The following is a 43,196-nucleotide window of genomic DNA, read 5'->3' on the forward strand; positions in this document are numbered from 1 at the left end:
CTTTAAATTCAGGAGAGTGGTTTCTACGTTTTCTAGTCATCATCTATTCCAATATTTTTGGTTACTATAAAAACAGAACAATCACTTAAAGTCATGTCCGAAAATTGGGGGCCAGTTCTGAGTGCAGAAAAGTTATTGCACACAATATGTTGTAGTAAGAGTTTGGGGCATTGATTTATGTGAATGACAATAATTATCATTTTTTATATTTATCTAGTTGATAACTATTTTTGTTTAGATTAAACTCAGTTTCAGTTAATGTAATTGAGATTGGTTTGTATTCATGTACATCTGTATTTGTCACGGTGTGACTGATAAAAAGATTGCCCAAACAATTGAAGAGGGTGCAACTAGCATGCGAGAGCTAAGCCAACAACTAGGCGTAGGTACTCAGTGTGGCAAGTGTACAAACTGTACTAAAAAGATCTTAAATGAAAAACTCATTGAGATTGTAGATGTAACAGATCAAGTAGCTTAATAAGCATTTATTAGATTCCAAAAAAGGGCCACAAGGCCCTTTTTTATTGTACAACTTACATTTGAGACTGAAGATAGTTTTCTATTCCCATCACTTTGATGAGGTTCTGCTGGGTTTCTAACCAGTCAATTTGTTCTTCTTGCTCATTCAAAATGGCATCAAGCGCTTCTCTGGAGATATAGTCACGCTTTTGTTCAGCTAATTCGATGGCTGATTTCAAGTCGTTCAATGAAAGCTGCTCAAACTCCATGTTGGCTGCAATCATTTCTTCGCAATTTTCACCTATGCGCAGGCGACCAAGGCTTTGTAGATTTGGTAAGCCTTCTAGAAATAAAATGCGTTCAATTAATCTGTCTGCATTTTTCATCTTTTGGATTGAGGTCTTATAGTCAGCCTTATCAAGCAAACTAAAGCCAAAATCTTTAAACATGCGCGCATGTAAGAAGTATTGATTAATACCTACCAGCTCGTTAGCCAATACCGCATTCAATGAAGCGATAACGTCTTTATCACCTTTCATATTTATTTCCTACTTATAGTTGCGATTGGATATAGTTGTGAGTGCCGATTTTATCCATCAGGCCAAGTTGTTGCTCAAGCCAGTACACGTGATCTTCTTCGGTATCGAACAGTAGCTTTTCTAACGTTTCGCGTGACTGATAGTCTTGCTCTTGCTCGCAAATAGCAATGGCTTCTTTAACACTTTCAACAACTTCTAATTCAAGTGTTAAGTCATTTTGCATCATAGAGCGAACATCGTGGCCAATTAAAAGGTCGCGACGCTTTGTCATATTTGGTATGCCTTCCAGGAACAAGATACGTTTTATCAACCAATCTGCATGTGTGGTTTCTTCTTCCATTTCATGATTTAAGCGTTCGTATAGCTTGTTGAAACCCCAATCATCATACATGCGAGAGTGAATAAAATACTGGTCGATTGCAGCCAACTCATTGGCTAAAAGTGCATTAAATGCATCAATAACGCGTTGCTTACCTTTCATAACATCTACCTGCTAGTAACTAATTGAGAGCCAGTTTATAGGAAAGACGTGTTCTGTCAATTAAAATTCTATAAAAATCATGCAGTTAAGTATTGATTATAATTCGCATTACAGTTAATTTTTGTATCTCTATGCGCTAATTTAGGTTGCTGTGAGGTTGTATCTTAGGCTCATACAACAGAGCCTAAGATGCGATTTTGAGAAGGCACGTACTGGTTATTTGTGCTTGTCACTCATGTTCATTAATTGTGCAGTTTGGTGATTCTTTGCATCGAAAGCGACTAAAAAGAATCGGCAGTACAAAGAGTGTCAGAAGTGTAGAAGAGGCCAACCCACCAATTACAACTGTTGCAAGCGGTCTTTGGATCTCAGCACCAACGCCATTGGAGAGGATCATTGGGATAAGACCCAAAGAAGACGTCAATGCAGTCATCAAAATGGGTCTTAATCTTGATGTAGCGCCATTAAATACGGCGGTGTGGGTGTTTTCACCAGCGGTGATACGTTGATTGATACTTTCTATCAAAACCACGCCGTTTAGCACCGCAACACCAAATAATGTAATGAATCCCACCGAGCTTGGAACCGACAAATATTGCCCAGTAAAGTACAGAGCAAATATGCCGCCAATAACCGCCAGCGGTACATTAATTAAGATAAGTAACGCTTGGGCCACAGACGAAAAAGCAAGGTAGAGTAATAGGGCTATTAAGGCCAGCGAAATGGGCACTACAATACTTAACCTTTTTTCAGCTCTTTGCTGACTTTCAAACTGTCCACCAATGATAACCGAATAACCCGAGGGCAAGTCGATTTTGGCGTCGATTGCAGCACGTATTTGAGATACCACACTGCCCATATCTTTACCTTGCACATTGGCCTGAATAACTATGGCTCGTTGCACATCTTCACGCCTCACCTGTGGTGGGCCTGATTTGAATTTAATTTCAGCAACATCGCCAAGTTTTACCCAAGCACCCGTTGTGCTAAGCAGCCTGAGTTCATTTATGACTTGTTCATTTTCTCTAAATTGAGCATCCAAGCGTACATAGATATCATAACGTTCATTACCGTTGATAATTTGTCCCGCGTTTGTGCCACCAATACCATCTCTGACTAAAGACATAATATCCGCTACTGACAAACCATACCGAGACAGCTCTGTGCGCAATGGACTAATGACAAGTTGAGACTCTCCAGCAATTTGCTCTAAGGCAACATCAGCTGTGCCATCAATTGTTTTAACCAGAGTCTCAATTTGCTTACCTTTAGTTGCTAAGGTTTCAAGATCTGGTCCAAACAATTTAATCGCTAATTGCGCTTTTACACCGGATAACAGTTCGTCAACTCGCGTCGCAATGGGTTGTGAAAAGTTAAATAACAAACCTGGATGAACCGATAGTTTATCCAGCATCAAGCTTTGTAACTGATGGCGATTAGTTGCGCTTTGCCATTGCTGTATCGGTTTTAGGCCAATATATATTTCAATATTATTGACGGGTTCTGGATCACCGCCAATTTCAGCTCGACCAATGCGGCTAAGCGCATATGTTACTTCGGGGAACGACATGAGTGTTTTTTCGAGCTCTGGCGCAACTGAAAGTGCGGTTTCAAGACTTGCGGACGGGGCCAAAGTTACCCGCAAATTAATCGTGCCTTCTTCGAGTTCTGGCACAAACTCAGTGCCAATTTTTGGCGCTACTAGCAGTGCGGCAACAAATAATGAGATAACACCTATCAAAATGAATGAGGGAAAAGCCATCGCTCTTTTTAGCAACGCGCGATAACAATAGTCTAAGGGCTCAAGTAATACGCTTCTGCGAGGGCGTAATTTGTATTTAAATAAATAACTAGCCAGTGCAGGTACAATAATGACGGCGACGACTATTGCACTGACTAACGCTAACATAATGCTTTGCGCCATGGGTTGAAACAGCTTTGCTTCTACGCCTTCAAAACTAAACAGAGGTGCAAAAACAATTAAGATAATTAAAGCTGCAAATATTACTGGTCGCGCAACCTCTTTACTGGCTTGTCTTACAACCTGCTGAGGGGCGACTGAGTCATTTTGGTGTAGACGTTTAAAGATGTTTTCGACCATCACAACCGAGCCATCAACTAACATACCTATCGCGATGGCAATGCCGCCAAGAGACATTAAATTTGCAGATATCCCAAGCCAAGACATCAGTATCAATGCGATGGCTATTGAGATAGGAATGGAAATAAGTACCAAAAATGTCGCCCGTAGGCTCATCAAAAATAGAGCTAAGATGATGATGATAAGCACAAAAGCGATGCTTAGCGCTTGTACCACAGTGTTAACGGCCTTTTTAATCAGGTCGGCTTGGTCGTAAAAAGGCTCAAAACGCACGCCTTTAGGCAATGTACGTTCAATCAGCTTAACCCGCTGCGCGATTCCCTCTATGGTATTATTGGTATTGGCATTCATACGTTTTAAAACAATGCCTGTAACCACTTCGCCTAATTGCTGTGTTTTACCATGTTGGTCTCGACGGGTCATGGTCACCGCACCTTGGCGAATTTCGCTACCAAGTTCAACAGAGGCCACCTGAGCGACCGTGATCACAGTGCCATCAATTGTTTTTACTGGGACCTGTGCCAGTTCTGCAATGCCGTTTTGTGCACTGTTAAACCATCCCATTCCCCGCACCACAAGCTGCTCTTGGCCTCTTTGCATATACCAGCCCCCTGCGTTTTCGTTGTTACTTCTGAGGGCTTGGATCACATCCTGTTGTGATAGTCCATAGGCTATCAACTTCGTGGGATTAATATTTACTTGATATTGTTTGACCTCTCCGCCAAACGATAGGACATCCGTAACACCATCAATGGGCATTAGCATCAGCTTTACGACCCAATCATTAATGCTGCGAAGTTGCATCACGTCAATATCTGCATCAGGCTCACTGACAAGCAAATACTGATAAACTTGACCAAGGCCAGAGGTGTTAGGACCCATTTGCGGTGTTCCTAATCCAGCTGGGATCAATTCCTTGGCAGTTTGTAAACGTTCAAAAACTAACTGCCTTGCGAAGTAAACATCAGTGCCTTCTTTAAATACAACCGTAATACCGGATAAGCCTGTTTTGGATATAGATCTGACTTGTTCTACACTGGGAAGCGCATACATGACTGCTTCTATGGGGTAGGTGATCAACTTCTCAACTTCTTCTGCTGCCAGTCCTGGAGCTTGGGTATTGATAGTTACTTGCACATTGGTTACATCAGGGAAAGCATCAAGATTTAGCTTTGGGATCACAAAAAACGCCCCACTCATCGTCGCAACAAGTGCTAGTACTACAAGCAGTCGATTATCAATAGCCCAATCAATTAAGCGATTAAACATAGTAATTACCTCGCCTAGTGGTTGTGAATGTCGAAGTTACTTTTGGCAAACTCAGAGGCGATAAAAAACGCGCCTTGAGTAACCACTTGTGTCCCCAGCGGTAAGCCTTTTATCTCTACTAACTCACCAAATCTTCTGCCTCGTTCAACTTCATAAGCAGTAAATTGGTTTTGCTCTTGGGAAATAAATACTTGCCAATCGCCATCTTCGCTCCTAACTAGCGCTGTTTCTGGGACTGCTAGGATAGGCTGTTCAGTCGGGAGGTTGAAATACACGTTAACAAACATACCGGCATGAAGTCGGTCATCTTTGTTATTGACGACTAAACGCACTGTGCGAGTACGGGTAAGTGGGTCAATAGTGTGAGACTCTTGGATAACTTGGGCATCATATGCGTGGTATTGAAACTCAACAATAGCGGTACTTTGAGCACTAATGTGCTCGCTATCATTGGCTGATAATCGCGCTTCGACCCACAAATTTTGCTCATTGGCGAGCAGTAATAAAGTTTGTCCTGTTTCGACACGTTGCCCTTGCGCAAATTCATCTTGTAAAACTACGCCATTGATTTGGGCATACAAAGTGTATTGGCCTAGTTTAATTTCATTTTGCGTTGCCAATGCAGATATGGCGTTATCGTTAAGGCCCAAAGCAGTTAATTTCCCAAGGCTTGCTAAGTAGCGAGTTTTGGCTATTACACGCTCGCTTTCGCTAAGCGTTTGTTGACGCATGTTTTTGACACGTAACCATTCGCTATGAGCCACCATATAATCAGCTTGTGCTTCGGCCATTGACTCACTGAATAACGTCACCAGTTTGTCGCCTTTTTTTACCTTTTCACCTAATGCGACATGTCGCGTCATGATGACTGAATCAGTGCGAGGAGAAACAATATAACTGGTATAGCCATTCTCTTTGAGCTCACCAGGGGCATAAAGACGCTGTAGCAAAAATTCGGGTTTTAACGTGACAACTTTTACTTTGGCTAATTGTTGCTGCAGTTGATTGAGTGTCACAGCTTGGCTGTCATTGTGCTCACTTGAGTCTGAGTGTTCAGTTTGTGGGTTTTCGTGATTGTGGCCTTGCGCTGCATTGGCAATTTTAAAAGGGCCACACATTAGGGTCACGGCAAGCGCTGATACTACCGCTGTGGTAAATTTAAACATAGTTATCTCTTTATTATCCATATGGTTAATGGAAATTCTTTTAAACAGACACATAGAGCTACGCGCTGCTTGAACAGGTTGCGTACTACCTATGTGAGATTAATTAGCCTTTATGGCTGAGAAAAAGAGGGACTATGCTCTAGGCGGTTTATATTGTGGTTCATGGCGATGCAGTGCTTGAGTGCATTCATTATCCATGATGTTACGTGATTGTTTGATGTATAGGGCCGTGATTGGCTTGCTGACAAACCAACTTAAATGGCTGCCGCTACAGTGTCCACAATGATGACAATCCTTCACATTATGGCCACTTTGGTCATATTGCTCAGTCAAAGTTGATACTTGCTGGTCGTGGACATGCTCTATTTGCAGGTGCTCGATATCAATCTGATGAATTTGCGTACTCGCAGCCATAGCCCCAACAGATTGCAACGCAATTGCGAGGGTAATAAATAGACTGAGTAACGTTTTAAAATTCACAGTGAATAAAAAGCCTTAGGATAGAATTGGCGCTCAAATTAGCAAATATTCTTTTTAGGGTCAATGTAATAGAACCATAAGAGGAGACGGCTTTTTAAGGTTTAGTTCCAAATCTGGCTATCGAACAGAGCGTTTTGCGATAGACTAGCCTTAATTGAGATTAATTTATCGAAGCTTATGTATTCTCCAGATGTTTGCCAAAAAGCGCGAAAAAGCCGAGACCACCGTTTTGATGGCTTGTTTTATGTCGCAGTTAAAACGACTGGTATTTATTGCCGGCCAATTTGCCCTGCACCCGCTGCTAAAGAAGAAAATGTGGAGTATTTTGAATACGCGCACAATGCCGCAGAGGCTGGATTTAGACCTTGTATTCGATGCCGACCTGATGCCGCGCCTGGCAGTTATGCTTGGCTTGGCATACAAACTACGGCCGTGCGAGCAAAAAAAATGATCGACGAAGGTGTATTATCGACACACACCACCGCAGAATTGGCAGAGCGTTTGGGAATTACACAGCGCTATCTAAATAAGCTTTTTAAACAGTTTTATGGAACCAGTCCTAAACAATATGCATTGTATAAGCAATGTGATTTTGCCAAACAGCTGTTACAGCAAACAGCCTTGCCTGTTGCGCATATTGCTTTTGCTAGCGGGTTTAATTCATTACGGCGGTTTAATGATGCTTTTGCTCGATTGTACCAACTATCACCAACGCAATTGCGAGGCGGTGTAGAAAACTCACAATCGCATATCACTTTATATTTACCCTACAGACCACCTTATAATTGGCAGGTATTACATAATTTTTTGGCAAAAAGACTGATTGAACCCGTTGAATGGCTTACTCAAAACAGTTATGGACGCACTTTTCGTTTAGATATCTTTGATGGTGCGTTTGAAGCTCACTATGAGCCAAAGCAGCATAGGTTCAAAGTAGAAATAGCCATTAATGATGTTGCGGGTTTGCATTTAGTGGTGAGTAACATCAAAAGAGTACTGGATTTAAATGCAGACCCTCTATTTATAGAAAATCATTTAAAAAGTGCGTTGCCAAAAACATTCGAATTTACTCAAGGATTGCGTTTACCTGGTATCTGGAGTGAATTTGAAGCGGGAATTCGTGCAATTTTAGGTCAACAGGTGAGTGTTGCTGCGGCAAGAAACTTACTCAAAACTCTGGCAAACGAGCTTGGAGAGCATAATCATTTAGGCCAGTTGCTTTTTCCTGAACCAATCGCAATGAAGGATAATGAATTTGGCTTTTTTAAAATGCCAGCTAGGCGTAAAGAAGCTTTGACCAGTTTTGCAAGCTATTGCTTTAACACAAACGGCAATAATGAACTTGATCAATGGTTAAGTATAAAAGGCGTAGGCCCTTGGACCGTTGACTATGCAAAAATGCGTGGACAAAGTAATCCTGATATCTATTTAGCGGGAGACTTGGGAGTCAAAAAAGCGTTTGCACAGTATGGAGAATTGGATGTGCACGCATGCGCCCCGTTTCGTAGTTATTTAACTTTTCAATTATGGCAACAATTATGATTTATCAACACACCATGCAGACACCAATCGGTGAGCTAACAATCCAATCATCGAACATTGGCCTGACCTATGTGGGTTTCAGCCCCAAGATGAAATATGAAGAATGCCACAATACATATACCCGTCAGGCCTGTGAGCAGTTAAGCGAATATTTTGCCGGCTTACGATATACGTTTGCTGTTAGCTTTGACTTACAGGGGAGTGTGTTTCAACAATCCGTTTGGCAATTACTAACGCAAGTTGAGTATGGAAAAACCAACACATACGGCTGGATGGCAAATCAATTAGGTAAACCTAAAGCTGTTCGCGCTGTTGGCGGTGCTAATGGTAAAAACCCCATTAGTATCATTATTCCTTGCCATAGAATTATTGGCGCTAATGGCACGTTAACGGGTTATGCTGGCGGTGTAGAGAAAAAAGCATGGTTGCTTAAACATGAGCAGCAAAATAAATTAAATTAGATATACTTATCAGCATATAAATAAACTATTTGGAGTGAACCCATTGCGACAGAGGTCACTGATAGGTTTGATTTTTGCTTTTGTATCTTTGCCTATTTACGCTCAAACACTGACTTTTTGCTATGAAGATAAGGAATTGGCTCCTTCGTATATGGGAGTTGGTTTGAATGTTCCTAAGGTTCGCCCTGGCGTGAGTATCGAAGTGTTGCAAACAATGTCGCGTGAGATTGATGGATTGCATATCGAGTTTGTTCGTGAACCGTGGCAAAGGTGTTTACACGACCTCAAGCGTAACAAAGTAAATGCAGTAATAGCCAGTTATCGGCAAGAGAGAGCAGAGTTTATGGTGTTTCCAACGACCGAAACAGGTGAGTTGGATACACTACTGGCACTGAACCAATTTGGTCGTTGCTTGGTTGGTGATAGCCAGTTTATGGATGAACTAAAAACGACAAAGCGCAGTTTTAACTTGGCTATTCCAAGAGGGTATTCATCTGCAAATAGCCTTGATGACAAGCGTTATGTTAAGGTAGATACACTCTCGCAGCTTGACGCGTTTGATTTAGTAAATAAGCGTGTGGTAGATGGCACCATCGGGCTGTGCATGATAAACGGCAAAGCCGTTAAAGCATTTCCCTATGCCAAAAATCTCCATGCGTTTTATCCACCGTTTGATACCAGTTTTGGGTTTTTAACCTATTCAAAACTGTTTTATCAAAACAACGAAGCATTGGCTAAGCAACTATGGCAACAGCTGGCAAAATTTCCATTTGCAGATGTTTACATGGAGTACTTAGCATCGGAACATCAACAAATCGACAGTCACGTTACAGATAAACCTAGTTCAAAGTAACGTAGTAAACACGCTTAACTTTGGTTAGACTAACGGCATTTTTGGTTTCAAGATAATTCCATGGCACAACTTTACTTCTACTATTCAGCTATGAATGCTGGAAAATCAACAACTTTATTACAATCAGCATTTAACTACAGAGAACGTGGTATGACGCCTTTTATTCTTACCGCTGCAATTGATAATCGCGCAGGCGTAGGTAAAGTGGCTTCTCGTATAGGGCTTGAGGCAGATGCCCATGTATATGATGCACAAAGTGACCTGATGCAACTAATTCTCGATGAACACAGTCAGCAAAAAGTAGATTGTATCTTAGTTGATGAGTGCCAGTTTTTGAGTAAATCACAAGTGAATGCGTTAACTGATGTGGTTGATGAACTCAAGATACCAGTACTTTGCTATGGTTTAAGAACTGATTTTAGAGGCGAATTATTTGAGGGTTCTCAATACTTATTAGCCTGGGCTGATAAACTCATTGAACTAAAAACAGTGTGCCATTGTGGAAGAAAGGCTAACCGAGTATTGAGAACGGATGAAAATGGCATAGCCATCGCTGACGGTGCTCAGGTTGAAATTGGTGGCAACGACCGCTATGTTTCAATGTGTCGAGCTCACTATAAAGCGCAATTGAAAGAAGCACTTAAAGCCGTTGAATAATAGGATGCGCAACACAGTATCGCGCTATTGGTAATAATTAACGATGGATCAAAAATAATATGGCAGGAGCAAGCTTACTCTCATTGTTAGACGATATCGCTACTTTGTTAGATGATATCGCGCTTATGAGCAAAACAGCCGCTAAAAAAACAGCAGGTGTTTTAGGTGATGATTTAGCGCTTAATGCGCAGCAAGTAACGGGAGTAACTGCAGATAGAGAGTTGCCGGTGGTGTGGGCTGTTGCCAAAGGATCATTCCTCAATAAGCTGATCCTTGTGCCAAGTGCTTTGCTTATCAGTGCATTCTTACCTTTTTTAATCACTCCTTTATTGATGCTCGGTGGATTGTTTTTGTGTTTCGAAGGTGCAGAGAAAATCATCGAAAAGCTGTTTCATAAAAATACCGAGCACGACAGCAAAGCAAATATAGAGGTGGTTGACCGCGTTACCTATGAAAAAGATAAAATAAAGGGGGCGATACGTACCGACTTTATTCTATCTGCTGAAATCATTATTATCTCTTTAGGGACTGTAGCGACGCAGACTCTTAGTACACAGCTTGGCGTGTTAAGTGTCATTTCCGTAATAATGACCATCGGCGTATATGGGCTGGTTGCGTTGATAGTCAAGTTAGATGATATGGGGCTTTATTTGTTGAATAAGCCTGATGCAGGGCAATTTAAAAAAGCCATAGGTTCTGCACTTTTATCCATTGCCCCTAAACTCATGAAAGTCCTTGCAGTTGCAGGTACCGTGGCCATGTTTATGGTTGGTGGCGGTATTTTAACTCACGGTTTGCATAGCGTATCAGAAGCGATAGATACGTTGAGTGGCACTATTGCAAATTATAGCTTTTCTTGGTTTGAAGCTGTTTTACCGAGTATTTTTAGCACTATTTTTGGCTTACTTGCAGGCCTTATTGTTGTCGGCTTTGCCTTTGTTGCTGCGAAATTGAGACACACAGCGAACACCTAAGTTGTTGGCCGCTACTTATATGGCGGCCTGTGTTTTATGCGCTTCAGGGCAAAAAAGTGTTTTAATCTGAATAACGCCATGCTAAGAAGCGGCTGGTTTTTTGGCCTTGGGCCATTTTCACGACTTTGACCACTTTTGGCTGCTGCTTTTTTAAATACTGTTTAAGGGGCGCTAAATTATCTTTGTTAGATACTAAGCAAGTAAACCAACCTACCTGTTGAGCGTACTCTTTACTTTCTCTAATCATGTTTTTGATGAACTGACGCTCACCTCCGTCACACCAGAGCTCTTGGCTTTGCCCACCAAAATTCAGTTTGTTACTTGGTTGTTTGGCTAGATTTTGCCACTTACGCGTAGACCCCTTTTCAGCGGCGTCTTTACTTGCATGAAATGGAGGATTACACATGGTTACATCAAAGTACTGTTTCTGCTCAATAACGCCCTTAAATATATTGTTCGAGTCATGCTGTTGAACGAGTTCAATGTTTAGCTTATTTGCCAATACAATGGCCTTTGCACACTTAATTGCAATCGGATTGATGTCGCAGCCCACAAATTGCCAATGATATTGTGAGCTGCCAAGCAAAGGATAGATTACGTTAGCCCCTGTGCCGACATCCAACACTCTAATTTTAGGGTTTGGCTGTGTTTGTTGTAATAGATCTGCTAATGCGTGAACGTAATCGGCACGTCCTGGTACGGGGGGACATAAAAATCCTTCGGGTATTGACCAAAATTTCACATTGTAATGGTGCATCAATAGCGCTTGGTTTAGGCACACAACGGCATGACGGTCACTAAAATCGATACTCTCAGTACCTTTAGGCGTGATAGTGATGTACTTGGATAGTTCTGGCTGCGTTTTACACAAGGCATGAAAGTCGTAACCTTGGCGATGTTTGTTTCTACTATGCATCAATATTCAATGTTATGGTCAGGGCTGTCCATTATATCGTTTAGCGCTTAAATGTGACATACCCAGTCAGATTGCGAGCTGCCAAAACTACTGGTAGGATGAGTTAAATGGTTCGCAATAAGAATAAACAATGATAGAACAACAGTCTCTTTTTATCAGCTTAGGTGATGAGCAGAAGTTACATCTAAGATACATTGCACAGCCCAACAGTGAAGGGCCAGCCGTATTTTTTATGCACGGTGCGGTTGAGAACGGTAAAATCTTTTATACCGAGAGTAATAAAGGCTTGGCGCCTTTTTTAGCATCTCTAGGATATCGCTGCTATGTAGCAGACTTGCGAGGAAGGGGGTTAAGTCTGCCCGAGATCTCGGCTAATTCAAACTATGGTCAAACAGAAGCCATTATGGAAGATATACCTGCAATGCTGGATTATATATGTAAGCACAGTGGTGGTTTCCCGCGATTTTGGGTAGCACATTCATGGGGCGGCGTGCTGATGAATAGTTACTTTGCCCGTTTCTGTGATGCGATTGAGAAAGTTGACGCGTGTGTATATTTTGGGTCTAAACGCTCATTGCATAATCGCCATGTGAGTAAATATCTGCAAGCAAATCTCATTTGGTATGGCTTAGCGCCTTTGTATACCAAAAAACATGGATTTTTGCCTGCTAAAAGCCTCAATTGGGGCAGCGACAATGAAACGAAAAAGTCTCATCAACAGGGCATGAATTGGGCTAAACGTAAACCTTGGATAGACAGCGATGACGGTTTTGATTACGCCGCCAGTTTGAAAAATATGACGCTTCCACCGATATTGCATATTGCGGGCGTAAAAGACAAAGCCTTAGCTCAACCTATTGATATTAAAAAATTTATGCAAGAATCAGGAAGGGGAATTCAAGAGCTAAGGGTGTATGGCCGAAAAAATGGACACCAGCATAATTACGGCCATATTGATATGCTAACTCACACAGAAGCGCACAAAGATCAATTTAAGGACTTACTTGATTGGTTTGCTCGTTTTGATCGGTTTGCTCCTCATTAAGGAGTTCAATCATATCCTTCTTATAGTGCTGCCAGCTGGTCAGTGGTGCTTTACTAATTGGCTTACGTACTTGGGCTTTACTCAAAGTGGCCACTGGACGGTGGTCTTCGTAATATTCCATGCATTCAGGTTCATAGTCCTGCCCTAAAAACCTCAACACACGGTTGATTGTTTTTTCAGGTTGGGCTATCAACGACTCATAGCCCAATGTTAGGATATTTTTTGGAATGCACTTTTCAAAATGTGCCATTAAGTCTATTTCAGCCTCTGCGTAGAGTTTGAATTCGCTTAAAGAGCAAAAGTAAGGCTCATCAGCATCAAAATGGTTGCTATATACAGACCATGCAGTTGCGCCAAAATCTCGAGTGAGATGGATAAATCGCGCATCAGGAAACAACCTATAAATCATACCAATATTTTGAAAATTAGCGGGTAACTTGTTAATAACGACTTCGTCAGGAACTCGCTGCTTTTTAATTTCATCGATATATAAGCTTCGGCAATAATCTGAGGAAGAAGTGCTTAGATTTGAAAAGCAGTACGGAAACGGCGCTTCTGAGCGTTTCATCAGATATGGCACTATTTTATCACTAAGCGCAGTACTCTCGCCGATTGAACCTATACAACTGTGTTGTACCAGCATTTGCTCAAGTAACGTAGAGCCTGTTCTAGGCAAACCGATGATAAATGTTGGAGTAAACGTAGTTGTTACCCGGTCGGTTGGTTTTTTAAAAAAATCACTATCGAAGTGTTGTTTTATTTGCTCAAACAACGGCAACATATCTTTGGTTCTAAAATCACAGTATCGCAATTGTGTACTATTGGCGAGTTTGAAATATGTAAATGCTTGATCGTAGTGTCCAAGACGATGATGACATTTTCCAAGTGCATAGTAGGTGACGATGTTTAAACGTTTATCATCGTATTCTTCAAGCAGTTTTTCTAAAGGGGCGATGAAGCTTGGTAAGCTACTAGTAGATGCTAGTTGTACAAGCTCTCGAAAAATATAGGGAGTGACCTCTTCATTTTGACAAGTAATACCTTGTGTAAAAATAGTTTTTGCTTGGCCAATAAAGCCGTAGTCTAAGTAAAACTGACCAAGTTCATAATGCGCTCTCGCACTGTGTTGTGCAACATTTAGGGTGTATTCTAGTACCGTTTTAGCGTCAACGGGGGAGCCAACTTGGATAAAACAATGGGCGAGGGTGAACAAAGGCTCTAATTGTCTAGGTAGGTTTTCACACGCTCTACGTAAGTAATATATTGCGCTATCGTAATCATCTAGTTGAATGCACAATCGGCCTAGACCAAACAATGCTGCCCCGTTACGATTATTTTCTTTTAATACGGCCTTGAACATAAACTCAGCCTCTCTGAGTCTATTTTCATCCATTAATTCGTTGGCTCTATTTATTAATAACATTCGATGGGATCGTCTACTTCTGGTATCTAAATGATAAAAACAAAAAGGCGAAATAGCCAATGCCATTTCGCCTTTACTGCTGGGTTACAGTAAAAAATTAGAAGGTGTAAGTTGCCTTCACATAGTAGAAGCCACCGTTGATACCATACGGAGACGTCTCATAGTATTTACCACCCCAATTGTTGTTAGGAATACCAGTTCCTTTTTGGAAATCAAGCTTTTCTGCTTCTTGATCGAAAATGTTGTTTGCACCTACAGTCAGGCTGACGTTCTCAGTAGCAAAATACGTTACCTCTGCGTCAAATGTTACTGAGGGATCCGCCATGATAGCTGTTGCGTCATAGTCTACGTGTACACCTTGGTATTCACCAAAGTAGTTGTAACGTACAAAGCCTGTGAAATCTTCCCACTGTTGTGTCCAAGTAAATGTTGCACGGTGGTTAGGTAAATCTTTTTCTAAGCGCTTAACCTTAAAGTCACCAGTAATTTTAGAGAACTTATCAACCTCAGTTTCATTCCAGTTATATGCAAACGCAAAGGTTGAATAACCACCAAGCATATCCATTGAGTAGTTTGCAACTACGTCAACACCTTGTGTTGTTGTATCGAAGTCATTGGTAAAGAAACTTACCTGAGCAATACTATCAACATTAGGTACGCCATCAGCTTTAAGAGCAGCTTTTTGAGCAAGTGTTAGGTCAATTTTATTTGACTGACTGATACGGTCTTCTACTTGAATGTTGTAGTAGTCAATTGTCATGAACAAGTCACCTGATTGATATACTGCACCAAATGTATAGCTATCAGACTCTTCTGGCTCAAGTTCAGTACCACCTAATATTTTTGACACAGGGTTTGTTGGTGGTAGTAGTGCTGAGTCAACTAACACGCCGCTGCTTAGGTTAGTTTGTACGTTACTTACGTTAGCTTGACCAACTGTAGGCGCACGGAAACCGGTACTAATTGAGCCACGGAATGATAAATCATCAGTCGCTTGGAATTGAGCAGTTACTTTGTAGTTAGTAGTAGAACCAAAAGAATCGTAATCTTCGAAGCGTAATGCCCAGCCCATCAAAAACTCTTCAGTAAATGGCGTTTCAACATCTACATATGCAGCATAGTTACGGCGTGTATATTCACCCGCTGCAGATGGTTTGAATCCAGGGAAACCATTTGAGCCGATACCAAAACCTTGCTCTGTTAGTGGACCTGCGATAAATGATGCTTCATCACCAGCAATTACTTCAAAAGTTTCTTCATGCCATTCTAAACCTGCAGCAACGTTCACGTCGTAAGCTAAGCCAAAGTCATAACCTTTAGAAATATCTGCATTGAAGTTTTTCTCAAGCTGGATGTATTTACCTGGGCTAAAGTCCATTGGTGTTTCTGCACCAAGTGAAGCGTTTACCGTATTGGTAATAAAATAACGAGATTCGTTACGGCCAACTGAACCGCTTAAGTCATAGTAAGCGCCTTTCATAAAGCCGTCAGAAATTTCACCTTTGGTACCAATTGTCAGTGAAGTATCTGTGATATTACCACCGAAGAAAGGAGTGAAACCCGCAGGCAAAATTTCATTAAATGCAAAACAGTTTGACGCTGAAAGTGAGTTCAGAGCATCTTGATCAGGTAAACCGTTAGATTGAATTTCTACAACAGGACAGTTTAGCTGAGCATCGTAACCATCATTTGAGCCTACAAGCACTGTCGGTGTTGCGGCATCCCAAGCAGCCTGTTGAGCTTCATCGGTTGGGTGTCTTCTTGTTGGTGCACCATTTACTAAACGAATGTTGCCACCATAAACGCCAGGTCGTGTTGTTGGGTTACGATAGTAGAAGCCGCCTTTTACATCACGCTCTGAGTAGTTACCGAACATGTAAAATTGAGAACTGTTTGATAAATCAAGGCCAACATTACCGAATAGACTAATGTCATCTTTAATCTCTGGTGCACCCCAAACTTGAGCTGGGTTTATAACACCTTCTAAACCAGCAGCGGTGAATGCGGCTGCGTCTGGGCGTTGAACACTTCGGCTTGTCGCATCAGCATTTTTATATTGAAAACTAAGGTTAGCAAAGCCATCGTCGGTAAATGGTAAACCTATGTTACCTTCGAAAGTGGTTGTGTCTCCATCACCCTCAAAGTACTGGCCTTGCTTAACAGAGAAGCTGCCGCCTTCTGACGAATCTTTTAATACAAAGTTTATTACACCAGCGATAGCATCAGAACCATATTGCGCTGCTGCACCATCACGTAACACTTCTACTTGTTTAAGTGCGATGCTTGGAATAACAGAAATATCCGGACCTTGTGCACCATCGTTAATACCACCGCCTAGAAATGCGATAACAGAAGAGCGATGACGACGTTTACCGTTAAGTAGGATCAACGTACTGTCAGCAGGTAAACCACGAAGGTTTGCAGGGCGTACTAAAGAAGCCGCGTCGCTGATAGGGTTTTGGTGTACGTTAAGTGATGGAACAGACCCTTTTAAAAGCTCTAGCATATCATCGCCACCAGCCTTACTTAGTTCTTCACCACCGATGATGTCGACCGGTACTGGTGAGTCGCCTACTGAACGAGGTGCTGCACGCGAACCAACGACCGCTATTTTTTCAATCTTTTCTTTCTTAGCTCCATCTTCCTCAGCCATAACGGTTGTTGAAAATAGACCTACAGATGCAGTTGAAGCGATAGCATAAGTAATTGCACGACTAATCGCGTTTAATTGTAGTTTCATCCTGTTACCCCAGTTTGATTTTTTGTTGTCATAAGCTTTTAAACAAAACTCATGTTTGCTTTTTATTGCAACTTATATATACATATCATTAACTTGTGATGCAAATATTCTTTGCACCCGTTATAACCGTAGCAGTGATTTAAATAAAGGCAAATTTTTAAATAAGTTTTCGAAAAATCTTAGGGTTAGCTGTAAATTACAGTTAAAAAATGAGGGGAAAATAGAGATAAATTAAATTTTTAATGCAATCTGTTTGGTTGTTATTTGTCCAGATTGTTGAGGTTTTGTTGGTATTTTAACCACTCTTTTCTTGCTGCCCTATACGTGTCCCAAACACAGGGGCAACAACTTCCACCCCCGCAGCATTCATCTGATTTGGGCTTTTGTGGTTCATTTACTTGCTTTGCTGATGATTCTGTCATTTTTATGAACAATTAAGACTAAAATCACATAGTACCATTAAAAGAAAATTTGCTAAACTCGGTTATAACCTATTTGGATAGTGGAATTGCATGAGGCTGATAAGAGTAGTTCACAAAGCACCTATTAGAGTTGCCAAAATATCGAAAAGAAGACAGCAAATCAGATTGCGACGTGCAATGATCGAATTAAAACTGGCTTTGTCTCAGGAAAAACAAGAAACCAAAGAAATGCTAGATATCTATAAGAGATATAGCTCTGGAAAAGCGCATAAGAGTGAATTAAAAGTTGCAAATAAACAATTTTTTGATTTGCTCAAAGGTTTAGGCCTTGGCGTGTTTGCATTATTGCCATTTGCGCCAATCACTATCCCTTTGATTGTAAAATTGGGTCAGTGGGTAGGTGTTGATGTGCTACCTAGTTCGTTTTCATCTAATAATAAAGCTTCGCGTAAATAAGTGATTTAAAGCTCGTAACTTGTTATTCTTAAATTAGACTTTTTAAAGTACGAGACAAATTATAATGCGCGGATTACTTGTTCAAGCCAACACTGGCATACCCATTCATTTCGTTTTGAAATCTCAGCTAGAAGACTGGCTGAAATCTCAATCGGCTCTAACAAAATCTTTTGTTGGCGCACTAAAATCAACCAACACAAAGAACTTTTTTATTCCGCAAGAAAACAGCGATAAATTAGCGTTAGTCGTGTGCTTAGTCGACTCGCTTGACTCGATGTGGCTAGCGGGAGATCTTGCTAAACAATTACCAAAAGGCGTTTATCAAATTCAAGGTAGCGAAGAGTTTGTTGAACAGCAAGCGTTGAGTTTTGCTCTAGGTGCATATCAATTCTCTGTCTATAAATCGATGGCGAAAATCGAATCCCAACTAGCAATTGCAGATAGTGCCATGTTAGAGCGTGTGGAGCGCTGTGCAGAAGCTATTTATTTGGTGCGAGATTTAGTGAATACGCCAGCCGCTGACATGATGCCTCAACACCTAGCTGAGACGATGAGTGAGTTGGCTGAGCGCTTTAATGGTGAGTTTACTGAATTTATTGGTGATGAGCTTCTTGAACAAAATTATCCAACAATTCATATGGTTGGTAGGGCAAGTGATAATAAACCTAGACTATTAGACCTAACATGGGGCGATGAAAAGCATCCAAAACTCACTTTGGTCGGCAAAGGTGTATGTTTTGACTCCGGGGGGTTAGACCTCAAGCCAGCCGCTGGCATGCGAAACATGAAAAAGGACATGGGTGGGGCTGCACATGTGATTGGTCTTGCGCAAATGGTGATGGCGGCAAACTTACCAGTGCGTTTACGTGTTTTAGTTCCCGCTGTAGAGAACGCAGTTTCGCGTAATGCATTTAGACCGGGTGATGTGATTAAAACCCGCAAAGGTATTACGGTAGAGATTGACAACACTGATGCCGAGGGGCGTCTGGTATTGTGTGATGCACTGGCTGAAGCACAAAGCGAATCTCCAGATTTATTAGTTGATTTTGCTACTTTAACAGGGGCTTGTCGAATCGCATTAGGCACTGAGTTGCCAGGCTTCTTTAGTACGGATTCAGAAGTTGCAGCAGGATTAATTGAACATGGCTTAAATGCACAGGACCCAGTATGGCAGCTGCCTTTGTTTGATCAGTATAGGGATCTATTCAAAAGTGATGTGGCTGATATGGCAAACTGTGGTTCTACTCCATTTGCTGGCGCCATTACGGCGGCGCTCTATCTTAAAGAGTTTGTCGAACCACAGCAGACACCATGGGTGCATTTTGACGTAATGGCATGGAACGTACGTTCCCTACCAGGTCGACCTGCAGGTGGCGAAGGGTTAGGTTTGCGAGCAACGTTTAACTATCTAGCTAATCGTTACTCTAAATAACACGTTAAAGATGAGCGGGTTTGTGATAACCCGCTTTTTTATTTGCTAGGAATGTTTGCCAAAATGGCTTTCATTTGTTGCCAATATAAGCCAACCGTGTCAATTTTTACTTTCTCATCAGGAGAATGAGGAAATTTAATGGTTGGGCCAAATGAAATCATATCCATATGTGGATAAGGTTTTTTGAATAATCCACATTCAAGTCCCGCATGGATCACCATAATGTCAGGCTTTCTACCATAAATATCTTCATATACATCGCGGAATATATGCAATATTTGTGAGTCGGGATCTGGCTTCCACCCAGGATATGCGCCAGACAATGTAATATCGGCACCAGTCAATGAGGCCAGTGAATGCAAGGAACCTGTAACATCTTCTCTACCAGAATCAATCAGGGAACGCACTAAACAGAGTATCTCTACGCATTCATCTGTGCTTTCAATTACGCCAACGTTTAGTGAAGTTTCAACTACACCTTCAATATCATCACTCATGCGCACGACGCCATTTGGACAGGCATTGATTAAGGCTAATAGTTTGCTTTGCGACGAATTGTTCATAGGGGCAAGGTGCGAGCTATGTTCTTTGATGCTTAAGCATAAGTTAGTTTCGATAGACTTTAGTTCTTCTTTTAACAATGTCTCAAATGCTTTTAGCTGGCTTTCAAAGTGTGCTAATTCTGAGCTTGGTAACGCAATTTGGGCATAAGCCTCGCGTGGGATTGCATTGCGTAATGAACCGCCCTTAATGGCAATAAGGTGCCAATTAATATCGGTGACATGATGTTGTAAAAAGCGCGCCAGTAACTTGTTTGCGTTTGCACGACCAGTATGAATATCTACACCAGAATGACCGCCTTTGAGCCCTTTTAATGCAATTTCAAAAACACTCATATTGGCTAGGGGTTGGCGCTCAACACTAAGCTTAATGCTGGCATCTACGCCACCAGCACAACCCATGTAAATTTCACCTTCTTGCTCTGAGTCTGTATTGAGTAAGATATCACCACTTAGCCAGCCTTGTTCAAGGCCAAATGCGCCAGTCATGCCGGCTTCTTCATCAATTGTGAGAAGCACTTCTAAAGGACCATGAGGAATATCATCAGCAGCAAGAACTGCTAAACATGAAGCCATGCCAATACCGTTATCTGCGCCAAGCGTAGTGCCTTTTGCTGTAACCCATTCTCCATCGATGTATGGCTTTATGGGGTCACAGGTGAAGTCATGATCAGTATCATCATTTTTTTGTGGCACCATATCGATGTGTGCTTGCAGCACTACCGCTTTTTTATTCTCCATGCCTGCAGTTGCATTCTTTTTAATGAACACGTTGCCAGTTGGGTCGCGGCGCACATCAAGCCCTTGGCTTGTTGCCCATTCTACAATGAATTGAGCTAGCGCGTCTTCGTGTTTAGAAGGATGTGGAATTGCACAGATTTGATCGAAGAACTGCCAAATTGCTTTTGGTTCTAGTTGGCCAATTTCAGAATATGGTTTAAACAAGGTGTTTTCCCTACTTGAATGAATAAATTAAATTTTATCATTCAAGTAGGGAGTAATGCGACCGCTTTATTGGCAAGCTTTAACCGCAGGAGCTATAAGCTCAAGCCCAGTTTGTGTACAAGGTTCTAACTTGGCGTCACTTAGTTCAATAGGAGTTACTCGGTCTCCCCATTTTATGTAGCTTGCCGCCCATGTTAGGCCGGCACCAAATGCTGCAGACATAATGTTACTGTTGGGCTTGATAAGTCCGTTTTCAACTGCTTCACACAGAGCAATGGCAATGGTTGCTGCCGAAGTATTACCGTATTTATCAATGTTCACCATAACCTTATCGTCTTGAATATCAAGGCGTTGTTGAATTGCTTGAATAATACGTAGGTTTGCTTGGTGTGGCACTAATACGTCAATATCACTAAGGCGCAAATTAGCTTGAGCAAGTACATCATCGCAAGCCTCGCTCATGCCTTTGACGGCGCGTTTGAAGATTTCTCTACCTTCAAATAACAGATCAGAAGGCCCGGTCGGCTGATACTTATTCATATCTGTTCCGTAGTTAGCAATGTGCAGAATATCTCTATCACCGCTGTCACAGCCCGTTTTTGTACCGAGCAAACCACAAGGTTCTTCACTTGCTTCTAATACTACGGCTCCTGCGCCATCGCCAAACAGTACGGCGCTGTCTCTTTTCGCCCAGTTTACGTACCAAGTCATACGCTCAGCGGCAACCACAACGGCACGTTTAATCATCCCAGCTCTAATTTGCGCGGTAGCATTTTGTAGCGCGTATAAAAAACCTGAACAGGCTGCATTGGTATCACATGCGGCTGCACCAGTTGCCCCGATATTTTTTTGCACAAGAGATGCGGTGTTTGCAACCATCGTTGAAGGCGTACAGGTAGCTAAGAGAACCAAGTCAATATCTTCACCGGTTAATCCAGCACATGCGAGTGCATGCTTACTCGCTACTGTTGCCAAGTCAGCTGTTGAAGCATGACTTACTCGGCGCTCTTTTATACCGGTTCTGCTGCTAATCCATTCATCATTGGTATCAACAATTTGGCTCAGTTCATCATTTGTTATTTTGGCTGGTGGAATACACTTTCCCCATCCAGTAATTTTTGCGTAAATCATGCGGTTCTCTTATTCTTGTCTGACCAGAGGCCAATTTTGGGCATTTATAGCAAATATCGTCAGTGATCACCAGCTGATATTGCCTACAGGCTTCAGTGTAGACTAGACTTATACTAATGGTACATATTGATCTGTAAGGTATTATGGCTAACAAAATTAGAGCGGAATTACTTGAACATCTTATAGAGCAAGAGCGCCAATTACTTGAGCCCAGCGTGCGTCAGTCATGCAATATGCTTGATAGGTTACTCAGTGAAGACTTTTATGAAATATCAGCTAATGGTCTGATTTTTGACAAAAAGCATGTTATTTCTCGCTTACCCGATGAAAAAGTGCCGCAGTTTTATAATCAAGCTTTTAAAGGTCGCATGCTGAGTGAACAGCTGGTGCAGCTAACTTATCATGCGGCCTATCGTCGTAGTGTAAAGTGCCAACTTAACTACTCAGTTCGTATGTCTTTATGGCGTTTTGAAGATGATTTGTGGAGACTGGTATTTCATCAAGGTACGCCCTGTGCCGAGTTTAAGTTGTCTTTGGATGACTGATCCAAGTCATTAAAAACTGCAGTTACCCTTGTTATTTAAACGTAATGAGTTAGATTAGGCGCTTTTAATTTAACTGCGATCGCGATGTTCGTTTTCTCTCCTAACTCCGCTATTGGGCGTTTGTTGCTCTTAAGAACCACAGCAATTGTTGTGCAATTACTGATGGTACTTGCAGGGTCTTTTGTATTTTACAAAGACATCAATTTGTTACCGGTACTTATAGTCATTGCTATTGAGTCTGTATTCCAGTTAGCGAGTGTTTACGCCTACCGAAATACCTATGAAGCAGCACACACCGGAATGCTCCTACAATTACTCGCTGATGTGGTATTTTTAACGATACTGTTATCGCTTTCAGGCGGTGCGAGTAATGCATTTGTCTCTTTGCTATTGTTGCCCATCGTTATTGGGGCTGTGACCTTACCCAAGCGTTTTGTAATTGTTATAGCCGTGAGCGCAATCGCAAGTTATGGCTATATGTTTTGGCAAATGCCCAGTGGACATATGCATCATATGAATATGACCGAGCACTTTGCGGGCATGTTAGTTAATTTTGTATTTAGCGTACTAGTGATAGTTTTTGTCGTGATGGCATTGGCCAAACAATTACAGCAAAGAGAGAAAAAGCTTGCCACAGCACGAGAAAAGCAACTGAAAAACGAGCAGCTCTTAGCTTTGGGAGCTGCTGGCGCGCAAGCGACTCACCAGTTAGCAACACCCATTGCAACTTTAGGTCTTTTGCTCGAAGAGGTTTATGAAGAACACCCCAAGCATCCTGCATGGCAAGAAATACAAGCCGCATTAACTCAATGCAAGGAGCAATTAGAGGGTTTTCGAGCGCAAACTGAGTATTTGAAAAATGCACCATCTCAAGCATCTATAAAAATTGGCGATTTGCTAAGTGAGTTGAAAAGTCTAGCAGCGATGCAATTTAGCACCCAAACAATAACTGTAGAGGTGAGTAATCAAGATGACCTCATTTGTGCAGACCCATTATTAATACCTGCTTTACTCAACGTTATTGCTAATGCTGCAAGAGCTAATGAGCAAGCATTGCAGAGTAAGATCCAGATAAAAAGTCGTTCGGAGGATCATTTTTGGAAACTCACGATAAGTGACTTAGGCGCAGGGATCGAGCCTCATAAATTAGTGAAGTTAGGCCATGATATTGTACCGAGTGAACATGGTTTGGGCATGGCATTGGTTTTATCAAACGCAACACTTGAGCGCCTACAAGGAAAAATGACGATTGAAAATAACCCTCAATGTGGTTCCACCACAAGGATTATATTGCCGTTAACGAAGGTGACTATATGACCATGAAATTACTGATCATTGAAGATGACATCGCACTTGCAAACACGTTGGCAAGACGATTAACAAAACATGATTTCAAGTCGTATGTTGTCAACGACGTGAATGAAATATTACAACAGTGCCAGATATTACGGCCAGATTTTGTATTGTTGGATATGAACTTAAATGGGGTTTCTGGGCTTAAGTTTATTGCTGACATACGAGCGTTTTTACCTGCCAGCCGCATTGTGTTATTGACAGGTTTTGCAAGTATTGCGACAGCAGTAGAGGCGGTTAAGCTCGGTGCCGATGACTACTTATCAAAACCTGCAGATACGCGTTTAATCGTACAAACACTTCTTGGTCAAAATGGTATGAACGAACAAACCTTAAATACCGATACGATGTCAGCTGAGCGAGTGGAGTGGGAACATATTCAACAAGTGCTCAAAGTGAATGACGGGAATGTGTCTCAAACGGCACGACAACTCAACATGCACAGACGCACTTTGCAACGAAAATTGCAAAAGAGACCAGTCCTTAAATAAGCCCCTTTGTTGGGCTGGCTTACTAGCGCAAAAGCTTGGAATGAAGTTTCGCTCTTTTAGGTTATAAAACGCTCAATTTTAGGGAATATTTAGTGAAGTTTGCTCAAGGTTCAACTATTGCCTAAATTTAAATTAAAATGTTCAAAAGATTTTTGCATGCTGACTTTCGATTTAAATTATTGGGCCGTGCTGCTGGCAGCATTGTCATCATTTATGCTCGGCGGTGTATGGTACTCGCCGTGGTTATTTGGCCACAGATGGATGGAATGCTGTGGTTTAACCGATGTGGACCTACAACAAAGTGATCCTAAGCTCATTTATGGAGGAGCGTTTGTTTTGGCTTTATTAGCTGCTTTTATTGTGGCTGCATTATTGGGCAAAGACCCTCTTCTACTTGATGCCATTACTTTAGGGGCCTCGATAGGTGGTGGACTCGTCACGCCAACTTTGGGCATTAGCTACATTTTTGAGCAAAGACCGCTTACTTTATTTTTTATTAACGGGGGATATCATACTTGCCAGTTTATTTTAATGGCTTCTGTACTAAGCATAACTGGGTAGAATGTGATGGCTAAGCCGAATAAAAAAGGACCTGTACGCACAGTTGATATTTACTGTGCTAGCTGCAGCGTTGCGTTATTCAGATATCGCAAAGGCGGCAAGGGGGCATTGGTAAAAAGCTTTATGGAGCGCATTGTAAAAAACCACACAAAAAACAACACTCATTGCCCAACATGTGAACAAGAATTTGGCCGCATGACCTTAATAAGAGGCACACCTGCTATTAAATTTGTTGGTGGTAAAGTTAGGTTTAAGTAAATAGCGGACAATTATCCTGTTTCGGTTATACGCAACTGATAATATTGCAGCCGTTTGTGCTGTTTCAACGATTGAAAGTCACCCTCCCCACGGAACGGGCCAGTATGTTTGGGTGAGCTAAAGCCAATTGTGGCATTTGTGATGGACAAAAACATGATCGATATTCTTTTTGACGTAATAGGTATGAGTGGAACGAGTTTGGTAGTTGGGGCATTTTTTATGCTTCAGTTAGGAAAAGCCGCGCCAGAAAGTTTAACCTATAACTTAATGAATCTCAGTGGAGCAATCCTATTGCTGATCAGCTTATGTTATAACTTTAACCTAGCTAGCTTCGTTATCGAGTTATTTTGGATAGCAGCGTCAGTAATTGGGTTAGTTAAGTACGTAAAAGCTAAGCAAAGCGCAGTAGCTACATAAATTTCAATAAATTACACTTTAAAGCTTGCACGGCTGCTGATCATTTGTATTATTAATATAATGTGAAAGTCGCTGTGCTGTTGTCATAATTTATAATCTGCTTTCAGCCAGTACATGTAGCTTGGCTGAACTATGCATAAAATTCGAAATAAAACAACAATCCTGCTCGCTACGTGGCTGATATCTAGCGCATGCCATGCTAAAACTGAATCTGACCTGTTTTCCCTATCTTTTGAAGAACTCTTAGACGTAAACATTAATTTAGCTACCAAGACAGATGAAACCAGAGCCAGTGTTCCCTCTAGCATCACCGTATTCAATCGCCAACATATAGCGCTGCTTGGCGTAAACAATGTCTATGACTTGATGAATTATGTGCCAGGCTTTCAATCAACCAGAGGTGATTGGGTGGGGGCAGTGCCAAAAGAGCATACTCGAGGCATATTTTTAGACAGTGGTAACGTGCTAGTGATGTTAAATGGGCACCGTTTAAACGAATCATCCTTTGGTAAAGCATCCGTTTACATGCCTCATATTTCAGTCGATGTAATTGATAAGGTTGAGTTTATTCGTGGTCCCGGTTCTGCGCTTTATGGTAGTAATGCGTTTTTGGGGGTGATGAACATCGTAACCTTAAAAGAGCATAATCAGCTGAGTGTTGGAGTTGGGGAACATGGATTTACGCAAGCAGCAGCTAGTTTCCACAAACCACTGGTAAATGATTTAAACGTATACGGTAATATTTCGTGGCAAGGCCAGCAAGGTGAACGATATACTCAAGGTGTAAAAGACCCGCTTGCCAGCTATTTTATTGAGTTTGGTGGACAGTGGCAGGACCTAAAATTTTCAATATGGCATAACCAAACACAACTTAACGGTTTTGTAAATTTAGCTGGTTGGTCAGACGAAAATAAGCATAAAAGTCAAAATATTGCCGCATCAGTTAGCTACCAATTACTGCGCAACGAGTTTTGGGATTTAAGCACTACGGTCAAATATATCGAACACGATATTTATTCGGCTGGCTTGATTGCATCGGCTCAAGAGTTAGGACTGGAACACGACTTTTTTGTGGGGCCTGATTGGCAGTCTAAAGATTTAACTTTTAATCTTGATGGCGCATACCGAGTGAATGGCGCGATAGCACTGAATTTTGGTATTGAATATTCTGAAGAAGAGCAGTCCGAAGCGGGTATCAATAGTAGTTATTATGATTTTAATCGCGGCGATGTGTATCTTGGTGAAGAGTTTTATCAAAATGGTGTAATCACTGTTAAACCGCATCAACCTTTTAATACACTGCTACAGTCCTTTGATTCAACCGCTGTTTATGGACAGCTAAAATACTTAGTGACCGATCAAGCAACATTATTTGTTGGTGCAAGATATGACGATGTAAAGGATATTGATAGTAAATTGTCACCCAGAGTGGCGGCACTTTATGCGCTATCAGAGCACAATACCTTCAAAGTACAATATGGCGAGTCTTTTCGTACCCCCGTTAGTAATGAATTAAATTCTAATGATGATGTGACGGTTGGAAACCCTAATTTGACTTCAGAGTACGTAAAAACAACGGAGTTGGTTTGGCATAGTAAATACAGCAACTGGGAATTAGATCTGGTTTTATTTGACAACCAACTGAAAGATTTTATTAATCTGGTGCCAATTGATACTAGGCAATTACCTGTTGAGCAAAGACGCTTTACTTTTTTGAATACCTTCAACACTAATATGCAAGGCTATGAGTTAAATGGCAAATTTAACGTTACTAGTCGTACTTGGTTAGAGCTGGGTTACACTCATCTACTTGATGAGCCGTTTAATCCGAGTTTTAAGCGTTTCGCATCCGTTGCCGTGACCCATAATATGGACAAACTACAGATTAGCTTCAATGCGTTATGGCGAGACAGTGTATTTGTTCAATCGCCAGAACCTGGGATTTTAGACAATTATGACCAGGGCGCTTATAGCCTCATAGGCGCTAGTGTTTCATGGCGCTTAGGCAACTCTCAATCAATCGCCATGAAAATCAAGAACCTGTTCGATAAGGATTACGTGATATTTGAACCACGTATGAGCGACGGAAGAATCCCAGGTTCTGGTAGAAGCATCCAACTTCAGTATGTGCAGAAGTTTTAACGATTATAACCTAATCCAATTTCCTCTAATTGCTACTATTGAATAGTGCAAAATAGCCTCTTCGCGTAGCGTAAGCTAGGGCGCTGTGGGTAAACTGCGGTTCATTTCTTGTTAAATACCTAATTCCGAAAATATCAATAGTAAAATCAATAAGATGTATGGGATGTCGTTTAGCAATCCTAATTTGAATAAGTCTGGATTCGATTTAGGTCTGTAAACCTAAATGAAAATAGTTATTGAATGCATCATTGTTATTCGTTACCATTCGCGTCGCTATAATAACCTTACAAAAATTGGGATTACTGTGAAAAATATAAAAACTATTGCACTCTCGCTCGTATGTGTTGGCGTTTTGGCTGCTTGTGGTGGCAGTGACAACAAAGTTACTAAACCTGTTGATCAAGGTAATGGTCAAACAACAGGTGAACAAACTGTGGTTGTACACCCAGCTGCGACTTTTGAAAATGTGGTTGCAGCTAATGCTGACTATGCTTTTGCAGTTTATTCTGATGCTTTAACAAGTGCTAAAGCACTAAAAGAAGCCATTGATAAATTTGTTGCAACGCCAAGCGAAGCCAATTTCATGTTTGCCAAGGAAGCTTGGTTAAGCGCACGCGAACCTTATGGACAAAGTGAAGTATTTCGTTTTCGTGAAGGACCAATTGACGCATTAACAAAAGACGATCAAGGTAATTGGACGTTGCAAGATGGTCAGGGACCAGAGGGCGCAATTAATGCTTGGCCATTGGCAGAAGCACTGATTGATTACACTCAAGACATGGATGGCAACGAAGCTCGTGGTAATGCTGCTGTATATCAAGCAGGTGGTAACATTATCCAAGACAGCATTACCTTCCCTCAGATCACAGCAGATTTAATTCGCGAAAAGTTTGAATTAGACGGAGAAGAGGCAAACGTAACTTCGGGTTATCATGCCATTGAATTCTTATTGTGGGGTCAAGACCTAAACGCTGATTTAACTTATACCGCACAACGTGATTACACCGCAGGTCACCGTCCTGTTACTGATTATTACACCGCTAATAACATTCCTAGCAGCGAAGCAAATGGTCGTACTTGTACGTCAGGCGAGCAAGGCTCATCAGATGCAATCTGCCAGCGCCGCGCTGATTACTTAAAAGCGGCAGCAACTTTACTAGTAGAAGATTTACAATCGGTCGTTGATGCGTGGCACCCAGAAACTGGTTTTCATTATCAAGAATATACAAAAGCAGACAATGCGGCTGCTAATTTAGGCGCGATGCTTGAAAGTATGGGACGTTTGAGCTTCGGAGAATTGGCTGGTGAGCGCATGAGTATTGCGGTTCGCACCGACAGTCAAGAAGATGAACACTCATGTTTCTCTGACAATACCCACAGAGATATTTTCCTTAATGCAAAAGGGATTCGTAATACTTACTTAGGTCTTTACACCCGTGCAAATGGTTTAGAACAAAGTGGGCCTAGCATCCACAATTTGTTGATCACTAAAGGCCATGAAGAGCTAGCGCTAAAGCTAAAAGCGGCACTTGATAAGACGATGGAAAAAGTACTTGTTATTGATGAAACGGCTAAGGCGGGTATGTCTTTTGACGTTCAGATCCAAAAGGCGGCCAATCAAACTCAAATCTACGCTGCGATAACTGCGTTAGCTGAGCAGACAGACCTTATTCAGCAAGCAATTAATGCATTAGGCGTTTCAGCGGAAGATCTAAAACAAGATACTGACGAAAATATTTAACGCTTTAGCCTCAGGTTTGGATAAGCGCTTTAAAATCGTCAGTGCTTGTAATGTGAACTACCAATGATGGGATTTTGTTCACTAACAGGGTGGATTATCCGCTGCTGAGGTTATTTGTATAACTCATTTAGGCTGGCTCAATGTCAGCCATTTCAGTTTCTGACGCATAGATACATGCTCAGATGTAGGGGCACTGAAGTGACACACTCATTTAATAAACTATTTATACTTCTAGCAATATCGGGTTTAAGCGCTTGTGGCGGTGGTTCACAAAGCACTTCGGATAATCACAACCAGAACAATGGAGGTGATAAAGGTGAGCAGACATCAACGGATACACGTGCTTTTAACATCGTGTTAGAAGATGGCTTGAATCCCCTGCTAATCAATAAACCAGATAACGGCGAACATCTTAGCGCTGGGTTAGCTACAACAACTATCATCGACAATAACGCCTACAGTAAAGCCATACCTGCGATTGTTGACATACCTCAACTAGATGCAGTTTTCAAAGCTGGTGATCATACATTTCGCGGTAATCATGATGGTCAGGGTCCGCTGTTTAATAACACGAGCTGCCAAGGTTGTCATATCAAAGATGGACGCGGGCAAGTGCCAGCCAGTATTGATGAGCCTATGACTAGTATGTTTTTGCGCGTAGGCGACAACTTAGGTAACGTCGAGCCAGTCTACGGCGACCAATTACAGGTATTCGGGACAATCGCAGGGCAAAGCACAGCAGCGCTGGCCAAATACCGAGGAGCACTCGACGAAGGACTTGCTTATGGAGAGGCTTATACGTGGGTTGAATATGAGACAGTTACTGGCACCTTTGCTGATGGTCAAAGCTATGAACTTCGTAAGCCTATTTATAAAATTAAAGACTTAGCGTACGGAGACTTTATTGAAAATGTACAATTTTCTCCCCGCGTAACGCCACATGTTTATGGCTCTGGTTTACTTGAGAGCATTGCGCAGCAATCATTGCTTGCGTATGAGGATCCAAACGATGCTGATAAAGACGGTATCTCCGGGCGTGCCGCATATACTGTTCATCCTGTAACAGGTGAGCGCCAAATAGCACGCTTTGGACAAAAAGCAGTGACTGGCTCTGTCTTACAGCAGATATCTGGTGCTTATCGCGGAGATATGGGGGTCACAAACACCATTAACCCTGGCGAGCCTTGTACTGAAGCACAACAGGCTTGTATTGCACAGGCTGAGCTTGAAAATAATAAGCACCATGATGGTGTAGATTTAAGCAATGTAGATTTAGCACAAGTTGAGTTTTACAACCGTACACTGGCTGTTCCAACGCGTCGTGGATTTGATGTGAGTACGCAAACTTGGCAAGCAGACATTTTAGCAGGACGTGAGCAATTTTATGCGGCTAAATGTCACGCATGTCACGTACCTCGCCATAAAACAGGTGCTGCACCTGGCAGTGTATTAGGAGACGTAGACTTGGTTGGACTCTCTGAGTCACGAACCAATATTACTGCTTTAGAACAACAAGTTATCTATCCCTATACCGATTTGCTACTACATGATATGGGTGGCTCGTGCCGCGTAACTAAAGAACTTGCGGATGGCCAATCATGTATACAAGGTCAGCAATGTATTTATGTACAACGTTGTGAAGGGTTAGCCGATGGGCGCCCAGAAGGGGACGCTACAGGAACAGAGTGGAAAACGCCAGCATTATGGGGTCTCGGGTTAGTGCAAACGGTTAATCCAAAAGCCACATTTTTACATGATGGCAGAGCAAGGACAATTCAAGAAGCTATTTTATGGCATGACGGAGAGGCTAAAGCATCGCAGCAAGCATTTATCAATATGGATAAAGCGCAGCGTTCTGCATTGTTGGCGTTTTTAGGCTCGCTCTAATGTATGTAGTACACCTATTAGTTGTTGCGCTACTAGCTAGCGCAACTGCTTTATACAGTGCACCGCTAAATGCTCAGGAGTTTGCTTTAGAGCAAAAGCCAAGTGTAACTGTTCCTGCTTTTTCTGAGCAAGAGCTGTTACCCGGTGGCAAGGCTACGGCAAGTCGGACGGCAAAAAGGACGTTTATTCATCCTGCTGGTAATATTCCTACCATTGAGCAATTAGATTTCTGGGATGGCTTTTCATTTTTCAGAGATCCTTGGGTTGCATCACCCGCTATCACCAGCGATAGGGACGGATTAGGGCCGTTATTTAATGCTCGTTCCTGCAAAGCTTGCCATAACGATGGCGGTAGAGGGCGATTGAACCGCAGTGGTGAATATGCATCTCCTGCGTTGTTGTTCAGATTACTAAAGAATGATGGTGTTGGTGCTGATAAACACTACGGTGGTCAGCTGCAGCCCAATGCTATAAGACTATCGCATCACAAGCTTACTAAACCTGTCATCGGTGAGGGCAAGGTGCGGGTTGAGTATCAGATAATTAAGGGCGAGTATCCAGATGGCTCGACATACAGTTTAAGAAAACCTAGCTACCATCTAGAGCAATTGGGTTACGGTAAACTTGAGCCCAACACTGTTTTGTCACCACGCTATGCACCGGCAATTTACGGTATGGGATTAATTGATGCGATTAGTGAGCAAGACTTATTGGCTCAACAAGACTTTGACGATCTTAACGGTGATGGCATTAAAACCCAATACAATATGGTAAAAAATGCGCAAACTGGTCAACTACAGATAGGGCGTTTTGGCTTCAAGGGGCTGCATGCCACGTTAGAGCAGCAAGTAGCTGGTGCGTTTGTCAATGATATTGGCATTACCAATCCAATCTTTCCAGAAGAAGCCTGTACGGATGTGCAGCTGATGTGTCGTACAGCCGCCAGTGTAGACCCTAAAGGGACGCTCGACATTCCGAAAAAGCTGCATGATTTAACGGTTTATATGAACAAAACCTTAGCAGTTCCCAAAGCACGAGACTTAACCAGTGAGCGAGCCCAGCAAGGGCGAACACTATTTTATCAATTGCGTTGTGATAGTTGTCACACGCCAACTTATAAAACGCGGCCAGATTATCCCATTGCAGCGTTACAAGCTCAGCAGATCTACCCCTATTCTGATTTTGCACTGCACGACATGGGGAAGGAACTTGCTGATGAAGGGATTGAGAATCTTGCATCGGGTGCTCAGTGGCGTACTCCACCGCTGTGGGGAATTGGGTTACAAAAGCGCGTACAAGGGTTTGAAGCATATTTACATGATGGTAGAGCACGGACACTTGAAGAGGCGATTTTATGGCATGGCGGTGAAGCGCATGAGATCAAAAAACACTTTATGAATTTGTCTGCCAAACAGCGCAGTGCGTTAATTTACTTTTTACAACAGATATAAGCTTAGTGAGAATTATAATGTTAGTTACAGATAAAAAAGCAATTCTATTGGCCTGTGTTGCCATCATGAGTACCGCGTCATTAAGTGGTTGTGGCGGCGGTAGCGGTGGTTCTGATACTAAACAGGTTGATAATAACCAACAGAACAATAACAGCACAGGCGACAACGCGAGTACGCAAAATAAACTCACCGCGGATCAAGGCTATGACAAATTAACCACGAGTTTGGTTGATGCTGTTATTACGCCAACTTACCAACAAGTACACGAGTACGCTTTGGCATTAAAAGCGCAAACAACAGCATTTTGCGCTAGTGAACAGCGCGATCAAAACAGCTTAGCTTTGCTCCAAGCTGCATGGCAACAAACCAACTTAGCTTGGCAACAAGCAAGAACAATAAAAATGGGCCCGATCGCTGAAACTTTTCACTATTCAAGAATTCAGTTCTGGCCAATATCGGCTGACAAACTTGCTAATGATGTCGAGAGCTTAATAGCCGAGCAGGCTGATTTTTCGCAAGGCGTTGCGGCCCTAAAGCACCAAGTACAAGGGTTACCTGCGTTTGAGTACATCATTTACAATACCGATAAGCCACTACTTGGGTCTGCTGACTTTACCACGCGTTGTGCATATTTAAGTTCGATAACCGAAAATGTCGATACCATGATAATCAATAGTATCAACGCATGGCAGGCTGGCTATGGTAACGCCTTCAAAGCAGGAAACGGTTCGTTTTCAAGTAAAAAGCAGGCACTGGAAAAGCTTTTGACTATCTGGTTTGAATATCTAGAGATTGTTAGAGATAACAAGATTAATGACCCTCTAGGGCTTGAAATTCCGGGTAAAGTTGAATTGGTCGAAAGTGTTTTCAGTCAAACCTCTGTGAACAATATCAAAGCCAATATCCAAGCGCTTGAAAAGCTATACCTAGGTTCTGACGGCTTTGGTTTTGATGATTACTTAGTGCAAGTCAACCAAAGAGAGGACGTAGCTACGGAAATTAGCCTGCATTTCAAAGCAGTATACGATGCTGTCGACGCAACACAATACAAACCAATGAAAGAGCTAATTGCAACGAATGAAGGACGTGCTCAGCTTAGTACGCTGGCAACTACTATAGCGAATTTACGTAGCTTGATGAGCAGTGATTTTGTACAAATTACGGGCTTAGCGCCTGGGTTTAATACTAACGACGGAGATTAACTGTGTTACCAAATGCATATACCAGCACGATGTCTCGAAGAAGGTTTTGCAAAAGCATATTTGCGATCACTGCAAGCATTTGTATTGCACCCGCCTTGAGTAGTTGTAGTGTGAATGCATCCGGCCTATTTGCCAGTGCTTATACTGATAATCAGGGTAAGCACTTTGTTGGCTGGTTTGACCAACACGGTAAATTGTTAGGTTCGGTGGGTATTGAAAGTAGAGCACATGACTTGTGTTATGTGCCGCACGACAATTTGTTGTTAGCTTTTTCTAGACGCCCAGGGCGTACAATGTACGTAATTGATGTAAAAGAAAATAAAATCAAGCAACAAATCGACAGTGGTGAAAACCAGCATTTTTTTGGTCATGGAACTTTAAGCTCAGATGGCAAACTGTTATACACAACTGAAAACCGCTTTGATGACTCTTACCAAGCTTATCAAGGGCTAGTTGTTGTTAGAAATACCAATGACTATAAAGTTGAAGCTCAATTTAATAGTGGTGGTATTGGTCCACACCAGCTGGCAATGCTAAAGCATCAAGATACGCTTGTGGTGGCTAATGGCGGGATCCACACGCATCCAGCCAGCCCCAGAACCAAGTTAAATATTGATACCATGAAACCAAATCTGACTTATATCGATATACACTCGGGTGAAGTTGTTGAGCAAGTGACCCCAGCAGATCATCAGCTTAGTACTCGCCACCTATGTTTGTCTGGCGATGATACCGTCTATGTCGGTTGTCAGTATCAAGGGGCCGCACATCATATCCAGCCGTTAGTGTTTTCACACCGCAGAGGGTCACCGTTGGAGGCGTTAGCAGCCAATGAAGCTCAGTGGCGCTCTTTTAAACAGTATATTGCCAGCTTAGCTGTTTCTAATGATGGTAATACTTTGGCTGTTACATCACCAAGAGGTGGGGTAGTAGGACATTGGGATAGACACAGCAAAACGTTACAGAAAATTGAAACTAAGATAGATTGTGCGGGAATAGCGCCTTTTAAAGATGAGTTTATCGCAAGTACAGGCAATGGCATGCTTGCTACGAAAGAGCTGCGTATGAATCATGCTCTGCATTGGGATAACCATATGATTACTATGTAAAAACTTGAATTTAGTCGTTTGAAAAAGCGCAGTTCACCATATTTCTATTGGCTAACTGCGCTTTTTTATATCTAGCATCTTTAATCTATCACCATTTCCGTTCTCAAAACTTTACGTTGTTACATTTGTATCTAGCAAATTGGAGCGACAACTCTGTCACATCGAGCTAACTACGTTGCCATAATTAGATAATTAAATCCACAAAAGCCTTGTTTTTTGGTTAATTTATTTGACATGGGACTTAGCTAAGTATTTGCGCTTGAATATTATGTTAATAAATGTAAATCAATATTTACAAAATATGCGTGTCTGCAACTACTTTCACTATTAATTATTTCTAACTTTATGTTTTATAAGGTTATATTATTTATCAAGTTTTTGTATATTTTTTGTTAATTTTTGTTGTGTTTTTTTTATCCACTCAACTAAGCTGGATTTAGCGAAGGGTCTTTAAATTAGACATCTTTGCAATGAAAGTCAGCACAACTGACGGATACAACATAAACAACAATTTGGAGCGTAAACGTGAAATTATCAAATATCACTTTAGCCACACTTTCAGCATTAGCTTTAGCCCAAATGGGCACTGCAGCTGCTGCAAACAAGCAATTTTTAAATCAAAATCCAACTATTAATACAGCCGTTAACTCGCAAGCTGTATCGGTTCTTTCAACTAAGCCTCGTGATATTGTGGGTTTAAGTGCTGACAATGAGTTGGTTTTGCTTAAAGAGTTCAAGCAACCTAACGGTGATGTAACACGCCGTTATCAGCAGATGTATAAAGGTGTACCGGTCGTTGGCGACACTGTGATTTTATCATTTGATAAAAATAACCAGTTGAAATTTGCTCACGGTGCAGCCGTGTTTGATATTGCTGCTGACTTATATTCAGTAACGCCAACATTAGATATAGATATGGCGATTGCACGTGCAGAACAAGCGCATGGTATGAAGGCGTTAAATGCTAAGGGCGACAAGCTTGAAAAGCATAATGAAACCTCAAAGCTGGTGGTATGGGTTAACAAGAAAAACAAAAAGGCGTACTTAGCCTATGAGGTACAGTACGTTGTGTATGGAGACAATCCTTCACGTCCATATCAAATCATTGATGCGCATACTGGCGAGTTACTGTTCAGCTATGAAAACTTACAACATGCTGATGGCACGGGCCCTGGTGGCAACCAAAAAACAGGTCGTTATGTTTATGGCACAGATTACGGTTATTTGAATGTGAGCCAGTCAGGCAGCACCTGTACTATGAATAACACGAATGTAAAAACGATTAATTTAAACCATGGTACATCAGGCACGTCGGCACATAGCTTTACTTGTCCAGAAAACACCACCAAAGAAATTAACGGCGCTTTTGCTCCATTAAACGACGCACATTACTTCGGTAACGTTGTTTTTGATATGTATAACGATTGGCTCGGTACTGCGCCATTGTCCTTCCAGCTAAAAATGCGTGTTCACTATAGCAACAACTATGAAAATGCGTTTTGGGATGGCAGCGCCATGACTTTTGGTGATGGTAAAGATAGATTTTATCCGCTAGTAAGCCTAGATGTTTCTGCGCACGAAGTGAGTCACGGTTTTACAGAGCAAAACTCTGGACTTGTTTATAGTGGTAAATCAGGTGGTTTGAACGAAGCGTTCTCAGATATGTCTGGTGAGGCAGCTGAGTTTTACATGAAGGGTACAAATGATTGGCTAGTAGGCCAAGAAATATTTAAGTCACAAGGCGCACTTCGTTATATGAACAACCCAACGCAAGATGGCCGTTCAATCGACAATCAAGCTGATTACACATCTGGTATGGACGTTCACCACAGCTCAGGTGTATTCAACAAAGCATTCTATAACCTTGCAACGACAGCAGGGTGGGATACTAAGAAGGCGTTCTTAGTCATGGCTAAAGCTAACCAAGAGTTTTGGACAGCCAATACTAACTGGGACTTAGCGGGTAATGGTGCTATCGATGCTGCTTGTGCGCTAGGTTTCGATACCGATGATGTAAAAGCTGCACTTGCTGCAGTGGGTGTAAACTCAAACGCAAGCCCAGGTGGTAACTGTGGTGGTCCAGTAACAGATGAGGAAATCTTTAATGGAGTACCTCGTACTGGTATCTCTGGTGCGTCAAAAGCGCAGCAGTTCTTTGTTTTAAATGTACCAGCTGGTGCGACTAACTTGAACTTCGCAACATCAGGTGGCACAGGTGATGCGGACTTGTATGTTAAGTTTGGTGCTCGTCCTTCGCTAGATACATTTGATTGTAAGAGCACAACCTCAACCTCTACTGAGAACTGTGCAATTAGCAATGTTCAAGCAGGTACTTACTTTGTGATGGTGGAAGCGTGGAACCAAATTTCTGGCGTAACACTAACAGGTAGCTTCTCAACTGATACAGGTGGTCCAACACCAATTGACCGCACAGAGTCAAACGTGTCTGTTGCGCGCGGTGATTGGGCTCGCTTCACTCAAGACTTGAGTGCGGGCTATTCTTCACTAGATGTGACCATTTCCGGTGGCACTGGGGATGCGGATCTGTACGTGAACTTTGGCTCTGAGTCGACAACTTCAACATACCAGTGTCGTCCGTACAAAAACGGCAACAACGAAACGTGTACGATTGCCAACCCGCAAGCTGGCACTTGGCACATCGACCTACGTGGTTATAACGCCGCAAGTGGTGTAACGCTTAATATCAAAGCAAATTAATCCACACAGTGTTAAGGGAGCAGATTTTGCTCCCTTTTTCATGCAACAGTAAAGGAAAACAACATGTATAAAGCAATAACATTGTCCTTAGTTGGAGCCAGCCTAATCGCTGGTTTTGTGGCAAAAGCGGATATGCTAGACGATGAAAAAATTTGGGTGACCATAGACCCACATGCGGCTAAGCATTACCAATTAAAAAATATGATGAGTGGTCTATCGGTCAATACTCAGACAAGTGGCCTCTCAAACGCCGATTTAATGCAAGTTAATCAAGGTATGGTTGGTGAGCTAAGTGCCTTCATGCACGATAATTATCACCGCTGTGGTGGTTTTGTTGCGCATAGCTCTTATCAAGAGGCTCAGCAATATTTGGCGCAATTAGCTGAGGTAGACCAAGGTACCATCACACCACTGCTTGTTGACTATACCATTGATAATCCTGATAGGGTAAACAGTCTATTAAGTCAGATTTCTGCTAATAACTTAACCAACACGGTTAATACGCTTACTGGATTTCATAACCGTTACTACACCCAGCAAACAGGTGTAGATGCGGCGCAATGGATAAAAGGTCATTGGGAGCAATTGAGTGCATCTCGAAGCGACATTACAGTTGAGTATTACAGTCATAGCTGGTCGCAATCATCAGTGATTGTAACTATCCTTGGCAATGAAAAAGCAGATGAAATCGTTGTGCTTGGCGGTCACTTAGATTCTATTAACTCGTCAAATCCTAGCTCTGGCAGGGCGCCCGGTGCGGATGATAATGCGTCGGGTATTGCAGTATTAACTGAAGCATTACGTGCAATTGTTGCAACTGATTTTAAGCCTAAACGTACTATTCAGATTATGGGATATGCTGCTGAAGAAGTGGGTTTAAGAGGCTCTAAAGCGATTGCGCAAGCGTATAAATCACAAAACAAAAATGTAGTAGGTATGGTGCAATTTGATATGTCTGGTCGAAATGGTAGCACGCAAGATATTGTAATGATGACCGATTATACTAATAGCGCGCAAAACCAATTTTTAGGCCAGCTAATTGACACTTATCTGCCATCAATAAGTTATGGCTTTGATCAGTGTGGCTATGGCTGTTCAGATCACGCCTCTTGGTATCAGCAAGGCTACGCGGCATCCATGCCGTTTGAGTCTTCTATGTCTGACAGTAACAGGAAAATACACACTATCAATGACACTGAGTTTGATGCCAATCACTCTAGTAAATTTGCAAAATTGGCAGTTACGTATCTAGCAGAACTTGCCAAAGATGCAGGTACAGTTGATCCAGAGCCAGATAACAAATTAGTGAATGGCGTGGCAAAAACTGGCATATCAGGCACATCAAAGCAACAGCTGTTTTATACGCTTGAAGTACCAGCCAATAGCACTTCTTTAAACTTTGTTACAGCTGGTGGCACAGGAGATGCGGACCTTTATGTTAAGTTTGGTGAAAAGCCAACATTACAAAGCTATGATTGCAAAAGTACCACATCGACCAGCAATGAGCGTTGTGATATCTCAAATGTGCAAGTGGGTACTTATCACGTTATGGTCGAAGCTTGGAATCAAATAAGCGGTGTTAGCCTTACAGGGAGTTATCAGACTGTGGGCGATGGACCAACACCTATAAATCGTCAAGAAAGCAACTTGAGTGTTAACCGTGGCGCTTGGCTCAACTTTGAGCAAAGCTTAGTAGCAGGATATGCCAACTTAACGGTGACTATATCTGGTGGTACAGGAGATGTGGACCTGTATGTTAAACATGCAACCCCTGTATCGGATACAGTTCATGACTGTCGTCCGTATAAAAATGGTAACTCAGAGTCTTGTAGCTTTGATGCGCCAGCTGAAGGGACTTGGTATATTGGCCTTAAGGGTTATAGCACCAGCAGTGGTGTGACATTGACAATTAACGCGCAATAACCTGCCAATGGTCTGTTAAGTAGGGTAGAGGCTGATGTGCTAACCCTACTTAACGATTTATTTACCTTTACTCTTGTTGTCGCTTACGCTCTCCTTCATACTCTGTGCAAAATGTTAGTTTACCCTTGTGCCAAGGCTTAACTCTTTGGCGATTGATATGAACGAAAAAACCAATAATAATTTTAACTCAAATACGCTATTACTTTTTTTAGCACCTTGTTTATTTTTACTTACCTGCTTAACCGATGCCCCCAAAGGGTTATCGCCAGAGGCATGGCGTACCGCTGGGTTGGCAATCTGGCTGGCTATTTGGTGGGTTAGTGAAGTTGTGCCAATTCCTGTTACTTCGTTAGTGCCAATAATCGCCGTTCCTTTGGCTGGTATCAATGATATTAAGTCTGCAACGAGCTTATATGCTCATCCATTAATATTTTTGTTTTTAGGTGGGTTTTTAATCTCAATAGCCATGGAAAAGTGGCAATTGCATAGGCGTATAGCACTTCACACTATGCTGCGCTGTGGCAATAATGCCAAAGTGCAGATATTAGCTATGATGTTGGTAAGCGGATTTTTATCCATGTGGATAAACAATACCGCAACAACACTGATGATGTTACCCATTGCTTTATCTGTGATCCATGTTCTGCGAGATAACGGCAGCGATTGTGATAATTATGGTAAAGCACTCCTTTTAGCGATTGCTTACAGTGCTAGCATTGGTGGGGTTGGTACAATTATTGGTACTGCTCCCAACGCGCTGATGGCAGCTTATTTATGGGAAAATTATCAAATAAAAATTGGCTTTGCGCAGTGGATGATCTTAGCTGTGCCATTTAGCGTGTTGATGATAGTTCTCTGTTGGCTATGGTTAACGCGGTTTGCCTTTAAGGTAAAAACAACGTCTTGTGATGCTGACTTAGAAAGTCTGTTTAAACGGCAGCTGAGCTCTTTGGGTGATATGTCATTGGCAGAAAAGAACGTGTTTGCGGTGTTTGTATTTGCCGCTGTTAGCTGGATATTGCGCCCGTATTTATCATCTTGGAGTGGCTTAGATATCACGGATACCGGCATTGCGATTGTGGCGGCATTGATGTTGTTTGTGCTTCCTTCTGGGCAACCTCAGCAGCGTATTATGGATTGGGAGTCAGCCAATCAATTACCTTGGGGAATATTGCTGCTATTTGGTGGTGGATTAACTTTAGCATCTCAAATTAAAGGCTCTGGGCTTGCTGATTATGTCGCAAATTCGCTTGCTGGCGCATCAGTGGTTCCCATCATTGTTGGTGTATTGCTGGTGTCTGCATTGATTTGCTTTCTTACCGAACTGACCAGTAACACAGCGACAGCAGCTGGATTTTTACCATTACTGGGGCCAATTGCAGAGCAAATTGCAGGTACGCCACTAATTTGGGTTATTCCTGCTGCAATTGCGGCTAGTTGCGCGTTTATGATGCCAGTTGCGACACCGCCCAATGCTATCGTTTTTGGCTCAGGGGAGCTAAAAATAAAAGATATGATCAAAGCCGGTTTTGCGATGAACATCATTGCCATTATATTGATCACAACATTAACTTTGACTGTTGGCGCATGGTTATTTGGTTATTAAAGTTAAAAGAAATCACTCACTATCGAACACTTTGCGTTGCAACTGTCACTTGATATAGTGGTCCAACGACTTAAAAGGATATGTACTCAATGCATGTAGAACCAATTTCACAATTGAATAAGCAGCTAATGGCATTACAAATGGCCTATTCTGGTGAGCCTTATCAAGATTTGCAGGCTAGGATCAAGTTGCTCAAAACACTTAAAGAGGCACTTGTTGCACATAAAGATGAATTGGTTATGGCTGCTAATGACGACTTTAACGGTCGTACAGAGTTTGATTCTGTATTTGGCGATATAATTCCTACCGTGAGTGCGTTGGAATATATGTGCTCCAACCTTAAGTCTTGGATGAAACCACAAAAACGCAGTGCAGGTATCATGCTTTGGCCCTCTAAAGCATCGGTGCAATATGTACCCAAAGGAGTGGTCGGAATTATCTCTCCTTGGAACTATCCAATTCAGCTGGCACTTTTACCGGTAGCAACTGCTTTTGCTGCCGGCAATAGAGTGATGCTAAAGCTAAGCGAGTTTACGCCTCAAGTTAACAAAGTGATTAAAAAATTGTTTGTGGAGCTCACAGAACACTGTGTGATAGTTGAAGGCGATCACACGGTGGCTGATGCGTTTTCGCAATTGAAATTTGATCACTTATTTTTTACTGGGGCGACCGAGATTGGCAAAAAAGTAATGGCTGCTGCTGCCAAAAACTTAGTGCCAGTAACGCTTGAATTGGGAGGTAAGTCCCCCGTGATTGTTGCTGATGACGCGCATATTAAACACACAGCTAAAACAATTCTATTTGGTAAGTTGCTAAACTGCGGTCAAATATGTGTTGCCCCAGATTACGTGTTAGTCACCAAGCAACAATCTGAGTCGCTAATTAAAGAGTTAAAAGCGCAATATAAGGCAAATTACCCTAAGCAAGAAAGCGATGAGAAATTATCTAGCATTATTAGTCAAAAGCAATTTTCTCGATTACAAGATATGTTGGCCGATTCAAAAGCTAAGGGGGCAACGATATGGCCTTCATTACCAGATCAAAACTCAAATCAACGTATGGGTCTTCACCTAGTGATAAACCCAAGTGCAGCAATGGCGGTGATGCAAAGTGAAATATTTGGCCCGATCCTCCCGATAGTGGTCGTTGATAATGTTGAAGAAGCTTTGCAATACATTGAGTTGCATGAACGGCCTTTAGCAACCTATTTATTTAGCGATGACCCATCATTAATTAACAAGGTCAGTAAAACCTTACGTACTGGCACCTTGGCCATTAATGAGGTGGTCATGCAAGTTACGGTAGAAGATATTCCCTTTGGCGGAGTAGGGTATTCAGGGATGGGGCAGTATCATGGAAAAGAGGGATTTGTGTCATTAAGTCATGCAAAGAGCATACTGCATAGCGACAAAAAAACCAGACTTCGTACCCATTTGATGCTTAAGCAATCTAAGGTACTCACGCATTTTGTTAAAAAGCTTATGTTGAAGTGAAGAGTCTGTAACTAATTTTGTGTAACTGCCTATCACAACATACTCTATTGAGAGTTAATGATAGGCAGATGCAAATGAACAAAAAAGAACTTGAAGCTTTCGCAAAGGAAGCGGCCAAAGGCATAAAAACACCTGAGGATTTGAACGAGTTTAGCCAGATGTTGAAGAAGATCACCATTGAAGCGGCATTGAACGCTGAAATGGATGAGCATCTGGGTTATGAAAAACACCAAAAGGCTACATCAAC

General features: G+C 42.0%; 36 protein-coding genes and 1 pseudogene. 26 read left to right on the top strand and 11 right to left on the bottom strand.

The annotated features are described in order from the left end of the window. Positions 1 to 283: 283 nt before the first annotated feature. Positions 284 to 478, top strand: coding sequence for a bacterioferritin-associated ferredoxin (locus HC733_RS16065; RefSeq protein WP_190366032.1), 195 nt, complete (start codon positions 284 to 286; stop codon positions 476 to 478). Positions 479 to 533: 55 nt separating this feature from the next. Here the strand turns inward: HC733_RS16065 and bfr (HC733_RS16070) are convergent, their stop codons facing one another. The 5 genes from bfr (HC733_RS16070) to HC733_RS16090 all read right to left on the bottom strand — a co-directional run bounded on the left by bfr (HC733_RS16070) (position 534) and on the right by HC733_RS16090 (position 6,495). Beyond that, entirely contained in the window at positions 534 to 998 is a 465-nt protein-coding gene (gene bfr, locus HC733_RS16070) for a bacterioferritin (RefSeq protein ID WP_190366033.1), read from the bottom strand. 13 nt (positions 999 to 1,011) lie between these two features. Continuing rightward, positions 1,012 to 1,479 (bottom strand): bacterioferritin, encoded by a 468-nt coding sequence (bfr, locus tag HC733_RS16075; RefSeq protein ID WP_190366034.1) that lies wholly within the window; start codon positions 1,477 to 1,479, stop codon positions 1,012 to 1,014. A gap of 229 nt (positions 1,480 to 1,708) precedes the next feature. Next, positions 1,709 to 4,849, bottom strand: coding sequence for an efflux RND transporter permease subunit (locus HC733_RS16080; RefSeq protein WP_190366035.1), 3,141 nt, complete (start codon positions 4,847 to 4,849; stop codon positions 1,709 to 1,711). Between the two features lie 14 nt (positions 4,850 to 4,863). Continuing rightward, complete coding sequence (locus HC733_RS16085; protein WP_238937583.1) at positions 4,864 to 6,015, bottom strand: efflux RND transporter periplasmic adaptor subunit; 1,152 nt, start codon at positions 6,013 to 6,015, stop codon at positions 4,864 to 4,866. Positions 6,016 to 6,147: 132 nt separating this feature from the next. Beyond that, on the bottom strand, positions 6,148 to 6,495 hold the full coding sequence (locus HC733_RS16090; protein ID WP_190366037.1) for a DUF2946 domain-containing protein: 348 nt from the start codon (positions 6,493 to 6,495) through the stop codon (positions 6,148 to 6,150). A gap of 177 nt (positions 6,496 to 6,672) precedes the next feature. On the opposite strand from HC733_RS16090, the gene HC733_RS16095 reads away from it, so the two are divergent. The 5 genes from HC733_RS16095 (at position 6,673) to HC733_RS16115 (ending at position 10,982) form a co-directional block, all read left to right on the top strand. Then, positions 6,673 to 8,037, top strand: coding sequence for a DNA-3-methyladenine glycosylase 2 family protein (locus HC733_RS16095; RefSeq protein WP_190366038.1), 1,365 nt, complete (start codon positions 6,673 to 6,675; stop codon positions 8,035 to 8,037). Then, the gene (locus HC733_RS16100) at positions 8,034 to 8,498 is read left to right on the top strand and encodes a methylated-DNA--[protein]-cysteine S-methyltransferase (RefSeq protein ID WP_190366039.1); all 465 of its coding nucleotides are present in this window, start codon (positions 8,034 to 8,036) and stop codon (positions 8,496 to 8,498) included. Before HC733_RS16095 ends, HC733_RS16100 begins: the two co-directional genes overlap by 4 nt. Before the next feature lie 163 nt (positions 8,499 to 8,661). Continuing rightward, complete coding sequence (locus HC733_RS16105) at positions 8,662 to 9,351, top strand: amino acid ABC transporter substrate-binding protein (protein WP_190366040.1); 690 nt, start codon at positions 8,662 to 8,664, stop codon at positions 9,349 to 9,351. 60 nt (positions 9,352 to 9,411) lie between these two features. Next, complete coding sequence (locus HC733_RS16110) at positions 9,412 to 10,008, top strand: thymidine kinase (RefSeq protein ID WP_190366041.1); 597 nt, start codon at positions 9,412 to 9,414, stop codon at positions 10,006 to 10,008. Between the two features lie 59 nt (positions 10,009 to 10,067). Further along, positions 10,068 to 10,982 (top strand): DUF808 domain-containing protein, encoded by a 915-nt coding sequence (locus HC733_RS16115; RefSeq protein ID WP_190366042.1) that lies wholly within the window; start codon positions 10,068 to 10,070, stop codon positions 10,980 to 10,982. A 61-nt stretch (positions 10,983 to 11,043) separates the two neighbouring features. On the opposite strand, the gene rlmF is transcribed toward HC733_RS16115, so the two are convergent. Then, positions 11,044 to 11,898 carry a 23S rRNA (adenine(1618)-N(6))-methyltransferase RlmF gene (gene rlmF, locus HC733_RS16120; RefSeq protein WP_190366043.1) on the bottom strand — a complete coding sequence of 285 codons (855 nt, stop codon included), beginning with the start codon at positions 11,896 to 11,898 and terminating at the stop codon, positions 11,044 to 11,046. Between the two features lie 130 nt (positions 11,899 to 12,028). Between rlmF and HC733_RS16125 the strand changes: the two genes are divergently transcribed. Next, positions 12,029 to 12,943, top strand: coding sequence for an alpha/beta fold hydrolase (locus HC733_RS16125; protein WP_190366044.1), 915 nt, complete (start codon positions 12,029 to 12,031; stop codon positions 12,941 to 12,943). Here HC733_RS16125 and HC733_RS16130 read toward each other — a convergent pair. From HC733_RS16130 to HC733_RS16140, 3 genes are all read right to left on the bottom strand, one after another. After that, positions 12,891 to 14,366 (bottom strand): tetratricopeptide repeat-containing sulfotransferase family protein, encoded by a 1,476-nt coding sequence (locus tag HC733_RS16130; protein WP_190366045.1) that lies wholly within the window; start codon positions 14,364 to 14,366, stop codon positions 12,891 to 12,893. The genes HC733_RS16125 and HC733_RS16130 overlap by 53 nt on opposite strands. Before the next feature lie 97 nt (positions 14,367 to 14,463). Next, complete coding sequence (locus HC733_RS16135; protein ID WP_190366046.1) at positions 14,464 to 17,106, bottom strand: TonB-dependent receptor plug domain-containing protein; 2,643 nt, start codon at positions 17,104 to 17,106, stop codon at positions 14,464 to 14,466. Positions 17,107 to 17,366: 260 nt separating this feature from the next. Next, complete coding sequence (locus tag HC733_RS16140; RefSeq protein WP_190366047.1) at positions 17,367 to 17,528, bottom strand: oxidoreductase-like domain-containing protein; 162 nt, start codon at positions 17,526 to 17,528, stop codon at positions 17,367 to 17,369. 90 nt (positions 17,529 to 17,618) lie between these two features. Here HC733_RS16140 and HC733_RS16145 point away from each other — a divergent pair, with 90 nt between their 5' ends. Continuing rightward, positions 17,619 to 17,984: a hypothetical protein gene (locus HC733_RS16145; RefSeq protein WP_190366048.1), complete on the top strand. Its 366-nt coding sequence runs from the start codon at positions 17,619 to 17,621 to the stop codon at positions 17,982 to 17,984. 64 nt (positions 17,985 to 18,048) lie between these two features. Further along, on the top strand, positions 18,049 to 19,416 hold the full coding sequence (locus tag HC733_RS16150) for a leucyl aminopeptidase family protein (RefSeq protein WP_190366049.1): 1,368 nt from the start codon (positions 18,049 to 18,051) through the stop codon (positions 19,414 to 19,416). A 38-nt stretch (positions 19,417 to 19,454) separates the two neighbouring features. Here HC733_RS16150 and HC733_RS16155 read toward each other — a convergent pair whose 3' ends face one another. Then, positions 19,455 to 20,921 carry an aminoacyl-histidine dipeptidase gene (locus HC733_RS16155; RefSeq protein WP_190366050.1) on the bottom strand — a complete coding sequence of 489 codons (1,467 nt, stop codon included), beginning with the start codon at positions 20,919 to 20,921 and terminating at the stop codon, positions 19,455 to 19,457. A gap of 66 nt (positions 20,922 to 20,987) precedes the next feature. Continuing rightward, entirely contained in the window at positions 20,988 to 22,052 is a 1,065-nt protein-coding gene (locus HC733_RS16160) for a ketoacyl-ACP synthase III (protein ID WP_190366051.1), read from the bottom strand. 143 nt (positions 22,053 to 22,195) lie between these two features. On the opposite strand from HC733_RS16160, the gene HC733_RS16165 reads away from it, so the two are divergent. The 17 genes and pseudogenes from HC733_RS16165 to HC733_RS16245 form a co-directional block, all read left to right on the top strand. After that, the gene (locus HC733_RS16165) at positions 22,196 to 22,597 is read left to right on the top strand and encodes a nuclear transport factor 2 family protein (protein WP_190366052.1); all 402 of its coding nucleotides are present in this window, start codon (positions 22,196 to 22,198) and stop codon (positions 22,595 to 22,597) included. Between the two features lie 150 nt (positions 22,598 to 22,747). Then, positions 22,748 to 23,914: a sensor histidine kinase gene (locus tag HC733_RS16170; RefSeq protein WP_342366022.1), complete on the top strand. Its 1,167-nt coding sequence runs from the start codon at positions 22,748 to 22,750 to the stop codon at positions 23,912 to 23,914. A gap of 2 nt (positions 23,915 to 23,916) precedes the next feature. After that, the gene (locus tag HC733_RS16175; RefSeq protein ID WP_190366068.1) at positions 23,917 to 24,441 is read left to right on the top strand and encodes a response regulator transcription factor; all 525 of its coding nucleotides are present in this window, start codon (positions 23,917 to 23,919) and stop codon (positions 24,439 to 24,441) included. A 156-nt stretch (positions 24,442 to 24,597) separates the two neighbouring features. Next, complete coding sequence (locus HC733_RS16180; RefSeq protein ID WP_190366054.1) at positions 24,598 to 25,002, top strand: DUF1761 domain-containing protein; 405 nt, start codon at positions 24,598 to 24,600, stop codon at positions 25,000 to 25,002. A 6-nt stretch (positions 25,003 to 25,008) separates the two neighbouring features. After that, positions 25,009 to 25,260 carry a hypothetical protein gene (locus tag HC733_RS16185; protein ID WP_190366055.1) on the top strand — a complete coding sequence of 84 codons (252 nt, stop codon included), beginning with the start codon at positions 25,009 to 25,011 and terminating at the stop codon, positions 25,258 to 25,260. Between the two features lie 153 nt (positions 25,261 to 25,413). Further along, positions 25,414 to 25,677 carry a CBU_0592 family membrane protein gene (locus tag HC733_RS16190; protein ID WP_190366056.1) on the top strand — a complete coding sequence of 88 codons (264 nt, stop codon included), beginning with the start codon at positions 25,414 to 25,416 and terminating at the stop codon, positions 25,675 to 25,677. 132 nt (positions 25,678 to 25,809) lie between these two features. Beyond that, complete coding sequence (locus HC733_RS16195) at positions 25,810 to 27,819, top strand: TonB-dependent receptor plug domain-containing protein (protein WP_190366057.1); 2,010 nt, start codon at positions 25,810 to 25,812, stop codon at positions 27,817 to 27,819. A 304-nt stretch (positions 27,820 to 28,123) separates the two neighbouring features. Then, a complete protein-coding gene (locus HC733_RS16200) occupies positions 28,124 to 29,560 on the top strand; it encodes an imelysin family protein (protein WP_342366023.1) in 1,437 nt (478 codons plus the stop codon). Between the two features lie 198 nt (positions 29,561 to 29,758). Further along, a complete protein-coding gene (locus HC733_RS16205; RefSeq protein WP_342366024.1) occupies positions 29,759 to 31,447 on the top strand; it encodes a di-heme oxidoreductase family protein in 1,689 nt (562 codons plus the stop codon). Further along, on the top strand, positions 31,447 to 32,898 hold the full coding sequence (locus HC733_RS16210; RefSeq protein ID WP_190366060.1) for a di-heme oxidoreductase family protein: 1,452 nt from the start codon (positions 31,447 to 31,449) through the stop codon (positions 32,896 to 32,898). Before HC733_RS16205 ends, HC733_RS16210 begins: the two co-directional genes overlap by 1 nt. A gap of 17 nt (positions 32,899 to 32,915) precedes the next feature. Then, a complete protein-coding gene (locus HC733_RS16215; protein WP_190366061.1) occupies positions 32,916 to 34,100 on the top strand; it encodes an imelysin family protein in 1,185 nt (394 codons plus the stop codon). A gap of 110 nt (positions 34,101 to 34,210) precedes the next feature. Further along, positions 34,211 to 35,209 (top strand): DUF1513 domain-containing protein, encoded by a 999-nt coding sequence (locus HC733_RS16220; RefSeq protein WP_190366062.1) that lies wholly within the window; start codon positions 34,211 to 34,213, stop codon positions 35,207 to 35,209. Positions 35,210 to 35,734: 525 nt separating this feature from the next. Beyond that, positions 35,735 to 37,927: a pre-peptidase C-terminal domain-containing protein gene (locus HC733_RS16225; RefSeq protein ID WP_190366063.1), complete on the top strand. Its 2,193-nt coding sequence runs from the start codon at positions 35,735 to 35,737 to the stop codon at positions 37,925 to 37,927. A gap of 63 nt (positions 37,928 to 37,990) precedes the next feature. Further along, entirely contained in the window at positions 37,991 to 39,850 is a 1,860-nt protein-coding gene (locus HC733_RS16230; RefSeq protein ID WP_190366064.1) for a M28 family metallopeptidase, read from the top strand. Positions 39,851 to 40,007: 157 nt separating this feature from the next. After that, positions 40,008 to 41,456, top strand: coding sequence for an SLC13 family permease (locus tag HC733_RS16235; protein WP_190366065.1), 1,449 nt, complete (start codon positions 40,008 to 40,010; stop codon positions 41,454 to 41,456). Positions 41,457 to 41,545: 89 nt separating this feature from the next. After that, positions 41,546 to 42,949 carry a coniferyl aldehyde dehydrogenase gene (locus HC733_RS16240; RefSeq protein WP_190366066.1) on the top strand — a complete coding sequence of 468 codons (1,404 nt, stop codon included), beginning with the start codon at positions 41,546 to 41,548 and terminating at the stop codon, positions 42,947 to 42,949. Between the two features lie 74 nt (positions 42,950 to 43,023). Continuing rightward, a pseudogene (locus HC733_RS16245) lies at positions 43,024 to 43,196 on the top strand (IS256 family transposase); the annotation flags it as partial.

This window comes from Pseudoalteromonas sp. S16_S37, assembly GCF_014694405.1.
Classification (GTDB): Bacteria; Pseudomonadota; Gammaproteobacteria; order Enterobacterales; family Alteromonadaceae; genus Pseudoalteromonas.

Bases quoted from the DNA above. Each gene is read 5' to 3' on its own strand.
- HC733_RS16115 (WP_190366042.1), top strand. From the start codon at position 10,068: ATGGCAGGAGCAAGCTTACTCTCATTGTTAGACGATATCGCTACTTTG.
- HC733_RS16180 (WP_190366054.1), top strand. From the start codon at position 24,598: ATGCTGACTTTCGATTTAAATTATTGGGCCGTGCTGCTGGCAGCATTG.
- HC733_RS16100 (WP_190366039.1), top strand. From the start codon at position 8,034: ATGATTTATCAACACACCATGCAGACACCAATCGGTGAGCTAACAATC.
- HC733_RS16185 (WP_190366055.1), top strand. From the start codon at position 25,009: ATGGCTAAGCCGAATAAAAAAGGACCTGTACGCACAGTTGATATTTAC.
- HC733_RS16235 (WP_190366065.1), top strand. From the start codon at position 40,008: ATGAACGAAAAAACCAATAATAATTTTAACTCAAATACGCTATTACTT.
- rlmF (WP_190366043.1), bottom strand. From the start codon at position 11,898: ATGCATAGTAGAAACAAACATCGCCAAGGTTACGACTTTCATGCCTTG.
- HC733_RS16095 (WP_190366038.1), top strand. From the start codon at position 6,673: ATGTATTCTCCAGATGTTTGCCAAAAAGCGCGAAAAAGCCGAGACCAC.
- HC733_RS16080 (WP_190366035.1), bottom strand. From the start codon at position 4,849: ATGTTTAATCGCTTAATTGATTGGGCTATTGATAATCGACTGCTTGTA.
- HC733_RS16125 (WP_190366044.1), top strand. From the start codon at position 12,029: ATGATAGAACAACAGTCTCTTTTTATCAGCTTAGGTGATGAGCAGAAG.
- HC733_RS16175 (WP_190366068.1), top strand. From the start codon at position 23,917: ATGAAATTACTGATCATTGAAGATGACATCGCACTTGCAAACACGTTG.
- HC733_RS16210 (WP_190366060.1), top strand. From the start codon at position 31,447: ATGTATGTAGTACACCTATTAGTTGTTGCGCTACTAGCTAGCGCAACT.
- HC733_RS16140 (WP_190366047.1), bottom strand. From the start codon at position 17,528: ATGACAGAATCATCAGCAAAGCAAGTAAATGAACCACAAAAGCCCAAA.
- HC733_RS16195 (WP_190366057.1), top strand. From the start codon at position 25,810: ATGCATAAAATTCGAAATAAAACAACAATCCTGCTCGCTACGTGGCTG.
- HC733_RS16215 (WP_190366061.1), top strand. From the start codon at position 32,916: ATGTTAGTTACAGATAAAAAAGCAATTCTATTGGCCTGTGTTGCCATC.
- HC733_RS16150 (WP_190366049.1), top strand. From the start codon at position 18,049: ATGCGCGGATTACTTGTTCAAGCCAACACTGGCATACCCATTCATTTC.
- HC733_RS16230 (WP_190366064.1), top strand. From the start codon at position 37,991: ATGTATAAAGCAATAACATTGTCCTTAGTTGGAGCCAGCCTAATCGCT.
- HC733_RS16085 (WP_238937583.1), bottom strand. From the start codon at position 6,015: ATGTTTAAATTTACCACAGCGGTAGTATCAGCGCTTGCCGTGACCCTA.
- HC733_RS16240 (WP_190366066.1), top strand. From the start codon at position 41,546: ATGCATGTAGAACCAATTTCACAATTGAATAAGCAGCTAATGGCATTA.
- HC733_RS16110 (WP_190366041.1), top strand. From the start codon at position 9,412: ATGGCACAACTTTACTTCTACTATTCAGCTATGAATGCTGGAAAATCA.
- HC733_RS16130 (WP_190366045.1), bottom strand. From the start codon at position 14,366: ATGTTATTAATAAATAGAGCCAACGAATTAATGGATGAAAATAGACTC.
- HC733_RS16135 (WP_190366046.1), bottom strand. From the start codon at position 17,106: ATGAAACTACAATTAAACGCGATTAGTCGTGCAATTACTTATGCTATC.
- HC733_RS16145 (WP_190366048.1), top strand. From the start codon at position 17,619: ATGAGGCTGATAAGAGTAGTTCACAAAGCACCTATTAGAGTTGCCAAA.
- HC733_RS16165 (WP_190366052.1), top strand. From the start codon at position 22,196: ATGGCTAACAAAATTAGAGCGGAATTACTTGAACATCTTATAGAGCAA.
- bfr (WP_190366033.1), bottom strand. From the start codon at position 998: ATGAAAGGTGATAAAGACGTTATCGCTTCATTGAATGCGGTATTGGCT.
- HC733_RS16190 (WP_190366056.1), top strand. From the start codon at position 25,414: ATGATCGATATTCTTTTTGACGTAATAGGTATGAGTGGAACGAGTTTG.
- bfr (WP_190366034.1), bottom strand. From the start codon at position 1,479: ATGAAAGGTAAGCAACGCGTTATTGATGCATTTAATGCACTTTTAGCC.
- HC733_RS16065 (WP_190366032.1), top strand. From the start codon at position 284: ATGTACATCTGTATTTGTCACGGTGTGACTGATAAAAAGATTGCCCAA.
- HC733_RS16160 (WP_190366051.1), bottom strand. From the start codon at position 22,052: ATGATTTACGCAAAAATTACTGGATGGGGAAAGTGTATTCCACCAGCC.